This is a genomic window from Sphingobium sp. PAMC28499 (assembly GCF_004795815.1).
Taxonomy (GTDB): domain Bacteria; phylum Pseudomonadota; class Alphaproteobacteria; order Sphingomonadales; family Sphingomonadaceae; genus Sphingobium; species Sphingobium yanoikuyae.
Window position 1 is genome coordinate 3,112,672 of sequence record NZ_CP039248.1, and the last position, 57,671, is coordinate 3,170,342.

Sequence of the window (57,671 nt, forward strand, 5' to 3'; positions counted from 1 at the left end):
GGCCGCACCGTTGCCCTCTTCTCGGTGCCCGGCGCCTTCACGCCGACCTGCTCGGCCAAGCATCTGCCCGGCTTCATCGAAAAGGCCGAGGCCCTCAAGGGCAAGGGCGTCGATGAAATCGCCTGCACCGCCGTCAACGACGCCTTCGTCATGGGCGCATGGGGCAAGTCGGCCGGCGCCGATGACAAGGTGACGATGCTGGCCGACGGCAATGGCAGCTTCGCGCAGGCCGTTGGCCTGACCATGGACGGCAGCAAGTTCGGCCTTGGTGAGCGTGGCCAGCGCTTCTCGATGATCGTCAAGGACGGTGTCGTTGAGGAACTGAACGTCGAAGCACCGGGCGACTTCAAGGTCTCCTCGGCCGACTTCATGCTCGAACAGCTCTGAATTTTCCGGTCGCGCGCCCGGCCAGATCGGTCGGGCGCGCGATTGTTTCGCTGGCATCTTCCTTCCGTCACACAAGTGCGGTAGCAAGAGGTGATGACACAGAGCATCGGCACAGCGATCGTCGCGCAACTCGACGCCATCTATCAGACATCCATCGAAAATCTGCGGGAGGCGATGCGTGCCTATGCCCGCGATGGCAGCATACCGCCGCCCGAGGCTCGGGCCGACCGGCGCTTCTGCTATCCCGAACTGCGGGTCACCTATCAGGATGACAGCCAGGCACCACCGCCGGGCCGTTCGTTCGCGCGCCTGTCGAAGCCCGGCCGCTATGTGACCACGGTCACCCGGCCCGCCATGTTCGCCGATTATCTCGCCGAACAGATTGACCTTCTGGTCCGCGACTATGGCGTGGAGGTCGAAACCGGCCTGTCGGATCAGCAGATCCCCTTCCCCTATGTCCTCGACGGGCTCGACATCAATGCGCTCGACGGCACGCCGCCGACCGAGTTGGCGCGCCACTTCCCGGCAACGGAACTGGCCGAGATCGGCGACGAGATCGCCGACGGACTGTTCACGCCCGATGCCGAAGGGGACCGCCCGCTCGCCCTGTTCGACGGGCTGCGCACCGATTTCTCGCTGGCGCGCCTGAAGCACTATACCGGTACCCCGGCCGAGCATGTGCAGCGCTATATCCTGTTCACCAACTATCATCGCTATGTCGACGAGTTCGTGGACTGGGCGTGCAAGGAACTGCAGCGTCCTGACAGCCGCTTCACCGCGCTATCCGGTGCCGGCGGCGTCTTCGTGACGCCTGAAACGGCGGACCCGGCCCAGATGATCGCCGACAGCGCTTGGCGCAAGCATCAGATGCCGGCCTATCATCTGATCGCACCGGATCGCAGTGGCATCACCCTTGTCAACATCGGTGTCGGTCCATCCAACGCCAAGACCATCTGCGACCATCTGGCGGTGGTGCGTCCCGAAGCCTGGCTGATGATCGGCCATTGCGGCGGCTTGCGACCCAGCCAGCGGATCGGCGACTATGTGCTGGCCCACGCCTATCTGCGCGACGACCATGTCCTCGACGAGATGCTGCCGCCGGAAATCCCGGTGCCGGCGATCGCCGAAGTACAGGTCGCGATGGCAAGTGCCGCCGAAGCGATATTGGGCGGGGGCAATCCGGAAGATTTCAAGCGCCGCCTGCGCACCGGCACGGTCGTCACCACCGACGATCGCAACTGGGAATTGCGCTATTCCAGTTCCGCCCTGCGCTTCAGCCTGTCGCGCGCGGTCGGCATCGACATGGAATCCGCCACCATTGCGGCGCAGGGTTATCGCTTCCGCGTCCCCTATGGCACCTTGCTCTGCGTATCGGACAAGCCGATCCATGGCGAACTGAAGCTGCCCGGCCAGGCCAACCGCTTCTATGAGGAAGCCATTGCCGGCCATCTGCGTGTCGGCCTGATGGCCTGCGAACTGTTGCGCCAGGAAGGGCCAAAGCTGCACAGTCGCAAGCTGCGCGCCTTCAACGAGCCCCCCTTCCGGTAAGGCCGGAATGTCCGCGCTGTCGCCCGATCCCGATGGATCAAGCGGCGGCGCGGGATACCGTGATCCGGTTCTTGCCCTCGCGCTTCGCAGCATAAAGCGCCGCATCCGCCCGCGCGACCAGATCGTCCAGTTCCCGATCATCCGGCCGCAAATCGGTAACGCCAAAGCTCGCCCGCAGCAGCGCCTGGGGCGCTTCGCCAAGGCGCAGGCAACTGATTTCGGCGCGCACGCGCTCCATCGCATCGGCCGCGACCTCTGCACCGGTATCCACCATCAGCAGGCCGAACTCGTCGCCACCCAGGCGGCCGACCACATCACCGCGCCGTACCGCGTTGGTCAGCAGATGGGCAAAGCCGCGCAACGCTGCGTCGCCCGCCATATGACCATAGCCGTCATTCAGCCCCTTGAAGCCATCCAGATCGCAAATGACCAGCGCCACCGGTCGTCCCTGCCGTCGGGCGTTGGCGATCGCCCGTTCGGCCGCTTCCTCGATACCGCGCCGATTGAGGACGTTGGTCAGCGGATCATGCATCATCTGCTGCCGAAGCTGCTGGGCCAGGTCGCCCGCCACCACCAGCACGGCCGTAACCGCCGTGCCGACATAGACGGTCGGCATGAACAGCCCGAGGATCGCGCGATAGAGTTCCTTGCCGTCCTCCGGGCCGCGGATCAGGGCTGCCGATGTGGCCAGCGCCAGCTGACCCAAAGCAAAGGCGAGCAGCGCGGCGAAGAAGGCCAGCTCGGGCGGCGTGGAGGACCGATTGCGCGGCCAGAGCGACAGCGCACTGACCGCCATGAGCAGACCGACATAGGCGGGAATGATCATCCCCTGCATGATCTGACTGCCCACCGGCCCGATCGCAATCGCCATCGCCAGGCTCACCAGGACAGCCGGGACGGCAAAGGCAAGCAATTGCAAGGGGCGGCCCGACCGCTGACGGATGCCGATCGCCAGTAGCGACGCGCTGACAATGAGGCCGATGCCGGTCAGGATGAACAGCCAGCGGCTGTGCAGGAAATAGCCACCTGCATTGGCGATCCATTGGAGGATGGCGACCGCATAGGATGCGGTCCAGGTCAGCACATGCCGCTGGCGGCCGAAATGCAGCCATGAAACACCCATGGCGATGGTCATCACCAGGGCAGTACCGAAAAGCAGGGAAAGAATAACGGCCGGCGCGCTCATGCGCCGGCCATTTACCAATTTTTACGGCGACTTACCAGCCGCAGGACTTGCCCTTATTCTGCGCCTTCAGCCATGTCTGAAGCGGCGCGAAATAATTGACCAGCGCCTTGCCCGACATCTCACGGCTGCCGGTGAAGGCCTGCAACGCATCGGGCCAGGGCTTGGACGCGCCCATCTTCAACATGGCATCAAGTTTCTCGCCTACCGCCTTGTTTCCATAGAAGGAGCAGCGGTGGAGCGGCCCCTTCCAGCCGGACTGGCGGCAGGCCGCCTCATAGAATTGGAACTGCAGCACGCGCGCCAGGAAATAACGGGTATAGGGCGTATTGCCGGGGATATGGAATTTCGCGCCGGCATCGAACTTCGTCTCGTCACGGGACACCGGCGGGACGATGCCCTGATACTGACGGCGCAGGTCGGTCCAGGCCGACTCATATTTGGATTCCGGGATCGATCCGTCGAACACGCCCCAGCGCCATTTGTCGATCAGCAGGCCGAACGGAAGGAAGGCAACCTTGTCCATCGCCTGGCGCAGCAGCAGACCCAGATCCTTGTCGGTGCCCGGCACCTTGGCCGGATCGAGCAGGCCGATCTTCACCAGATAGTCGGGCGTGATCGACAGCGCGATGAAATCGCCGATCGCCTCGTGGAAGCCGTCATTGGCGCCGTCGAGATAGAGCGGCTTCTGGATATTATAGGCGCGCTGATAATAATTATGGCCCAGCTCATGATGGATGGTGACGAAATCGTCGCCATTCACCTTGGTACACATCTTGATGCGGATATCATCCTTGTTATCCAGATCCCAGGCGGAGGCATGGCAGATCACTTCGCGGTCGCGCGGTTTCACAATCTGCGAACGGTCCCAGAAGGTCTGCGGCAGCGGCGCAAAGCCGAGCGAGCTGTAGAAGCCCTCCCCCGTCTTCACCATCTTGATGGGATCGTAATTCTTGGCCGTCAGCAGGTCGGTGATGTCATAGCCCAGATCGCCGGCGCCGGCAGGCGCGACGATATCATAGATATTGCCCCATTCCTGTGCCCACATATTGCCCAGTAGGTCGGCGCGGATCGGCCCGGTCTTGGGCTGGACGGCATCGCCATATTTCTCGTTCAGCTTGGTGCGGGTATAGCAGTGCAACTCGTCATAGAGCGGCTTCACCTCGGCCCAGATCTTGTCGGTCAGCTTGGCGAAGTCATCGGCCGGCATGTCATATTTGGAGCGCCACATCGCGCCGGTGTCGGCAAAGCCCAGTTCCTTGGCGCCCTGGTTGGCGATCGTCACCAGCTTGGCATAGTCGCCGCGCATCGGGGCGCCGACATTATCGTGCCAGCTGACCCACATTTCCTTGAGCTCGGCCGGGTTGCGGTCCGTGCCCATCTTCTCTTCGATGTCGCTACCGTTGATCGGCTGGCCGTTCAGCGTACCCTTGCCCTTGCCGTAGGTGGACTGGAGTTTGGTCGCGAGATCGTTCAGTTCCTGCGAGGCACCCGGCGTGGTCGGCGCGGGCAAGGTCAGCGCGGTGCGTAGCAGCGTCAGGCGGCGCTTGGTCTCTTCGGTCAGGCCCGGCGCGGTCGCGAACTTGGCCGCCTCCAGCGCATAATCGACCCGCATCGTCGTATCGATCGCACCGAAATAGGAAGCGAGCGCGTCGGTGTCGTCGGTGATGTAGGTCGCATTGATCCAGGCGGCCCGGCTGCTGATCAGCGACTGATCGAACAGCGCCTTCTCCGCCTTGGTCAGGAAGGCTTCGGCCTCGGCAGCGGTCGGCTGCTGCGTGGTCGGCGCCTGCTGCGCCAGCACCGGCGATGCAACAAGGGCAGCCGCAAGCGCGGCGATCGAAATGGCGATTTTCATGGAACTTGGCCCCTCAGGTCTTCTTATGGGGCCAAGGTGGATTAGGCGGACGAGACAGTCAAGCGGTCAGGAAATCGACCATCGCCTGGCCCAGCTCCTTGCGGGTCACGGCGTTCATATGATTGCCCGGAATCTCGACATAACGCCCATTGGGCAGCGCATCGACCAGTTCCTGCGCAATGCCGTTATCCTGATCGTCGGCGCCGCAGATCACCTCGGTCGGCTGCTGGAAGCCGGCAATGGTCGCCTCGTCGGTATCGACGAAGGTATTGAGGATATGCAGCATCGCCACCGGGTCGCCCTTGGTGGTCTTGAGGAACGCCTCGGTCATCCATTCCGACGTGCCGCGCTCGAACGTGCCGAGATTGGTCAGCACCTTCTTGTAATAGCCGCCCTTGTCGAGCGTCTTCGTAAGCCCCCGCAGGCCCATGCCGGCCAGGATCACCCGACGCGGCGTCGCGCCGCGCGCCAGCATCCGCACGGTCGTGCGCGCGCCCAGCGAATAGCCGCCGAGGTCATAGTCGGTGAGGCCCATCTGCTCGACCAGCGCCAGATTGTCGTCGGTCAGCGCATCGGCCGGATAGGCGGCAGCGTCATGCGGCTTGCCGCTTTCGCCATGACCGCGCAGGTCCGGCATGATCAGGCGGAAACCCGCCTCCACCAACTTGGCGGCATGGCCGTAGCGGATCCAGTTGGTCCAGGCATTGGAGAAATAGCCATGGATGAGCACCAGGTCGCGCCCCTGTCCCACGACATGCACCGCGATCGGCAGGCCGCCCAGCCCCTTGATATCATGGCGTTCGATCTGCAGGTCGGTCATTGCGCTGGTCCTTCGGGGCTTGGGGTCTCGCCGATAGGATCTCCGCCGCGCCGGCGCAAGAGCGCGATCAGGGCCAGGGCGCTGCCGATCTGGGCGGCGGCCATGTCCTTCTGCGGATCCCACACATCGCCCTGCTGCCCATTATAATAATCGGCCGTCTCGCCGGCGGCGATCACCGTCAACAGCCATTCGAATATCTCGTAAAGCGCACTGCCAAGGCCGATCGCGGCAAAGGCGAAGGCCAGGCTCCAGCCATGGCATAGGCCGCCCTTGCGTCGCGCAATCTCCGCCACCGGTGCAGTCAGCAATGCCCCAAAGGCGAAATGGACGAGCCGGTCATAAGCATTGCGCTGCAGCCCGAGGAGGCTGGAAATATCATGGCCGCTGAGCATTCGCGCCCAATCATCATAGGGCACATAGGAATAGATCCAGCGCGCGCCGAAGGTGTGGAGCAGCAGGAACAGCCAGATGCAGCCGACCGATCCGGTCGAGAGCGGCCAGCACCGCAGCAGCCAGGGCGTGGCAAACGTCAGCAGCAACGTCGGCCCATGCTGCAACGGGGCAAAGTCGGGAAAGGGCTGCGCCACATTGGCCAGCCCGATGGCCACCAGCAAGGCGGCGATCATCCGGCGCTGCGCGACAGGAAGAGCCTTCCACGTCGCGACAGCGCCGGAGATCATATGCAGGCTCAGCCCTTCTTGAGGTGGCGACGGCCCAGCAGTTCGGCGATCTGCACCGCGTTCAGCGCCGCGCCCTTGCGCAGATTGTCGCTGACGCACCACAGGTTGATGCCATTCTCGATGGTCGAATCCTCGCGCACGCGGCTGATGAAGGTCGCGAAATCGCCAACGCATTCGATCGGCGTGATGTAGCCACCGTCCTCGCGCTTATCGACCAGCATGATGCCCGGCGCCTCACGCAGGATGTCCTGCGCCTCCTTCGCCGAAATCTCATTCTCGAACTCGATGTTGATCGCTTCGGAATGGCCGACGAACACCGGCACGCGTACGCAGGTCGCGGTCAGCTTGATCTTGGGATCAAGGATCTTCTTGGTTTCCGCGACCATCTTCCACTCTTCCTTGGTCGAACCATCGTCCAGGAAAACGTCGATGTGCGGGATCACGTTGAAGGCGATCTGCTTGGTGAACTTCTTCGGCTCGGCCGGATCGCCGACGAAGATGTTGCGCGACTGCTCGAACAGCTCGTCCATGCCTTCCTTGCCGGCGCCCGACACCGACTGGTAGGTGGCGACGACGACGCGCTTGATCTTGGCGGCGTCATGCAAGGGCTTGAGCGCCACGACCATCTGCGCGGTCGAGCAGTTGGGGTTGGCAATGATGTTCTTCTTCACATAGCCATCGATCGCGTCCGGGTTCACTTCGGGCACGATCAGCGGCACGTCCGGGTCCATGCGATAGAGCGACGAATTGTCGATCACGACGCAGCCGGCAGCCGCCGCCTTGGGCGCATATTCGGCGGTCGGGCCGGAGCCGGCCGCGAACAGGGCGATGTCCCAGCCGGTGAAGTCGAAATGTTCAATATTTTTGCATTTGAGTGTCTTGCCGGTGTCACCGAAATCAATTTCGGTGCCCTGCGACCGGGGCGATGCAACCGCCGCGATCTCGTCAATCGGGAATTCGCGTTCGGCGAGAATGGTCAGCATCTCGCGGCCCACATTACCGGTGGCACCAACGACGACGACCTTATAACCCATGACTTAACACTCCACTCCATGCAGTATTGCGGGGTGGCGCATAGCGCAGTGGCGCGATTTGTCCAGAAAGAAGGGCTATTACCAGCGATAGTCACGGGGTGGGAGGTGGCGTCAGCACGATTGACGCCACCCATCCGTTACTCTCTACGCCCGGCCTTCACTTTGCCGGATCGACACCCTGATCGCGCAGGAAATTTTCGATCGTCGTCCAGAGGTGAACACTGATCTTCGGCCCGCCGACGCGATGCGTCTGCCCCGGATAGACCATCAGTTCGAACGGCACGGCCGCGCCCTGCATCTTGGCCATCAGCGCGGTGGAATTGTCGAACACGACATTGTCGTCAGACATGCCGTGGATCAGCAGCAGCGGATCCTTGATCTTCACCGCATCATCGACCGCGTCGGAGCCCGGATAGGCGCTGGGCTTGTCCTGCGGCTGGCCCAGATAGCGTTCGGTATAATGAGTGTCGTAAAACTCCCATTTCGTCACCGGCGCGCCCGAGACGATCGCGGCGAAGGTGCCCGGCGCCTTTTCCGCCAGCTTGAGCGACATATAGCCGCCGTAGGACCAGCCATAGGTGGCGATCCGCTCGGGATCGACGAAGGGCTGGGCCTTCAGCCATTCGACGCCCTTCAGCTGATCGTCGACCTCGACGGTGCCCATGGCGCGATGGATCTGGTCCTCGAACGCCTTGCCGCGATCGGGCGTGCCGCGATTGTCGATCGAGAAGACGATCCAGCCCTGGTCGACCAGATATTGGTTCAGCGCGCCACTCCATGTGTTGGTCACCTGGCGCCCGGCACCCGGACCGCCATAATGGATCATGAACACCGGATAGCGCTTGCCCGGCTGCATCGGCGGGGTCAGCATCTTGGTGTAGAGGGTGCTGCCATCGGCCGCCTTGACGGTGCCGAAAACGGTCCTGGCATGGCTCGCCAGATAGGGCGCATAGGGATGATCGCCCTTCAGCGCATTTTCCGAAATCCACTGCAGCTGCTTGCCGCTGCTATCAGCCAGATAGACCTGCTTGGGCTGGTCGGCATTCTGGCGGGTGACCACGATCCGGCTCGCCGCACCATCCATCACCGCGTCGTTCCACCAACCCTTGGCGGTAAGCGCCTTGAGCGGGCCGGTCTTGGCCAGCGATGCGACATAGAGCTGCTGCTCCAGCGGCGTGTCGCGATTGCCGGTGAAATAGACCAGGTCCTTGCCCTCATCCACGCCAACGATATCGCGTACTTCCCATTCGCCGCTGGTCAGCGCGGTCCATTTGCCGCCCCGCACATGATAGAGATGGCCATGGCCGGTCTTTTCCGACCACCACAGGAAACTGCCGTCACTCAGCGGCGTGAAATTATTGCTGAGGTTGATCCAGCTTTTCGACGTTTCGGTGAGGACGATCTTGGCCTTGCCGGTCGCCGGATCGACCGCAAGCAGGTCAAGCCGCTGCTGGTCCCGGCTTTCGCGCTGGACATAGAGGGTCTTGCCATCCTTCGACCAGTCGACACGGGCGAGATAGACGTTCTTGTCCGCGCCGAGATCGACTTGGACCTGGCCTGAGCCGTCCGCCTTCATGACGAAAAGGTCTACGATGGCGTTGGGCGTGCCGGCTGCGGGATAGCGCTGCTGATAGACCTTGGTCCCCTCGCCGCCGATCGCGGTGCGGGTGACGATGCCGACCGGGCTTTCATCAACCCGCGCGACCGCGATCATCGCGTCGGTCGGTGACCACCAATAGCCGGTGCGCCGATCCATTTCCTCCTGCGCGACGAATTCCGACACGCCCCAGCTGACCGTATCGCTGGCGCCCTGGGTCAGTTGCTTCTCGCTGCCGTTCATCGGCTGCACGAACAGGTTACCGCCGCGCACGAAGGACACGAAGCCGCCCTTGGGGCTGACCACGCCGTTGAGTTCGCCGTCCGGCGTGTCGGTGAGGCGGGTGACCTTGCCGTCAAGCGCGGCGAGATAGAGATCGCCATCGACCGGCACCAGGATGCTCTTGCCATCGGGCGACCAGTCATAGCTGGTGATGCCGGTGCTGCCAGCGACCGAGCGGTCGCGTTCGCGCTGCATCTTTTCCGCTTCGCTCAGTTCCGCGCCGCTGCCGGTCTTCTTCGAATCCACCAGCATGCGTTCGGCGCCGGTTGCGGTGTCGATCGCCCACAGGTCGAGCCGCTCCTTCTCGTCGGCACGCGGCTTGAGCAGGGTCACCAGCTTGCCGTCGGGCGAGAGCTTGAGAGCACGCGGCTGCGGGCCGGCAAGGTCGGGGCTTGCGAACACCCGCTCCAGCGTCAGCTTTTGCTGCGCCTGCGCGGCTGTGACGGGAAACAGCAGCAAGGCGCCCAACGCAGCGCCGGCCTTCAGATATGGGGACATGCTCATCCTTTCCGGGCAGCACCCGATCGGGCGCCACAATATCGGCCGGGCTTAGCGCGATGCGACGGAAAAGATCAATCGGTTGGAAGAATATGTCCTCCTTCCACGGGAGCCCCTGACACTCAGACCAGCCCGCTCCGCACCTGCCATTTGCGCGCGATTGTCGGCCAGTCGGCAAAGGGCTGGGCCGGGTCGCCGCGCAGGCCGACGCCATGACTGCCTTCGTCGAACAGATGCATGTCGATCGCCCCCTGCGCCGCGCGCACCGCGCCGAACAGGGTCAGCGACTGGTCGACCGGGACGGTGCGGTCATGGACCGAATGGAACAGGATCATTGGCGGCGTGGTCGACGCCACGATCTTGTCCAGCGAATATGCCGTAATCTGGGCGTCAGTCGGATTGTCGCCGATCAGCGACCTTCGACTCCCGCCATTGGTGGCGCCGGCCATCGTCACCACCGGATAGAGCAGGATCGCCCCGTCCGGCCGGGCCGACAGATGGTCCGCACTTTCCGCCATCGGATAGATGCGGTCATTGGGCCGCATGCACAGGCTTCCGGCCAGATGGCCGCCGGCCGATCCGCCCAGCACCAGCACCCGCTGCGGATCGACGGTCCAGCCGCCGCTGCGCCCGGCCCGGATCAGTCGCATCGCCCGTTGCGCATCCTGCAACGCGACATCTGCCCCCGCCGCCCAGCGATCGGCCGGCAGGCGATAGCGCAGGACGAAGGCATGGATGCCCATGTCGGCCATCCAGCGCGCGCATTCATAGCCTTCCCGGTCGATGCCGACCCGCGAATAGCCGCCACCCGGAATGATCAGCACTGCCGCGCCAGTCGGCTTGGCCGCCGCGAACCAGGACAGGGTCGGCCGCGTCACATGGATGCCGACGCGGTAGCGATAGCCCAGCGTGTCGATCTGGTCGTCCACCACTTCGGTGATGGCCGGTATCTTGCCGCCCGGCACGCCATCGGGCCAGAGCGGGATGATCTGCGTCGGCTCGTCGGTGGCCGCGGAAAAGCGGCCGAACAACGGTGAACTTGCCACCGCCGCCAGAAATTCGCGTCGACTGCCGATCATCCCGTCTCCCTTTCAGTTCGTGACCTGCGTCAGATAGACGCTGCCGGTGGTGCTGTTCACATCGGTCGGCGCGGCGCCATAGATGATGTCGGTGTCGGCCGACAGCGGCACCGTGGCAAGCCGGGTTATCGCCTTGCCGGGCGCGAGGTCCGTGATGGTCCAGCCCGACGCCGTCGATGTCTTCAGCCCCTGGCGCAGCCCTTCGCCGGTGGTGGCGAAATAAACGCGGACCTGCGCCGCCGTGCGCGATATGCCCAGCGCCGCGGGCACATTGTTGCTGGCGGCGTAGATTTTTTCCCGGCTGGTCCAGCCGGTGCCGCTCCAGCGCACGCGCCACACATCGAAATTGGCGTCCCCGCTGCCATCGGTCGGGCGATAGCGATAGGCGATGGTCGGCTGGTTATAATCGTCGAGCGCCAGCTTGGCGCTCTGCAGTCCCTTGAGCGTCTGGTCGGTGGTGAAGACCTCGCCCGACTGGAGCGGCAGGAAGAAGAGCTTGGCATTGGCGAGGCCCACCGGCAGCGTTGCCGCCGTGCCATCGGCATAGCTCCAGCCGCCGCCGGTCGGCGAGTAGCGCAGATAGCTGCCATAATGGCGCAGCGACCGGGGCAGCGACTTGGCCCATTCCCACAGCAGATGAACGCTGCCGTCGCTGCCGAATGTCATGTCGTCGGGATAGACGACCGCGTCATTGGCGGCGGCAAAGGTGCCAACATGGCTCCAACTACCGCTGCTGCCAGACATAGCCCAGCGGAACAGCTCCCCCTCGCCATCATAGGTCGCCGCATCATAGCTGCGGATCATCAGATAGACGTCGCCATTGGGCGCCCGCTTGGCGACCGGATAGGTATAGAGGCCGGTGGCGGGGATATCGGTCTGGCGGGTGAAGCTCATGCCACCGGGCGCATCGGCGCGGAAATAGCGCATGCCATCCGACAGATTGTGCATGTCGGCCCAGACATGCAGCACGCCCGCGCCGTCGACCGCGATGGTTGGCTGCTTGTGGCCGATATCGTCCGCCTCGGTCCAGACCGTGCCATCGGGATTGCGCAGCACGGCGAAGGTCCAGGTGCCACTTGTGTCGCGCTTGCCGATCTTGACCTCATGGCTGCCGGCCGCGCCGGATGCCGGGGGACTGTCGAAGGCGACATAAAGGGTGCCATCGGGCGCCAGTGCGATTGGCACCCACCAGGCCGCCTGGTTGGAGGAATCCGCGTCTCGCGGCACCCGTTCGACACTGATGCTGGCGGCGAGCGCCGCCGCCATCGGTTCTTCCGCCGTGGCCTGGAGCGGGCTGCCCAGGCTGACCCAGCTGGCGATGGCGCTGGTCGATCCGCTGGCGCCGCCCGTGGTGGCCGTATTGCTCAGCAGCAGCGCGGCCGACGCCGTTCCGGCAAGGGCCAGTCCCCCTGCCAGTCCATAGAAATGCTTCATCTTCCTCTCCCACTTGTTGTTATGCGTGGACGAGTTGGCCTTCCCCATTGGATCGGCGCGCACTGCGCAGCGCCAGGAAGGCAAGCAGAAAGGCGATCGGATGGAGCAGCGCCATCAGCAGGAAGCTGCGTTCGAACGCGCCGCCCGCGACAAGCTGGCCGACCAATTGGGTCGAGAGCAGGCCGCCAAGCCCGCTGCCCGCCGCCACGACGCCGAACACGGTGGCGACGATACGGGTGGGATAGAGATCGACGATCAGCGTGCTGATATTGATCTGGAACACCAGATGGGCGAAGGCCACGGCCGAGGCGAGCGCGAACAGGACCGGCAGGGCCGGATGGCTGGCCGCGATCGCACCGAGCGGTGCCACCAGCGCGGCCGCACCCATCACGATGATGCGGCTGGTTGCTGGCGCCACGCCACGCGCGATCAACCGGCTGGAGAAGAAGCCCCCGCCGATGCTGCCAAGGTCGGCCGCGAGATAGACGATCCACGCCATGGAGGCGACCGCGATCAAGGTCAGGCCATAGATATCGGTCAGATATTTGGGAAACCAGAAGAGGTAGAAATACCAGACCGGATCGGCAACCGCGCGCGCACCGGCGAGCAGCCAGACCGACCGGTCGCGCAGGATACGGCCCCATAGCGCGCCCTCGCTGATCCGCTCTTCCTTCGGCTCCGGCGCGCTGCGCGGATAGACCATCAGCCAGACGACCAGCCAGACAAGCCCCGCCGCGCCAGTGGCGATGAACGCCGCGCGCCAGCCGAAATGCAGCGCGATGCCGGCGATCAGCGGTGGCGCCAGCGTCGCGCCGATCATCGCCCCGGCCGTATAGATGCCGAGCGCTATACCCCGTTCCTTGGGCGGAAAATGTTCCGAAACCGCCTTGGGCCCGGCGGTATAATTGCCGGCCTCTCCCAGCCCCAGCGCGAAGCGCGCCGCGCCCAGCTCCCCTGCCGACCGGACGAAGCCGGTCAGCAGGTTCGCCAGCGACCACCAGCCCACGAACAGCGCCAGCGACAGGCGCGTGCCCAGCCAGTCGGTCACCCGGCCGGCCATCAGATAGGCGAAGGTATAGGCAATGAGGAAAGCCTGGACGACGCGCGCATAGGCGATGTCATCCATATGCAGGTCTTGCTGCACCGTCGTCGCCAGGATCGAAAGCGCCTGCCGATCGAGATAGTTGATCACGGTCGAGGCGAACAACATCGCCAGGATCGCCCATCTGATCCTGCGGGCCTTCCCCTCGATCATGCGGCGGCGGCCTCCATGCGCGCGGCGATCGCCGATAGGCCGGCAAGCGCGGTGCCGTCACCCGCTGCTCTTTCAGTCGCGATCCCCAGCCGGTCGCAGACCCGGCCATAGAGATCGACCAGCAGTTCCGCGCCGACCAGGACGATGGTGTCCACCGCCATGCCCCGCGCGCGATGGGCGGCGACCGCGTCGCGGACCTCCGCACCGATCATCAATCCGGACAGGAAGGATGGCGCGGCGTCGCTGGTCAGTTCGCCCATCAGGATGCGACTGCGCAGCGCGAACAGTCCATGTTCGATCGCCAGCGTCGGATCATCGATCACCAGCCCGGCTCCGACATCGAAGGCGGCGATGTCGGTCGGCGCGGCCGGATCATAGGGTTTTGCCAACGACCGACCGAGCAGGCCATGGGCGAGCAGCAGCTCGCGCATTTCCCCCTGCATAGAGGTGACGAAACCCAACACCGTCCGTCCCCGTGTCCGCACCCATTTGGCGTGCGTGCCCGGCAGGCAGATCAGCCGTTCGGCATCATCGTCCGCCACGCCAGCCAGCCAGCCGAACAATTGCACTTCCTCGCCGCGCATCACATCGGGCTGGCCGAAGATGTTGCGGCACGACAGGCCCGGCACGATCGCGATAGGGCATCCCGCCGCCTCGAACCGCAGCAACGCGCCGGCCATCGCCTCTGGCCCGGCCGGGCAAGGCAGATAGGCCGCCTCGCGCCAACCGATGGTCGACCCGATCATGCCCGACAGCAGCACCGGCATCGGACCATGACGATCGATCCAGTCCCCTGCCGCCGCGCGGAAGGCGGTTTCATGATCGGCCACATCCTTGGCGCCCTTGCCACGCACCGTCTCGACCGGGATCAGCCGCCCCTCCTCCACCCGACACAGGTGAAGGCGCATGTTGCTTGATCCCCAATCGCCCGCGATCAGCATAGTCATCCCGTCCTCAGAACTTGAAGTTGGCGCCGATGGCGAAGCGGCGGCCCTGCTCGGCATAGAGGGCGATCGCTTCGGGCGCGCCGGTATAGCGGATCTGCTTCTCGTTGGTCAGGTTGCCGGCCTCGGCATAGATGCCGAAGGCGCCAAAATCATAACGGATCGATGCGTCGATCGTCTCATAGGGCTTGAAGAAGGAGCCTTCGCCGCCCGCCGTCACGCTGTCGAGATAGCCCGAGCGATAATTATAGGCGACGCGCAGGCCGAACCCGTCCTTTTCATAATAGCCGACCAGATTGGCATTATGCTTGGACAGCCCTTCCAGTGGCAGGGTAGCGCCGGTGCGGGCATTCACGAACGGCGTGCTGCTGTCGATATAGCTGTAGTTCGCCAGAATGCCGAAGCCGCTGGCAAAGCCGTCCAGGAAGTTGAACGGCAGCTGCAACATCACTTCCGCGCCCTTGAGCTTGCCGCCCTCGCCATTGACCTTGCGCGTGACCAGGAATTGCTGGGTCTCGCCCGGCACATCCTCGAAGGTCGAGCGGGTGGTCAGGAAAGAGCCGATATCCTTGTAGAAGAGGCCGACCGTCAGCGCCGAACCCTGGCGGAAATACCATTCCAGCGACACGTCATACTGATCCGCACGGAAGGGCTTGAGGTTCGGATTGCCGCCGGTCCCGGTATAGACGATGCGGTTGAGCAGCAGGCCGGGACTCAGATCCTGCGAGTCCGGCAGGCCGACGACCTTGGCCGCACCGACACGGGCCACCAGCTTGTCGGTCAGGTCGAACTTCAGCACCGCGCTGGGCAACCAGTCCTCATAGGAGGGCGATGCGGTGACCGGCTGGAACGTCCCGTCGGCGCGGCGCAGCGCGGATACCGCATCGCGATCGGTGCGGGTGTAACGCAGGCCGATATTGCCGGAGAAGGGAATGCTGCCCAGATCACCCTTCAGATTGAGCTTCACATAGCCCGCCTTGGTGACTTCATCGAGCTTGTAGGAGGCGGTGGGGTCCAGCACGCGCGGCGTGCAACTGCCCAATATCGCCTCGCAGGCGAAGTCCGCGCCGGTGCCGAACGGATTGCCGACCAGATAGGATTGGGCGAAGGGCGCCTTGCCACCCAGCAGATCGGGGAAGCTGCCGACCTCATAGAGCGCCGCATCCCGATCGGTCAGGCGGACCGAGGAGGTGAGTTGTGACAGCAGCGAATTGCGCGCGGTCTTGAGCTTGGCGATACGGCCGCCGACCTCGAAGGAGTCGAGCACGCCGCTTTCGATCGCATAGCGCAGGTCGACCCGGCCGGCATATTCCTTCGCATTGGATTCAAAGCGGTTATCGAAGAAGTTGGAATAATTGTAGAGCGACGGATCGAGCAGGTCGACGCCCGACGGCAGGGTCAGTTGCGGCACGCCGCCACCGGTGAAATCGAACGAGGTCAGATAGGATGCCCGCGTCTGGGTGCGGACATAGGTCTGGTTGTAGTTGAGCTGGGCATCCGAATAGCTGCCCTCCGCCTTGATCGTCCACGGCCCCTTCTCATAACGCAGGTTCAGCGCGCTGGAGAGCGAGTCATCCTTGATCGTCAGCCGCTCGTCATTGCCCTGCAGCGGCCGGCGGACCGTGCCCGCGACCAGCACCTCATTGGGTGAGAAGCTGTAATCGACATAGTCCGCGCCATTGCTGGTCAGCGCGACGGCGAACCAGTTGCGCCGGCGCTTGGCCTTGCCGGCGGCATAGACGGTGTCCAGCGACAGCTCCAGTTCGTCGGTCGGTCGCCATTGCAGCACGACATTGGCGCCCAGCCGCTTGCGGCGTTCGCGCAGCCGCTGATAGCGAAGGTCGGCGATATAGGTGCCGGCCAGGCCGTCGCCATTGGGATCATTGTCGGCCACGCCATCGCCATTGGGGTCGAACGCGCCGGTCAGCGGCAGGAAGCCGGCGAAGCTGTTGAAGCTGTCTTCCTGGATCGGCCGGTCGGACGCGGTCACATTCACCAGTACGCCGAACCGGTCATCGAAATTGCGCGAATAGAGCAGCGAACCGCTGACGCCCTTGCGGTCGAGCATGTCGGCATAGCTGCCCTCGATCCGGCCGGCGACCATCGTGTTCGGCGCGTCGAGCGGCTTGCGCGTGATGATGTTGACCGTGCCGCCCAGCGACCCGTCAATCTGGTCGGCCGACAGCAGCTTGGTTACTTCCAGGCGGCTGATCAGTTCGGCGGGATAAAGCGACAGCGGATTGAAATCGGCATCGGCCGGAACACCGGGGCCGCGACCGAAGGGGCTGACCAGCGACCGGCCATTCACCTCGGTCCGGTTCTGACGCAGGCCGCGGATCGACACGCTGGTGCCATCGCCCAGCGAGCGGCGGATCTGCACGCCCGATACGCGCTGGAGCGATTCCGCGATATTCTGGTCGGGCAGCTTGCCGACATCCTCGGCCACGATCGAGTCAACGAAGGTGACAGCCTGGCGCTTGGTCTCGATGCCCTTGCTCAGGCTCTGACGAATGCCGGTGACGACGATATCGGCGACCGCGCCGTCCGCCGCCTGGGCTGGCTGCGGCTCTGCGTTTTCCTGGGCGGCTACGATCGTCGGAAACGCGGCCGTGGTGGCCAGTACCAACAGGCTCGCGCATTTTGCTACCTTGCGCATCTTCATCCCCTCCTGTGCGAGCATTGTGCTTCTGAGAGGGAAATTGTTGCACAATTAGCGACGTGTCAATCCCGAAATCTGAAATTTGTTGCTTCTATATCGATTTAATTGGCCATTTTCGCTAAGAAAAATCGATATAGCGGCATATTTGTATCACATGAAGCAACACTTACTCTCCGATGCGCTGCGCCGCCTCACGCAGGGCCTCGACCAGCGGCGCCGTCGCCCCCTCGGGAATCCAGCCCGACATGGCGATGCCGGCATGGACCGGATCGCCCATCGACACGGACACGATATGATGGTCGCGCTCATCCGCCACATGGACGCGCGCATAGCCCAGCGCACGAACCTCGCTCAGCTTGGCGAGCAGGCTGTCGATGCCGTCGGGGAACATCGGAATGTCGCGCCCTTCATACAGCTCGCGCACATCGGCATCCTCCAGTTCCGCGAGCAGGGCGATGCCGATGCCGCTGGTCGTCGCCGGCAACAGGCCGATACGGCCCAGGCCGCGCGACGCCTCGATCCCCGGCGGGGCGTGGAAGAGATAGGAGACACTGTCATTCCACAGCACGCCCATCGCCACCGTATGGCCGTAGCGGCGCAGCTGCTCCAGTTCCGGCAGGGCGCGACGGATCAGGCCCGACGCGAACAGGCTCTGCGCCGCCAGCACATGCATGCCCGGCCCGGCGGTATATTTGCGGTTCGCGGTCTGGCGGGCGATGCCCAGATAGGCCAGCGTCTTGAGCAACCGGTTGATCTTGGTCGGATCGGAATCCAGCTGTCGCGCCAGTTCGCGACAGCCGATCGGCTCGGGCGAGGAAGCGAGCGCCTGAAGCGTGGTGATCCCGTCGATCAGGCTCTGGTTGGGCTGGGCGTTGATTTTCGTGCGCATGGCCGTTTCTAGCGTCCGACCATGGCGTTTAGCCAGCCCAGATCTTTCATTGCCGCCCCCGCGTTACATGGTTCCAGAAGGCCGCGTTCGGCGCCACCCCCAGCCCCGGCCCTTCGGGCAAGGCAAAGGCGCCGGCCGTGCAGGACAGGCGCCCATCGAGCAATTGCGCCGAACGCGGCAGGATCGAATGCTGATATTCATGATAGGGCAGGTCGCGCACCGCTGCGGCGGCATGCAGGCTGGCCGCCGCGAAGATGCCGACGCCGATGGTCGCATGCGGCATCACCCGGACATGATGCGCCTCCGCCAGCCGGGCGATACGCATGAACTGGGTGATGCCGGTATGCCCCATTTCGGGCTGCACGATCGATACCGCGCGCGCTTCCAGTCTTGGCCGGGCATCGAACACGCTGCGCCATTCCTCGCCCGCGGCGATCGGCGTCGCGACGCGGGCGGCGACATCGGCCAGCCCCGCCACATCCTCGGGCTTGACCGGCGCCTCGGCGAAATAAAGGTCATGCGGTTCCAGCCGGCGGATGAGCGCCACTGCCTCGGCCGCCGAATACATCCAGTGGAGATCCACCATCAGCTTGACGTCCGGGCCGATCGCCGCGCGCAAGGCCCGCGCCTCCGCCTCGATCCCGTCGAAGCTGACGACGCCGGCGAACTTGATCGCGTCGAACCCCTGGTCGACGAAGCGCTTCGCCAGCGCGCAGCGCGCCTCCAATGTCGGTTCGGGCAGGCCGGAGACATAGGCTGGAATGGTCTCGCGCCGCTGGCCGCCCAGCACGCGGCAGAGCGGCAGGCCGACGGCGCGGGCATGGATATCCCACAGCGCGATGTCGACCGCCGCCATCGCATCCAGCCAGAAACCGCCCTGATAGCCGCGCACCCGCATCAGGTCGTAAAGATCTTCCCAGATCACCTCGACATCATGGGCCGATCGACCGATCAGGATCGGCGCGATGACATCGTCGACCAGTTCATGGATCACTCCCGGCGCGACAAGGCCATAGGTCTCGCCCCAACCGACCAGCCCAGACCGACTGATGACGCGCACTACGACCGATCGGTCGACCGTCGGATAGATGGTGCCATTGCGGCGCCGGACGATATAGCCGGCCGCGTTGACTTCCTCGCCCGGCCCCAGCGCGCCCAGATAGGGCACGTCGCGCGGAATGGTGACGGTGAAGACGTCCAGCCGCTCGATCACATCGTCCATCGCGCCCATATCCTTCAGCCCTGCACCACGCCGATTCCGGTCCAATCGTCGATCCGCGCGAGGATGCGGTCAAGCTCGCGCTGGTCGCCCTCGTCCAGTTCCGGACCGGGCGCGCGGGTGAAGGCGTCGGCGATCAGGCCGCGCCGGCGCAAGACTTCCTTGGTCAGGCGCCAGCGGAACACTGCCTGCATCATCAGCAGCGGCAGCATCCGTTCATAATGGGCGCGCACCGCATCGCCGTCGCAGGCCAGATGGGCGGCCATCAGCGCCACATGCGCCTCGGGCAGTTCGGCCGCCGGCATGGTGCCGATCGCGCCGCGCGCCAGTTCGTCGGTGATGTAGCGGCCACCGGCACCGCCGAACACGCCCAGCAGATGATCGGGCGCGGCGGCGCGGATCGCGCTGATCCGCTGCCCGCAGGGCATATTCTCTTCCTTGACCCAGTGGATGGCGGGGACGGCGCCGACCACGGCGATGACATCCTCGGCACTCAGACCCGCGCCCATCGGCCGGGGCGCGTTCTGCAGCATCAGTGGAAGGCCGACCTCGCCCAGTTTGCGATAATGGGCGGCCAGCGCGTCATTGTCGCCGGCCAGCGCGCCCGGCGTCATCACCATCGCGCCGGCGGCACCCGCCGCCTTGCCCGCACGGATCAGCGCCAGGCTTTCTTCGACGTCCGGGCTGGACCCGCCGATGATGAAGCCGATGCGGCCATCGATGCGCGTGGCGATCCGGGTAATGAGGCCGATCCGCTCATCGAGCGAGAGCATGTCATATTCGCTGGCGAGGCCCGGAAAGACTGCGCCATCGACACCGCAATCGACGACGAAATCGACAATCGCATCCATGCCGCTATCGTCGATAGCGCCCGACGCATCGAACGGCGTGGGCAGAACCGGATATACGCCACTAACCTTCATGGAACCCCTTCCTCTCCTGTTTCCATTTCAGTTATCGCTCATTTAGCAACACGTCAATCTGGCATTGTCAGAATTATGTCATTGCGAGCGCATTCCTAGATGATATGTTGCTTTTATAAATACGAATGGAGAAGATATGCCCCGCCTGTCCGGTAAGATCGCCCTCGTCACCGGTGCCGCCGGCGGCATCGGCGCGGCCATTTGCGTCCGCTTCAAGGCGGAGGGCGCCCATGTCGTCGCGATGGACCGGATCGCCTCCGATGCGGGGGACGAGGCATGGGTCTGCGACTTGGCCGACGACGCCGGCATTGCGCAGGGCGCGGCCGACCTGCTGGCACGGCTTGGGCCGCCGGACATCATCGTCCATGCCGGCGCCGCGACCGAACAGGCGGACATCTTCGCCTCCTCACCGCAAGCCTTCAATGCGATCTATGACGTGAATGTCGGTGGCGCGGTCCGCCTGGTCCAGGCCTTCGCCCCCGCCATGCAGGACGCGGGCCGGGGCAATTTCGTCTTCATTTCCTCGATCAATGCCCGCATGGGCGCGCCCAGCCTGGCCGCCTATGCCGCGTCGAAGGGCGGCCTGGAAACCTTCATGAAGGGCTTTGCGCTGGACGTCGCGGCCGACGGCCTGCGCGCCAATTGCGTCGCCCCGGCCTCGATCGACACGGCAATGCTGCGCGCCTCCTTCGACCAACAGCCCGATCCGGCCGCCGCGCTGGCCGCCAATATCCTGCGCCACCCGCTCGGCCGGCTCGGCACCGTCGAGGATGTTGCCAATCTGGTGCTGTTCCTCGCGTCGGATGAAGCCGCCTGGATCACCGGCGGCGTATTCCCGGTGGATGGCGGCGCGGGCATCACCCGGCGATAGGCTGAGGAACAGGGAACAGGCTGGCGATCGCGCGCCAACCCATCCCCTGTCCGCTCGTTACAGCGCCTGCTGTTCCGAATTGAGGTTGCGCTTCGCCGGCAGTTTGGCACCGGCATTAGGCGTCGCACCAGTCAGGCTCGCCGGCACCTCGATATAGGGCAGGCCCAAAGTCTGGCTGGTCATACGGCGGATGCGGTTGGTGAGGTCCGGGCTGGCGTTGAGCTTCCGGCCATAGGAGGGCACCATTGCTTCCACCTTGGGCTTCCAGTCGCCAGCCATCTGTTGCGGGAAGGCGCGGCGCATGACTTCCAGCATGATCGCCGGCGAGGTCGAGGCGCCGGGCGAGGCGCCTAGCAGCGCGGCGATGCTGGCATCCTTGTCGGTGACGATTTCGGTTCCGAACTGCAGAACGGTCCCCTTCTTGGGATCATATTTGATCACCTGCACGCGCTGGCCGGCGGTTATGAGCTTCCAGTCGCCACGCTTGGCATTGGGATAATATTTGACCAGTTCGGCCTGACGCTGGGCGTCGGTCAGCGTCGCCTGTTGCGCCAGATAGCGGACCAGATCCAGATTTTCCGCGCCGACCTTCATCATGCCGCCGACATTATTCTTGTAGATGGAGGCGAACAGATCGAGCGGCGAGCCATTTTTCAGGAACTTCGTGCTCTGCAGTGCGAAGGGACCGAACAGGGTCACCGACTTGCCGTCCAGCTTGCGCGCGTCGAGATGCGGCACCGACATGGGCGGCGATCCGGCCTCGGCCTTGCCATAGACCTTCACATTGTGGCGGCTGGTCGCGGCCGGCCCTTCGAACGCCAGGAACTGGCCGCCGACCGGGAAGCCGGCATAGTTTTTCGATTCCGGAATGCCCGACATCTGCAACAGCTTGAGCGAGGCCCCACCCGCGCCGATGAAGACGAACTTCGCCTTCACGACATTATCGCTGTTGTTCTTCAGGTCATGGACGGTGACGTTCCACGTCTTGTCCGCATTCTGATGCAGGCCGCGCACTTCATGGCCAAGCTGAAGGTTGAAATTGGGATTGCGGGTCAGCGCATGGGTCAACTGGGTGGTGATGACACCGAAATTGACGTCGGTTCCGAGCGGCATGAACGTCGCCGCCACCTTCTGCTCCGGGTCGCGCCCTTCCATCACCAGCGGCGCCCAGCGGCGGATTTGTGCGGGATCCTGCGAATATTGCATGCCGTAGAAGAGCGGGTTCTTGACCAGCGCATCGCGGCGCTTGTGCAGATAGGCGATGTTATCGTCGCCCCAGACGAAGCTCATATGCGGCGTCGCGTTGATGAAGTCGGTCGGCTTGGGCAGGCGGCCCTGCTTGACCTCATGCGACCAGAACTGGCGCGAAATCTCGAACTGCTCGGCGATATCGACGGCCTTGTCGGTCGCGATCGATCCGTCGTCTTTCTCCGGCGTGTAGTTCAGTTCGGCAAAGCCCGAATGGCCGGTGCCGGCATTGTTCCAGCCATTCGAGCTTTCCTGCGCGACCTTGTCCATCCGCTCGTAGATATCGATCCGCCAGTCCGGCTCCATCTCCTGGAGATAGGTTGCCAGCGTCACGCCCATGATGCCGCCGCCGATCACCAGCACATCGACCGGCTTGTCATTGGCGGCCGCCTTGCCGGCGGGCGAGGCCATCGGGCGGAACAAGAAGGCGGTGGCGGCGATCGCCAGCACCAGGATGAGGATGGCGAGGGTAAGGAGGATCTTCTTGAACAGGGACCGGCGGCGCGGTGCCGCCGGACTGGAGGAGGAGGTCATGATCGTGGATTCCAAATCTGCGTGGAAAGGGGCCGGGCGGCCGGATGCGCGTTCGCCAATCTTGTCCGTCAGGTCATGCTCACCACCCCATCCACCTTCAGAAACGGAAGCTCAGCCAGCCGGCCAGATAATCGCTGTTGCCATAACCGGCACGGCTGAGCACCGGCCCTGCATCCAGATGCTCGTAGCGCCCGACAAAGGACAGGCGCGGCGTGATCGACCATGTGATCTGTGCGCGGATCGATTCACCGATCTTGTGGCCGGAGACCGATTGGGTGCCGGCGAAGATCGACTTGTTGGCGCGATAGACCGCATCATTTTCATCGGCGCGCCAGGCGAACTGATATTCCATCAGCATCTTCACGCCCTTGAGCGGCGACAGGGTCAGGCTGGGCGCCAGCGTCTTGAGGTTGGTCGGCGTCATGCACAGCTGGTAGCTGTAATAGATATTATTGCCGAAGGGAGCGTAAGCGGCCTTCAGCGTGCCACCCTCGAACGTGCCGCCGCCGCTGGCATAATCGGCGTGGAAGCCGATGCGCGGCCCCATCGGCAGGTCGCCGGGCAGCTTGTAGCTCTGGTTGAAGAAAAGCTGCCAGGCGCTGATGTCGCGGCCGTCGAAATCGCCGAACTGGTGGTTGACGGTCCAGTCGAGATTGACCGGGCCGACCTCCCCCCACAGGCGCGCGCCAGCGTAGAAGCGCTCGACCCGGCCGGTGATGCCACCCCACAGCGCTTCGCTGGTGCGCAACCGCCAGAAAAAGGGATCGAGATAAAGCTCCGATCCGCCCAGCGCCTTTTCGGGAATGCGGATTCCGGCGGTGAAGCCGGAAAAGCGCCGCCCTTGCTCGACCTTGTCATCGTCGATGCCGCCATTGCCCAAAGCCGTCGGCTTGAAATCAAAGGCGTCGATGCGCAGCGACCCCGTCCGTGCCCAGGCCCGCACGCCGTTCAGCGCATAGCGGATCGTGTTGTTGTCGCGCTGCGACGTCAGCAAATTGGGGCCGTCGGTAAATTCCTGGCGCCCATAGCGCAGGCCCAGGTCCATGCCCGCGACCCGCCCCTTCAGTTCGGCGAAGGACTGAAGCAGCACCAGATCATTGCGCAGCGATCCCGATGGCGTGCCGATATTGTCGCCGGAAATCCCGCCATGGGCGATTTCGCCATAGAAGCGCAGATGCGGCCCGACATGCAGGTCGGCGCCACCGACCAGCCGGTTGATGTCCTGCCGCTGGCTGCCGGCGTTCCGCAGGTTGAGGTTGGTCGTGTAATTGACCCGCACCCGCGCCTCGCCGCTGAGCGTCAGATAGATGTCGCCATCATCGTCGAGCGGCAGATATTTGAGGCGAGCGAACAGGTCGTCGCGCTGCTGCGGATCGGCCTTGCTGCGCCAGTCCTCCGCCCAGCGCGACAGGGCATAGCCGCCCGACACCGATCCTTCGCCGACGGCATCGGCAGGATAGAGGCTGGCGGGCTCAGCGGGCATGTCGTCGGCCCATGCGGGGCGAGCGAACAGGGTGGCAAGGGTGAGAGCGGAGACGGCGATGGGGCGGCGCGCGGCCGCGCAGGAGAAACGAACCATGGTGGCTGCGCCTCATTCCGCCGGGACGGCGTTGGCGAGCGCCGGCTCAGCCGGGGATGGCTCCCTGCCATCACCCCGCATCGCGGCCTGCAACTGCGCCTGGTCCAGCTGCCCTTCCCAGCGCGAGACGACGACCGTCGCCACCGCATTGCCGATGAAGTTGGTGAGGCTGCGGCATTCGCTCATGAAGCGGTCGACGCCCAGGATCAGGGCCATGCCGGCGACAGGCACGGATGGGACGATGGAAAGGGTCGCCGCCAGCGTGATGAAGCCCGCGCCGGTCACGCCCGCCGCCCCCTTGGACGAGAGCATGGCGACGCCCAGCAACAGGATCTGGTCGCCGATCGACAGGTCCACACCGGTAGCCTGCGCGATGAACAGCGCGGCCAGCGTCATGTAGATATTGGTGCCGTCGAGGTTGAAGCTGTAGCCGGTCGGCACGACCAGGCCGACGATCGACTTGGGGCAGCCCGCCCGCTCCATCTTCTCGATCAGGGCCGGCAGGGCGCTTTCCGACGAGGATGTGCCGAGCACCAGCAGCAATTCGGTCTTCAGGTAACGGATCAAGCCGAAGATCGAGAAACCGGCGGCACGGGCGACCAGGCCCAGGATCACGACCACGAACAGCGCCGAAGTGAGGTAGAAGGTGCCGACCAGGAAGGCGAGATTGGCGAGCGTGCCGACGCCATATTTGCCGATGGTGAAGGCCATGGCGCCGAACGCACCGACGGGCGCGGCCTTCATGACGATGGCGACCAGCTTGAACACGGCGGTCGAGACATCTTCGAGCAGGTCGAGCACGCGCGCACCGCGATCGCCGATCAGAGCCAGCGCGACCCCGAACAGGATGGCGACGAACAGCACCTGAAGGATATTGCCGCTGACGAAGGCGGACAGGAAACTGTCGGGGATGATTCCGGTCAGGAAGCCGGTCAGCGTGCTGTCATGCGCCTTTTCCGCATATTCGCTGACCTTGCTGGCGTCGAGCGTGGCGGGATCGATGTTGAGGCCAGCGCCCGGCCGCACCACATTGGCGATGATCATGCCGACGACCAGCGCCAGGGTGGAGAAGAACAGGAAATAGGCGAAGGCCTTGCCCGCGACCCGGCCGACGCTGGCGATGTCGCGCATGCCGGCAATGCCGGTGACGATCGTCAGGAAGATGACCGGGGCGATGACCATCTTCACCGCCTTGATGAAGGCGTCGCCGACCGGCTTCATCGCCTCGCCCAGATGCGGCGCGAAATGGCCGAGCGCCACACCGGCGATGATCGCCAGCAGCACCTGCGCATAGAGATGAAGATACCAGGGACGCCGTGCGACCGGCGCGTCGGGGAAATCGGAAATCTGCATGACAGTTATCTTTCTGGCCCTCGCCAAAAGCCTTCCCGCCTTCTTGAATGGGCGGGTCGGGAATTGAGGTCGCCAGTATCGAGCCGTCAGCCATGCGCGACAAATTGTAGGAGGAATGAAATTAAATCATTATAATTCAGTGCATTGACAAACTTTTCACGTCTGCCGCCAATTTATCTAGTGCATATACCTGCCCACCAATATCGCGCAATGTGCAGAAATTTGCACATCGCTGGTTGGCGCGATATGCAGGGCTATGGACGGCGCCCGCTTCCCGAATCGCATCCTGTGGATTGCCCTGTTCCTGGGCGTGGCTAGCGGCCTGCTCTGGCTGTCGGGCGAGGTTGCCGAGCGCAATGCCATTGCCCGGCTGAGCGCGGAGACGCGCGGCGCCGCAATCCTGCGCCAGGCCTATCTCAAGAGCGAGATCGAGCGGTTCCGGCTGCTGCCCATCGCCCTGTCCGACGATAGCGATCTGGTCGCGGGCCTCACCGGATCATAGACCGCCCTGCGGGCGCTGGACCGCAAGCTGCAGGCGCTTGCCCGCACCACCGGCGCGGCGCAAATCTATGTGCTCGACGCATCCGGGCGCACCGTCGCATCGAGCAACTGGGGCAGCGAGCGCAGCTTCGTCGGCCAGGACTATTCCTTCCGCAATTATTTCAAGCTCGCCGCCGCCCATGGATCGGGCGCGCAATTCGCCCTCGGCACGATCAGCGAGCGGCCCGGCATGTATCTGTCGCGGCGATCGCGCGGCGGCGGCTATGTCGTGGTGAAGCTGGAATTTGACGGGATCGAGCAGCAGTGGGCGCGGCTGGGCGAAATCACCTTCATCACCAGTCGCGAGGGCATCATCCTGATCACCAGCCGCCCCGACTGGCGCTTCACTACCATCCATCCGCTGTCGGCGCAGGCCAAGCAGCGCTTTCGCGCCGAATTGCAGTCCGGCCGCGGCTCACTGCTGCCGGTGCCGCTCAGGGGCATGGGCGATGCCGATGGCCGGCAGATCGTCAGCCCCGCCGACGAACCACGCCGCCGCCTGCTGTGGCAATCGGTCGCGGCCGGCGAACCGGGCTGGCAGCTCAACATGCTGACGCCGCTGCATGGCGTGGAGAGCTTCGTGCGCACGGTGCGGCTGGCGACCCTGCTGCTGCTGCTGCTGCTCGCCGGCGGCATCTGGATATTGCGCGAGCGCGGCCATCGCCGCGCCGAACGCGCCGCCATGGCTGCCGCCCGCACCAGCGAACTGGAGGCCATGGTGACGGACCGCACCCGCGAACTGCGCCGCGAGATGGAGGAGCGTGCCGCCAGCGAAACGCGCGCCGACACGCTGCGCGAAGGGCTGCGCCAGGCCAATCGCCTGGCCTCGCTGGGCCAGATCACCGCCGGCATCGCCCATGAAACCGCCCAGCCCGTCGCCGCGATCCGCAGCTATGCCGCCAATGGGCGGTTGTTAATCGAGCGCGGCGACAGCGAGGCTGCGGCCGAGAATATGGCGGCGATCGAACGGCTGACCGACCGGATCGGCAAGGTCACGGCCGAACTGCGCGGTTTTTCCCGCAAGGCGACCGGCGCGATCGATGTCATTCCGCTCGCCGGACCGATCGAGGGCAGCGTGCTGATCCTGAAATCGCGGCTGGCGCGGGTCGACCTGCACCTGCCCGACCTGCCGGACGACCTGCGTGTCATGGCCGACACGATCCGGCTGGAACAGGTGCTGGTCAATCTGCTGCAAAATGCGCTGGAAGCGCTGGAAGGCGTGGCCGCGCCAACCATCCGCCTCTCGGTCGCGCTCGATGCGGAGACGGTGCTGCTGTCGGTGATCGACAATGGGCCGGGCATCGATCCGTCGGTGCAGGGCCAGCTTTTCACCCCCTTCGTCACCAGCCGCCCATCGGGTCTCGGGCTCGGCCTCGTCATCGCCAGCGACATCATGGCTGACATGGGCGGGTCGCTGCGCCTGCTTCCCAGTGAGGCCGGCGCCCATTTCCAGCTGAGTTTGCAACGCGCATGACCGACATGCCCCCGCGTCCGATCGCCCTGGTCGACGATGATGACGATCTTCGCGCTGCCATGGCGCAGACGCTGACGCTGGCGGGCCATGAGGTCCGTGCCTTCGCCCGCGCTGCCGACGCGCTGGCGGCGATCGATGCGGACTTTCCCGGCGTCGTGGTCAGCGACGTGCGGATGCCGCACATGTCGGGCATCGACCTGTTCCGGGCGCTCCACGCCCGTGACGCGGAACTGCCGGTGATCCTGGTCACAGGCCATGGCGATGTGCCGATGGCGGTGGATGCGCTCAAGGCCGGCGCCTGGGACTTCCTGACAAAGCCCTTCAATCCCGACGCCCTGCTGGCATCGGTCGCGCGGGCGAGCGAGAAGAGGCTGCTGGTGATCGAAAATCGCCGCCTGCGCGCGATGGTCGACACCGCCGTCGCCTCCCCGCTTATCGGCCATTCTCCGGCGATCGAGCGGCTGCGCGACATGGTGGCGACGCTGGCCGACACCAATATCGACATTTTGGTCGAGGGCGAGACCGGCACCGGCAAGGAACTGGTCGCCCGCATGATCCATCAGCGCAGCCGCCGCGCCAGCGCCCAGTTCGTCAGCATCGCCTGCGCCGCCGTGCCCGATGCGATTGCGGAGACCAGCCTGCATGGCGAAAGCCTGGCCGGGCGCGCGCCGCTTGAAGGGCGGCTGGCCCGCGCGCATCAGGGCACGCTGTTCCTGGACGATGTCGATCAGTCCGGCCCGGCGCTGCAGGCGCATCTGATCCAGTTTCTGGAGGACCGGCTGGTCCGCCCGGTCGGCGCGCGCGAACCCCAGCCGGTAGACCTGCGCGTGATCGGCTGCATGACGCAGCAGGGCCAGGCGGCGGCGATCCAGCCGGCCCTGCTCTATCGGCTGGCGGCGGTGCGGCTGCACATCCCGCCGCTGCGCGAACGGCGCGAGGATATTCCGCTGATCTTCGCCCATCTACTCGATGCCGCTGCCCGCCGCTTCCGCCGCACGGTGCCGCCGGTCAGCCGCGCGGTGCTGGCCCATCTGCTGGACCATGACTGGCCCGGCAATGTCCATGAACTGGGGCGGCTGGCCGAACGGCTGGCGCTGGGCCTGGAGCAGGAACCCGTTGCCGATGGCGCGACGCTGCCGCTCGACGCGCGCATGGACGCGTTCGAGCGCATGGCGATCATCGAGGCGATCCAGGCGACCGGCGGCGACATGGGCCAGGCGATCGAGCGCCTCGGCCTGCCGCGCAAGACCTTCTATTACCGGGTCCGGCGGCTGGGCATCGATTTGCGGAAGCTTCGCGGGCTGGATGGATAGGGCGCCAGCCACATGACAGAAATGTAATGTTTGATATGTTGTAACATCATGGACATGTTTTTACAGAGGCGGGGCAGCCTCCAGCGCGACCGAGCAGGGCGTGGAGGTCAGAATAATGTCGCTCCATCCACCTCGGGGGATCCATGTCCATGCAATTCCAGTTTCTCGCCGGCTGTGCGCTTGCCGTTCTCGGCTCGTCCGTAGCCGCGCATGCGCAAACCGCTGCGGATGACGCGGCTGACGGCTATCACCAGTCGACCCGTTCCGACATCATCGTCACCGGCATCCTGCCGACCCGCCGCCAGGACATGCTGTCCAGCGTCGCCGTGGTCGAGGGCAAGGATCTGACCCAGGCGATCCGCCCGTCGATCGGCGAGACGCTGGAACATCAGCCGGGCGTATCCGCCACCTCCTTCGGCCCCAGCGCATCGCGCCCGGTGCTGCGCGGCCTGCAGGGCGAACGCGTCAAGATGCTGACCAACAGTCTGTCGACCGTCGATGTATCCAACACCTCGGTCGATCATGCGGTGGTCGTCAATCCGCTGCTTGCCGAACGGATCGAGGTGCTGCGTGGGCCGCAGTCGCTGCTCTATGGATCTTCAGCGATCGGTGGCGTGGTCAACGTCATCGACAAGCGCATCCCGAATGCAATCCCGGATGAGCCGGTCCATGTCGATGCGATCGGCACCTATGCTTCGGCCGCAGACGAGCGTTCAGGCGCGGCCTCGGTCGATGTCCCCCTGTCGGGCGGTTGGGTTGCCCATGCCGATGGCAGCTATCTCAAGAGCGACGATGTCCGCATCGGCGGCCATGCGCTGACGCCAGCACTGCGTGCCGAAGCGCTGGCATCGAGCCTGCTTCCCGCCGAACCGGCGGAAGAAGGCGAGGAAGCGATCGACTTCGCCGGCAACGCCGCGGTCAAGGGCAAGCTGCCCAATTCGGCGGCCAAGACCTGGACCGCCGGCGGCGGCATCGCCTATATCGGCGACACCGGCAATATCGGTATTTCCTACGACCATTATGACAGCCTCTATGGCGTGCCGATCCGCTTCGCGACCCAGCCGGGCGACGAGCAGGAAGCCCCGCGCCTCAGCATGAAGCAGGACAGCGTCAACCTGCGCGCCGAAGTGAATGGCGACGGCAATGTGCTGGACAAGGTTTCGCTGCGCCTGGGCTATGCCGACTATACCCATGCCGAACTGGAAGAAGACGGCTCGGTGGGCACCGCCTTCTTCAGCAAGGGCATGGAAGCCAGGCTGGAACTGACCCAGGCCAAGCATGGCGCCTGGCGCGGTGCGACCGGCGTGCAACTGTTCAACCGCGACTTCAACGTGATCGGCGAGGAAGCCTTCCTGCCGAAGAATTCGACCACGCAGGTCGGCGTCTTCACCTTGCAGCAGCTCGATTATGGCGCGCTCAAGTTCGAGCTTGGCGGCCGCTACGAACATACCAGCCTGACCGCCAATCCGCTGGAGGATCAGGAGCAGTTCTTCGCCGGCAAGCGCAGCTTCGACGCCTTCTCCGGCTCGGTCGGCGCCTCCTATGGCCTGACCGACAGCTGGCGCATCGGGCTCAACCTGTCGCACACCGAACGTGCGCCGGCGGCTGAAGAATTGTTCGCCAACGGCCCCCATGCCGGCACCCAGGCCTATGAGGTCGGCAATCCCGACTTCAATCTGGAAAAGGCCAACAGCGTCGAGGCGATCCTGCGCGGCAGCGGCGACAATTACAGCTTCGAGGCGTCGGCCTATCACACCTGGTTCTCGAACTTCATCTATGAGGATCTGACCGGCGAGGAAGAAGATGGCTTGCCCGTCTATGCCTTCAACCAGGCGGACGCCCGCTATTATGGCTTCGAGGTGCAGGGATCGCTGACCCTGGCCAAGCTGGGCGACGGCAAGATCGTCGCGGATGGCCTGGCCGACTATGTCCATGCCAATGTGAAGAGCGTCGGGCCGGCACCGCGCATTCCCCCGCTCCGTCTGCTCGGTGGCCTGGCCTATCAGGCAACCAAGTTCGACCTGCGCGGCGAAGTCGAGCGTGTCAGCAAGCAGGACCGGGTCGCCGAGTTCGAGACCACGACGCCCGGCTACACCATGGTCAATGCCGAGCTGAATGTTCGCCCCTGGGGCAAGGAACGTCCGCTCAGCTTCGCCCTTTCGGCCAACAACATCTTCGATGTGGTCGCCCGCCGGGCCTCGTCCTTCCTCAAGGATTATGCCCCGCTCACCGGCCGCGACATCCGCGTGACCGCGCGGGTCAGCTTCTGATTTGGAAGAACCGGGGCGGGTCGACCGCCCCGGTTCACCGGGCTCAGTTCTCCCTGAGCACCGGATAGAGATGATGATAGGGGCTGCGATCGGGCAGCCGGGCCGATAGCCAGTCGAGCCGCGCGTCACCATCGCCGGCCAATGTGGCATCAGCGGCCAATTTCGCCTCGAACTCTGCGCGAAGCTGCGCATCGGCGGCCAGCAATGCCTCGGCGATCGGCGCGCGGACGAAATCCTCCGCCCCAGAAGGCGCCGCCAATATCTCCGGGAAGAAGCCCCAGGCAAGGAAACTGTCCTGGCTTTCCGGCTCCAGCAGCGCTGCCGCCAAAAGGCCCAGCGGCTGATCGGCAGGCACGCGCACCGTGCCGGCTGGCAGCGTTTCGGTCACGGTCTCGTGCCGCAACTTCGTGTCCAGCGGGATGCGCGCGTCGCGCACCGGCATCGATTGCGGGCCGACCAGCCGCGCCCGATCGAGCGTCAGCGTGCGCGGCGCATCCAGCACCTCGTAGCGGATGCCATGCAATGTCAGCCGGTCGATCACCTCGGCCTGCCCGGCCGGCACCCACCATGCCTTGGGCAGACGCACCGTCTCGACCGGTTCCTGGCCGATGATCGGCATCCGCCAGTCGACCGGGCGACCCAGCCATTTCTGCTCCCTGCGCCCACTCGCGGGCGAGACATAGGTGTCGAAGGCGATGCCCTTGAACCGCTCGACCCAGCCGATCGGCTGCGCGGCCGGCTTCCACCGGGTCAGCATTTCGGCGGGGCGCGATGCCCGGTCGCTGGCCTTCGCCTGCGCAATCGCTCCGGCATCCTGTCCGGCCAGCTTCAGCGCCGCCTCCAGCAGCACATAGGTGCCCAGCACCCGCTGGCGATAGGGCTTCATCATGTGGTTTTCGACCAGCACGGTCGGGACGCCGATGAAATCGCCATAGCCGGTCGAATAGCGCGGTCCTTCGGGCGCCTGGCGGATGCCCTTTGTCGGCTCGCGCGTATCGATCGGGCTGGGATAGATGGTGGGGATATGGCCAGCCTTTTCCAGCGCTGCCGTCACGCTCGGTCCGAAACGGCCCTGCAGCCAGTCGGCGGTGGCGCGATGATAGGCATAGCGGCCCCAGCCGGCATAGGTGAAGGTGATGTCATATTGCATGTCGAAGCCGTCGCTGACATGGCAATCGACATAGAGGATGGGGTCCAGCCGGCGCAGCAGGCCGATCATCGCCCGGCTTTCGGGCGCGTCCGCCTTCGCAAAGTCGCGGTTCAGGTTGATGTTGCGGCTGTTGCCGACATAGCCCTTCTCCGCCGGGCCGCGCAGCGCCGGGAAGTTCCAGCGGCTCCTCTTTTCATGCCCGTCGATATTATAGACCGGCACGAACACCAGATCGACCTTGTCGAGCAGGCTGTCCTTGCCGCGCAGCGCGATGTCGCGCAGCAGCATCAGGCCGGCATCCTTGCCGTCGATCTCACCCGCATGGATGCCCGCCTGCACCAGCACGACCGGCTTGCCCGGCCCGCCCTTGCTGGCGCGGACCAGCAGCATGTCGCGGCCTTCGCCGGTGCGGCCGAAGGTTTCGAGGCTGATGAGGGGCGAGGCCGCATCCAGACGCTTCAACCAGGCCGTAACCTCATCATAGCGCGGCGTGGTGGAAAAACCTGCCTGCTCGGCCGGCGTGGTCCAGGGATCATCCTTGCCGACGACCAGCTTTTCGCTTGCCCCCGACCAGGACAGCGTTGGCGGTAGCACCGAAGCGGGTAGACCCGGCAGCGGCGCCTCAGTCGGCTGCTGCGCGATGGCGGTGCCAGCAACACACAAAGCGGCGGCGCCCAGAAGGCGCGTCATCGTCTTGCTCATGTCTCTATCCTTCCGGCTCAGAAGCGGGCGCGCACGCCGACGGTGGCGGTGCGCGGCGTGCCAGGCTGCACCCAGACCGAACTGTAGCTGCTGGCATACCATGTCTCGTCGAACAGATTGCTGATCGTCCCGAACAATTCGACACCCTCGATCACATCGACGCTGCCGAACAGGCGGAACAAGGTGTGCGACGGCAGGGTGAAGTCCGTGCCCGTTTCGCCCAGCCGTTCGCCGACATATTGCATGCCCGCGCCCAGTTGCGCCCCACGCCCGGCCAGTTCGAAATGCTTGGCAACCTGGATGTTGAGAACATGGTCGGGAATGTTGATCAGCCTGTCCCCCGGCAGGATCTGGGTTGCGAAATTGGGATCGTTCACCGCCTCCCGCGCCTCGGCATCGGTATAGGCGTAGCTCAGCAATATATCGATATCGCCGGGCAGATGGCCGTTCACGTCCAGTTCGATGCCGCGGCTACGCGCCTTGCCGATCGCGACGGAAAAGCCGGGATTATTATTGTCGCTGGCCAGCACATTGTCCTTGGTCAGCTGATAGACGGACAGGGTGCCGGTCAGCGCGCCGCCGAGCGCGGTCAGTTTGACACCAGCCTCGATCGACTCGCTCGTTTCCGGGTCGAAGATATTGTTGAAGAAATCCGCGCCGACATTGGCGCGATAGCCCTGGCCATAAGCGGCATAGAGGGTGATCGGATCGCTGAGGTCATAGACGATGCCGGCCTGCGGGCTGAACCGCTCATATTTGCGGCTATTGTAACGATTGGCCTCCGCAAGCACGCGGTTGTCGACCTTCAACGTCAGATTGTCATAGCGGCCGCCGATGCGGATCTGCAGTCGATCGGTCAGTTCGATCTGGTCCTGCACATAGAAGCCGAAGCTGCGCTGCGTATCTAGACGATTGGTCAACACCGACGTCGCAGGCAGCGGATATTGGCCATAGACCGGATTGTCGATGTCGATGACATAGCCCGCTTGATCGCTCGGATTGCTGCTCAGCGCCGGCGGGCGATAGCGGGTGAAATAATTATCATATTCGAACTGGTCGAAATCGCCGCCGATCAGCACGCGATGGCGCAGCAATCCGGTCTCGAACTTGCCGGCGATCTCGGCGCGAACCACGCTATGTTCCGCATCATAGCGGCGCGAGCGGCGCTGGCGCGACAGGGAGTGGCCATCGACATAGAGTTTCTGGCGCGATGCGGTCTGCTCCGCGTCGGACGAGAAACCGGTCAGCAGCGTATCGCGATGGCTGGCCCCGACCAGCAGGCTCCAGTCGTCATTGAACTGATGGTCGAGCCGCAACTGGTGGCCGGTGGCGCGCGCCACCGTGTCGCCATCGCCCGGCTCGCCCAGAAAGCGCGAACGCGGCACGGTGTTGAAATCATTGTTCAGGACGACGATGCCGCGATCGAACGGCACTTCCACACGGGTCCATTCGAAATCATAGGTAAGCCGCGTCCGATCGCCCAGCGCAACGCCGATCGAGGGCAGGAAACCCCAGCGCTTCTGCGACACATAGTCGCGGAAGGTGTCGCCCTTCTCATAATAGCCGATCAGCCGCGCGGTGATGCCGTCGGTCAGCGCCAGATTGGCGTCGGCGTCAGCGCGGAACCGGTCATAGCTGCCATATTGCAGCGTGCCCGTGCCGAAGGTCCGGCCGATTTCCGCCTGCTTGGTGACGAGGTTGATCGTGCCGCCCGGCTCGCCGCGCCCGATCAGCGCCGCCGCCGGCCCCTTGAGCACCTCGACTCGCTCGATCCCCGCCACATCGCGCTGGCCGCCAAAGCCGCGCCCGGCGTTGAAGCCGTTGACCAGATAGCCGCTCGGCAGATTTTCATCGCCGGCAAAGCCGCGAATGGCGAAACTGTCCCACAGCCCGCCCAGCGTATTCTGGCGCGCGACCGAGGCGTTCATGTCCAGCGCGTCGGTCAGGCGCAGGATATTATTCTGCTGCAGCGTCTCCGCGTCGATCTCTGTGATGGCCTGGGGAATTTCCTTCACGGAGAAATCGCCGCGATAGGCCTGACGCACGCCGTCGACCGTGATGGCGCCCTCGCCCTCCGGCACATGATGAACCGCGTCGCCGGTCTGCGCCTGGGCTGGAAACCAGGCCAGGACAGCGGCCAGCGGCAGCGCGCGGGCGATGCGATAGAAGCGACGGGAACGGACGGGCGCAGCGCAGGCGCGCGGCAGGAACTGGATCGACATATTTTCCCCTGAATGAAATGAGACGAAATCTCATTCGCCGCTGCCCCTAGGGTAGGCTCGCCGCACCCGTCAATGGAAATGTTATATTATTTCATTGACAGATTGCTGCATCGCCGAAATGGTCCGGCGCAACAGCCAAGGAGCCTTGCCCCCATGTCCCTGACCGCCACCGGCCAGCCCATAATATTGTCCGACGTCCACCTGTCCTATGGCAGCCATCATGTGCTGCGCGGCCTGACCCTGCATGTCGATGCCGGCGAAATCTATGCGCTGCTCGGCGGCAATGGGGCGGGCAAATCGACCACCATGTCGACCCTGCTGGGCTTTGCCCGGCCCGACAGCGGCACGGTGCTGGTGGCCGGCCATGACCCAGCGGCGCAGCCCGACAAGGCGCGCGAGCAGATCGCCTATGTGCCCGAAAATGTCGCCCTTTACGAGCATCTGACGGCGCGGGAAAATGCCGCCTATCTGCTGGCGCTGGCCGGCCGCCATCCTGCCCCGCAGGAGATTGACGGCGCGTTCGACGCAACGGGCCTGCAGGCATCGGCCTGGGACAAGCGGCTCGGCGGCTTTTCCAAGGGGATGCGGCAGAAGGTGGCGATCGCCATCGCCTTGCTGCGCGAAGTGCCGGTACTGCTGCTCGATGAGCCCTCTTCCGGCCTTGATCCGCGCGCGACCGCCGACTTCAACCGGCTGGTCCATGATGTCGCACGCAAGGGCGCGGCCGTGCTGATGGTCACCCATGACCTGCTGTCGGCCGCCGACATTGCCGACCGGATCGGCTTCCTCGAATCCGGCCGGATCGTCGACGAGGCATCGGCGCAGGGCGCGGACCGCTTCGACGTGCGCGACCTGCATCGCAAGTTCGCGCGGGAGGCCGTTGCCGCATGAGCGCCATCACCCTGATCGTGCGCGACGAATTGCGGCTGATGCGGCGCAACCGCGTCGCCGTCATCGCCTTCGCGCTGCTCGTCCTGCTGACGCTCGCCGCCGCGCTCATCAGTTGGTCGCACCAGAGCGGCATCGCCGAAACCCGCGCCCGGTTCCAGGCCCAGGCCGCCGAGGCGTTCGAGGCACAGCCCGACCGCCACCCTCATCGCATGGTCCATTTCGGCAATTTCATCTTCCGCCCGCTGCCACCGCTCGCCGCCTTCGATCCCGGCGTCGATGCCTTCACCGGCAACAGCATCTTCCTGGAAGGCCATCGCCAGAACAGCGCCAATTTCGGCGATGTCCGCCAATCCTCGCTGCTGGTCCGCTTCGGCCAGCTGACCCCGGCCTTCGTGTTGCAGGTGATTGCGCCGCTGCTACTGATCTTCCTTGGCTATGGCGCGGTCGCGCGCGAACGCGAACGCGGCACGCTACGCCAGATGCTGGTGCAGGGTGTGTCCGCCCGCGCGCTCGTCATGGGCAAGCTGCTGGCACTGGCCGTGGTCGCCGCGCTGGTCGGGCTGCCCGCGCTCATCGCCTTCCTGTTGATCGCGGGTCAGCCGGGCGCGCTGGCCGGGCCGATGGCGGTGATCGCGCTTGGCTATGGCGCCTATCTGGCGCTCTGGTCGATCATCGTGATCCTTGTCTCCGCGCTGGTAAGGCGCGGCCGCGACGCGCTGCTCGCGCTGCTCGCGCTCTGGGCGGTGCTGGTGATCCTGCTGCCGCGCGTGGCGCCCGATATCGCGGCGCAGGCCCATGGCTTGCCCACCCGCCTGGAAACCGACATCGCCATCCAGCAGGATCTGCATCGCCTTGGCGACGCGCATAATCCCGACGATCCCTTCTTCAACGCCTTCAAGCAGAAGATGCTGCGCCGCTATGGCGTCGACAAGGTAGAGGATCTGCCGGTCAATTATAACGGCCTGCTCGCGGTCGAGGGCGAGAAGCTGACGTCGGGTCTGTTCGACGCCTATGCCGATCGCAGCTTCGCGATCCAGCAGGCGCAGAGCCGGCTGACCGACGGCTTCGGCATCATCAGCCCGGCCATCTCGCTGCGGCAATTGTCGATGGCAGCCGCGGGCACCGATCTTGCGGGCCATCGCCGCTTCCTCGCCCAGGCCGAAGCCTATCGCTACGCCATGGTCCAGCATCTCAACCAATTGCAGGCCGATGCCGTCAGCTATGCCGATGACAAGGCCAAGGATGCCGGCGCCGACCAGCGCAAGCGCATCTCCGCCGACCATTGGCAGGCGATCCCGCAATTCCGCTTCATCGCGCCGACCGCCGGCGACCTGGTGACGGCCAGCCTGCCCGGCCTGGGCCTGCTGCTCGCCTGGCTGGCACTCGCGCTGCTGGCGCTGCTGCCCGTCGCCCGCCATCTTCAGAAAGCCCGTCCATGACCCTCCTCACCCATGAACTGCGTCTGCTGCTGCGATCACGCATGGCGCTGCTGGCGCTGCTGCTGGTCGCCCTGCTCGCCATCGCCTCGGTCGCTGCCGGCATGGCCGAAGTCGCCCGGCAGCGCGCCGTGATTGCCCGCATCCAGCCAAAACAGGCACAGGATATCGCGGCCGTCGCGCAATGGGCCGGCAAGACGCAGGATCCCGGCAATGCCGCCTATTACAGTTTCCATGCCGCCTGGGATGCGCCCGCGCCGCTCGCCTTCGTGGCGCTCGGCCTGCGGGACGTCGCACCTTACATCCTGCGCGTCCGTGCCCTGGGTCTGGAGGCGCAGCTATACGATGGCGAGGCGTTCAATCCCGAACTGGCTCTCCCCGGTCGCTTCGATTTCGCCTTCGTGCTCGTCTATCTGGCGCCTTTGTTCGTGATTGCCCTGTTCCACGACCTGGTCTCGGGCGAGCGGGAATCCGGGCGACTGCGGATGCTTGATGCGCTTGCAGGATCGGGACGGCGTCTCTGGGCGCGGCGCGTGCTGCTGCGCGGCGGACTTCTGCTCCTCGCCCTCGCCGTGCCGCTGGCGATCGGCGCAACCCTGTCGCATGTGCCGCTGCTGCCGCTGCTGGCGGTGCTGGGCCTGGTTGCCCTCTATCTCGCCTTCTGGATTGGCGTCACGCTGCTGGTAGGACGGCTGCGCTGGAGTTCGGTCACCAATGCCGCGACGCTCGCTGGCCTGTGGCTGCTGCTCACCCTGCTGCTGCCGACCATCGCCCATGTCGCAATCAACCGTGCCATCCCGGTCGGCCAGGGCGTGGAACTGACGCTGGCCCAGCGCGAGGCGGTCAACCGCGCCTGGGACATTCCGCGCGAACAGACGATGCGGGCCTTCTATGCCGGCCATCCCGAATGGAAGGACAGCCCGCCGCTAGGCCACGCATTCCACTGGAAATGGTATTTCGCCTTCCACCAGGTCGGCGATGAAAGCGTCGCGCCCAAGGCGAACGCCTACCGTCACGGGATCGAGGCGCGTGATGCCGCCGCCCGTTCGGTCGGCTGGCTGCTGCCCTCGGTCGGCGTGCAGGCGCTGCTCGCCCGCCTCGCCGACACCGACATGCAGGCGCAGTTCGCCTATCAGGATCGCATCCGCGCCTTCCATGCCAGGCTGCGCAATTATTATTATGCCTATCTCTTCACCGACAAGCCGTTCGGGCAGGCGGATTTCGAAGGCGCCCCGCGCTTCGACGATATGTGAGAGACTGTGATGGCCGGGGATGAGGGCGAAATTGCTCGCTTCGCTTCATCCTCGGCGGCAACCATCGACTTGCCGAGGGCACATAGAAGCGCCGGTGCTGGTCTGTGCCTGCAACGGTCAACTACCGATGTTGGATATCTCCAGCCATGCTTCAACGCAAATCGTTGAAATCATGGTGGGCGCGACAGGGATTGAACCTGTGACCCCACCCGTGTGAAGGGTGTGCTCTACCGCTGAGCTACGCGCCCCCTGTAAGGAGGAGGCGGCCTTTCGCATCCGATGCCTGACCTGTCAAGCGCCGCCTTGCAGCTTTTTGGAAATTATCTCTGTCCAGCGCGTTTGGCCGCATTATACAGGCCCGACCAACATAGATCAGAAAGTGCATCATCCATGCGTCAGACCGTCGCCCTCGTCCTTGCCTCCATGCTCCTGTCCGCGCTCGCCGCCTGCAACACGGTGCAGGGCGTCGGCCGCGACATCGAATCGGTCGGCACCGCCGGCAAGGAAGTCATTCACTGATAGCGGAGACACTGACAACGGGGACGGGGCGGCATCCTGCCGCCCTGCATCACTGCAGGATGCGCGGAAAGGCCGACTTCTTGCGCAGCCGCACACCGTCGCAATCCGGTTCGCCGCATTCGCACGCCTCGATCGCATAGCGCACGCCACACATTACCAGAACATCCTGGTCGAACGAATAGTTGGCAATACCCGCGCGCTCGACCTTTTCTTGTGCTCTGGCCTTGAGAGTCATGAGTAGCTTCCCTCCATTTGGGACGACCGACAATGATTGCTGCGTTGCACAATGTCAATTCATCGACATTGGTTCCTTAACCGATAGTCAGAAATCGTCCCGCAAATCGCACGTTTCGGCGGCGGCCTCGTGTTTCTACATAGACGCTTGCAGCGCTTGACTGCCGCTCCCATATGCGCGGTCATGAATGACCATAACCGCTCGTCCATGCCGGTCTGGCATGGCACCACCATCATGTCGGTCCGCAAGAATGGAAAGGTCGTCGTCGCCGGCGATGGCCAGGTTTCGATGGGCCAGACGGTGATGAAGCCCAATGCCCGCAAGGTGCGCCGCCTGCATGACGGCAGCGTCATCGGCGGCTTTGCCGGCGCTACCGCCGACGCCTTCACCCTGTTCGAGCGACTCGAAGCCAAGCTGGAACGCCATAATGGCCAGTTGATGCGCGCCGCCGTCGAACTCGCCAAGGACTGGCGCACCGACAAATATCTCCGCAACCTGGAAGCGATGATGATCGTCGCGGACAAGGACGTCACCCTGATCCTGACCGGCAATGGCGACGTGCTGGAGCCGCTCGGCGGCGTGGCCGCGATCGGTTCGGGCGGCAATTATGCCCTCGCGGCCGCTCGCGCATTGGTGGAATATGAGGAAGATGCCGAAACCCTGGCCCGCAAGGCGATGGGTGTGGCGGCGGATATCTGCGTCTACACCAACGACCAGCTCACCATCGAAACGCTCGACAGCGCAGCCTGAGATCCCAAGAAAAGACCATGAACGACAATCTGACCCCCAAAGCCATCGTCGCCGCGCTCGACGCGCATATCATCGGCCAGCATGATGCCAAGCGCGCCGTCGCCGTCGCGCTGCGCAACCGCTGGCGCCGCCAGCACCTGCCCGCCGATTTGCGCGACGAGGTGACGCCCAAGAATATCCTGATGATCGGGCCGACGGGCTGCGGCAAGACCGAGATCAGCCGCCGCTTGGCGAAGCTGGCCGACGCGCCTTTCGTCAAGGTCGAGGCCACCAAGTTCACCGAGGTCGGCTATGTCGGCCGCGACGTGGAGCAGATCGTCCGCGACCTGGTCGAGGAAGCGGTGCGGCTGGAGAAGGACCGCCGCCGCGAAGCCGTGCGCGAAGCCGCGTCGGAAGCCGCCATGGCCCGCCTGCTCGATGCGCTGACCGGCAAGGATGCCAGCGAAGCCACCCGCCTCTCCTTCCGCCAGAAGATCGAGGGCAACCAGATGAACGATGTCGAGGTCGAGGTGGAAGTCGCCGACGCCCCGTCGATGCCGATGGAAATCCCCGGCATGGGCGGCCAGGTCGGCATGATCAACCTCAGCGACATGATGTCCAAGGCCTTTGGCCAGCAGCAGAAGAAGCGTCGCAAGATGCGCGTCGCCGACGCCTGGGACAAGCTGGTCGAGGAAGAGCAGGACAAGCGCCTCGATCAGGATGATGTCGCCCGCGTCGCCATCACCAGCGCCGAGCAGAATGGCATCGTCTTCCTCGACGAGATCGACAAGATCGCCGTCAGCGACGTGCGTGGCGGTTCGGTCAGCCGTGAAGGCGTGCAGCGCGACCTGCTGCCGCTGATCGAAGGCACGACCGTCTCGACCAAATATGGCCCGCTCAAGACCGACCATATTCTCTTCATCGCTTCGGGCGCCTTCCATGTGGCGAAGCCCAGCGACCTGTTGCCCGAGCTTCAGGGCCGCCTGCCGATCCGCGTGGAGCTGAAGGCGCTGACGGAGGAGGATTTCGTCGCGATCCTGTCCGACACCAAGGCCAGCCTTGTTGCGCAATATCGTGCGCTGCTGGCGACCGAGGAAGTGACGATCGACCTGACGCCCGAAGGCATCCGCGCGGTCGCGAAGATCGCCGCCGAGGTGAACAGCGAGGTCGAGAATATCGGCGCCCGCCGCCTGCAGACCGTCATGGAGAAGCTGCTGGAGGATGTGAGCTTCGAGGCGGAAGATCGCCGCGGCGAAACGCTGGTGATCGATCAGGCCTATGTCGACAAGCAATTGTCGGCGGTTGCCCATGACACCGACCTCAGCAAATATGTGCTGTAACTGAGCGCCTAGCTTCAGTCCGGGCCTGCCGTTTCTTACGGCAGGTCCGGATCATCTTCCCCCCTGCCCGCCATCATGTCAGCCTCCGCCATGCGATTCGCAGGGAGGGAATATGATCCGCACTTCGGCCTGGCTCATGGCGAGCCTCAGCATTGCCGCACTGTCCACCACCGTCGAGGCGCAGACCGCCCCCAAACCACCCGTCGCGGCAAAGAAGCCGCATGAGGTGAAGGCGCCGTTCGGCGCGACGCGGCAGGATCCCTATTATTGGCTGCGCGACGACAGCCGCAAGAACCCCGAGATGCTCGCCTATCTGGCGGCCGAAAATGCCTATGCCGACGCACTGCTGGCGCCGACCAAGCCGTTGCAGGACAAGCTCTACACCGAGATCACCGGCCGCATAAAGCAGGACGACAGCAGCGTCCCCTATCGCAAGAAGGGCTACTGGTATTATAGCCGCTTCGAGACCGGCGGCGACTATCCCATCGTCGCCCGGCGCAAGGGCAGCATGGACGCGCCCGAGCAGATATTGCTCGACGAGCCCAGGATGGGTGCGGGCAAGGGCTATTTCGCGATCGGCGGCAAGGACGTCAGCCCCGACGACAGATTGCTCGCCTATGCCGAGGATCTGGTCGGCCGCCGCCAATATGTGATCCGGGTCAAGGGACTCGCTGACGGCAAGCTGCTGAGCGACGAAATCCCCAATGCCGAACCTGATTTCGCCTGGGCCGATGACAGCAAGACGATCTTCTATGTCGAGAAGGATCCGACCACCCTGCTCGGCAAGCGGGTGAAGGCGCATGTTCTGGGCACGCCTGTCGGCGCCGATCGACTGGTCTATGAGGAGAAGGACGATACCTTCTACATGGGCATCAGGAAGACGACGTCGGACAAGTTCATCTGCATCGTCCTGCAATCGACCGTCAGCAATGAGGAACGCTGCGCCCCGTCGGCCAATCCGGCAAGCTTCACGCCGCTCGCCCCGCGCGAACGCGACTTCCTCTACAGCAGTGACGATGTGGGCGGCCAATGGACGATCCGCACCAACTGGCAGGCGCCCAATTACCGGCTGATGACCATATCGGACGCCGATGCCGCCAAGGGCCGCGCCGCCTGGACGGACATCGTGCCGACCAGCGCCAGCGTCTTCATCGAGAATTTCCAGCCCTTCGACAGCTTCCTCGCGATCGAGGAACGGTCCGAAGGCAATAAGCGCCTGCGCCTCCTGACCAGGAGCGGCAAGAGCAGCTTCGTCAATGCCGACGAACCCGCCTATGCCATGGCGCTCGACGTCAACGCCGAAAGCGGCACGCCCTGGGTCCGCTACACCTATGACAGCCTGCGCACGCCCGAAACCACCTATGAGGTGAATGTCGACACCGGCGAACGCAAGATACTGAAGGTGCAGGAAGTAAAGGGCTATGATCCTGCCAAATATGTGACCGAACGGGTCTGGGCGACCGCGCGCGACGGGACGAAGGTGCCGGTGTCGCTCATCTACGCCAAGGGCTTCCAGAAAAATGGCTCGGCCCCGCTCTACCAATATGCCTATGGCAGCTATGGTTATTCGACCGATCCGGCCTTTTCGCCCCTGCTCCCCAGCCTGCTTGATCGCGGCGTCGTCTACGCCATCGCCCATATTCGCGGCGGCCAGGAAATGGGCCGCCAATGGTATGATGACGGCCATCTCAAGAACAAGATGAACAGCTTCACCGACTTCATCGACGTGACCCGCGCGCTGGTGGATCAGGGTTATGCAAAGAAGGGCCGGGTCGCCGCGATGGGCGGCAGCGCTGGCGGTCTGCTGATGGGCGCGGTCGCGAACATGGCGCCGCAGGATTACAAGGTCATCATCGCGCAGGTGCCGTTCGTGGATGTCGTGACCACCATGCTCGATCCGACCATTCCGCTCACCACCGGCGAATATGACGAATGGGGCAATCCCGAGCAGCAGCCATGGTATGACGTGATGCTCGCCTATTCGCCCTACGACCATGTCGAGGCGAAAGCCTATCCCAGCCTGTTCGTCGGCACCGGCCTATGGGACAGCCAGGTCCAATATTATGAGCCGACCAAATGGGTGGCCAAGCTGCGCGCGACCAAGACCGACAGCAATCCGCTGGTCTTCCGCATCAACATGGAGGCCGGACATGGCGGCAAGTCGGGCCGCTTCCGGCGCTATCGTGATCAGGCCGAATATAGCGCCTTCGCATTGGAGCAATTGGGGGTGGAGTAACCACTCTTCTCCCCTCCCTTTCAAGGGAGGGGCCGGGGTGGGTCTGCCGCGTAGCGGCAGTAGAAGGCTCGCTTCGCTCGCTACCCACCCCTTAATCCCCTCCCTGGAAGGGAGGGGAAATAATGTTCAGTAACTGCGCCCGACCAGCACCCGCTCAACCGCCGTGCCGCCGGTGAAGATGCAGGCGCCATCCGCCGCTTCCGCGTCGGTCGGCACGTTGCGCAGGGTGAGCTTCTCGCCCTTCAGCCACTGCACGACCTTCTCCAGTTCCGCGCCGGTCGGCTTGGCCCACTGGACCAGCGCCCAGCCGGGGTTCTTGCTGGCCTTGAAATAGGCCTTGAGCGCGTCGAGATCGGTGATCGACCTGTCGATATTGCCGTTCAGACGCGCCTTCGCATCAGCGAACAGCGACGTCTGGATATCCTCCAGCATCGCAGCTGCGCCAGCGACGAAATCGCCCTTGGCGACGATCTGGCTGTCGAGCTTGCCATCCTCGCGATAGAGGCGATCGCGGCGGATGACCGAGACATTGCCACCGGCCACATCGCGGCCGCCCACCTCGATCACGATCGGCGCGCCCTTCTTGACCCAGCCCCAGCGCTTGGTCGCAGCCTTGGACGGGCGCTTGTCGAGCAGCGCGCGGACCGGCTCGCGGAACACGTCCAGGCCGTTCAGCTGGTTCACCAGATCGGTGCAATAATCGACGATCGCGGCGTCTTCCTCGGTATCGCGCAGCATCGGCACGACCACGACCTGATAGGGCGCGACGCGCGGCGGCACTCGCAGGCCGTCATCATCGCCATGGACCATGATCAGGCCGCCGATCATGCGGGTCGACATGCCCCAGCTGGTGGTCTGGGCCAGTTCCTGCTGCCCTTCGGCATTCTGGAACTTGATATTCTGCGCCTGGCTGAAGGTCGTGCCCAGGAAGTGCGAGGTGCCGGCCTGCAGCGCCTTGCCGTCCTGCATCATCGCCTCGATCGAATAGGTCGCGACGGCGCCGGGGAAACGCTCATTCTCCGGCTTCTCGCCCGCGACCACCGGCAGGCCGACACATTCCTCGGCGAAGCTGCGATAGACTTCGAGCATCTTCATCGTCTCTTCCATCGCTTCATCGACGGTCGAGTGCGCGGTATGGCCTTCCTGCCACAGAAATTCGCTGGTGCGCAGGAACATGCGGGTGCGCATTTCCCAGCGGACGACATTCGCCCACTGGTTGATCAGCACCGGCAGGTCGCGCCAGCTCTGGACCCAGCGGCTGAAGGCTGCGCCAATCACGGTTTCCGATGTCGGGCGCACGACCAGCGGCTCTTCCAGCTTCGCTTCGGGATCGGGCACCATCTTGCCGTCCTTCTGGATCAGGCGATGATGGGTGACGACCGCCATTTCCTTGGCGAAGCCGTCGACATGCTCGGCTTCCTTCTCGAAATAGGACAGCGGGATGAACAGCGGGAAATAGCAATTCTCGTGGCCGGTCTGCTTGATGCGCGCATCGAGCAGGGTCTGGATCCGTTCCCAGATGCCATAGCCCCAGGGACGGATCACCATGCAGCCGCGCACACCGCTTTCCTCGGCCATGTCGGCTTCGGTGATGACGGCCTGATACCAGGCAGCGAAATCCTGTTCGCGGGTAACGTTAAGGGCGTGTTTCACGGGGTCTGTCGCCTGTATTGAAGTGGATGGGGCGCCATAGGCCAGACCCGCCATCCCTGTCGACCCCCAAGCATCGCGCCGGGCGGCATTCAACCGGCGTCGGCGCCCAGTCGCTCCAGCCAGGCCTTGGCCTGCTTGGGCTCGCCCACCGCATCGGCCGCCGGCTTGCCGCGCGCCGCCAGAAAGGCGGGATGGAGGTCGAACGGCTCCAGCCCCAGCGTGTCGCGCATCGCGTCGATCTCTTGCGCCAGTTCGTCGAGCTGTGCCAGCACCGGCGCGGTCTTCGCGCGGGCGCTGCGATCCTGCTGATGGTCGAACAGGCCCCAGCGCCCGGCAGCGGTCACGCGCAGCGCCGCAATCAGCGCCGCGCGATATTCCTCTTCCAGCTCCGCCCGGCGGATATCCAGGCGCTCCAGTCTATCCGCCTTGGCCATAGTGGATCAGCTCAGCTTGTCGATCTTCGCATTGAGCGCAGCCAGTTGCGCCTTCAGGACGGCGATCTCGTCATCCTTGCTTTCTTCGGTCGCCGCCGGCGTCGGGCTGGGCGTGGCGCCCGGCATGCCCGGAACGCCATTGCCGAACGCACTCGCCGCCGCCTCGAACATCTGCATGTTGCGCTTGGCGATCTCGGCGAGCGGGCCGCCACCAAAGGCACCCTTCATGGCTTCCTGGAACTGCTGCTGGTTCTTGCGGAAGGCGTCCATCGACGCTTCGAGATATTGCGGCACCATCGACTGCATGGAATCGCCATACATGGCGATCAGCTGGCGCAGGAAGTTGACCGGCAGCATGTTCTTGCCGCGCTGTTCTTCTTCCATGATGATCTGGGTCAGGACATTATGGGTGATGTCCTCGCCGGTCTTCGCGTCGACGACGACGAACTCGCGCCCCTCGCGGGTCATCTGCGACAAAAGGTCCAGCGTGATATAACTTGAAGTTTCGGTGTTATAGAGCCGCCTGTTAGCGTACTTCTTGATAACCACCGGTTCGGATTCATTAGCAGCCTTCGATTTGGCCATGCCTGTCTCTCCCTCACCTGCTCATCCCGCATTAGCACAGGGCGATGCCGCGCCGCAACATGGCCCGCGTCCTTTACCCCTTTTTCTCAACATTTTATGGCGCGAAACGGAGCATGATGCTGATTTGCGCCGCCGCGCCTTCATCGGCCTGCGTCGCTATCAGGAGGCGCAGCGTCCGTCGCCACCACCACCATGCCCCATTGCCGCAACGGCTGGCAGTGCCCGGCTGCTGCGGTATCAAGCTGATTTGGCACCGGAAAACGATCGGGCGCCGGTCGTCTTCATCCCCTCCCTGATCAACCCGCCACAGGTGCTGGACCTGTCGCAAAGCCGCTCCATGCTGCGCCATATGGCCGCAGCGGGCCATGACGCCTATCTGGTCGATTGGGGGGCGCCGACGGCCGCCGACCGCAGCCTCGGCCTCGACGGCCATGTCACCGACCGGCTTATCCCGATGCTCGCTGCATTGCGGCGCCCGCCGATCCTGGTCGGCTATTGCCTGGGCGGCACGATCGCCATTGCAGCCGCAGCATTGCACCCGGTGGCAGCGTTGGCGACGATCGCTTCGCCCTGGAACTTTGCCGGCTTCCCGCCCGCCGACCTTGCCGAGATCGCCGCCCTGTGGCGCGGTGCGAAGCCGATGTGCGACCGGCTCGGCTATGTGCCGATGGAGGCACTGCAATCGGGCTTCTGGGCGCTCGATCCGCAGCGCACCGTGCAGAAATATGCAGCCTTCGCCGACATGACACCCGGCTCCGACGAGGAGCGCGCCTTCCTCGCGGTTGAGGACTGGGCCAATGAGGGCGCACCGCTCACCTATGCCGCCGGGCAGCAATTGTTCGAGATGCTCTATGCGGCAAATGCGAGCGGGCAAAACGAATGGCACATCGATGGGACCGTCATAGACCCGGCCTCGCTCCCCTGCCCCAGCTTGTCGATCGCTTCCGCAACCGATCGAATCGTGCCCGCGACGGCCGCCCCATCCCTTACGGAAAGCCGGATATTGAACCTTGGCCATGTCGGCATGATATTGAGCCAGCGGGCACCCGACATGCTGTGGCATCCGCTGTCCCTTTGGCTTTCCCGCCATGGCGGATGATGTTATGTGCGCCTGCGAAAACAACATTACCACTAGTGAGGATCGAGCCTTTGTCAGACATCGTCATTACCGCCGCCAAGCGTACCGCCGTGGGCAGTTTCATGGGCGCCTTCGGCACGACTCCGGCACATGAACTGGGCCGCCAGGCCATCCTCGCCGCGCTGGCACAGGCCGCCGTCGCGCCCGAAGAAGTGGACGAAGTGATCCTGGGCCAGATCCTCACCGCCGGCCAGGGCCAGAACCCCGCCCGCCAGGCCGCCGTCAACGCCGGCATCCCGGTCGAGCGCACCGCCATCGGCCTCAACCAACTGTGCGGATCGGGCCTGCGCGCCGTCGCGCTCGCGGCGCAGGCGATCAAGGCCGGCGACGCCCGCATCATGGTCGCCGGCGGCCAGGAAAGCATGTCGCTCGCTCCCCATGCCCAGATGCTGCGCGGCGGCACCAAGATGGGCCCGGTCAGCTTCGTCGACACGATGATCCATGACGGCCTGACCGATGCGTTCCAGGGCTATCATATGGGCATCACCGCCGAGAACCTGGCCGAGAAATACCAGATCAGCCGCGAGGCGCAGGACGAATTCGCCGTCGCCAGCCAGAATAAGGCGGAAGCCGCGCGCGCGTCGGGCCGCTTCGCCGACGAAATCCTGCCCGTGACGATCAAGGGCCGCAAGGGCGACACCATCGTCGACCAGGACGAATATATCCGCGCCGGCGCCACGATCGAAGCGCTGCAGGGCCTTCGCCCCGCCTTCAAGAAGGATGGCACCGTGACCGCCGGCAATGCCAGCGGCATCAATGACGGCGCCGCCGCGCTGGTGGTGATGAGCGCCGACGAAGCCGCCAAGCGCGGCGCCACCATCCTGGGCCGCATCGCCAGCTTCGCCACCTGCGGCGTCGATCCGTCGATCATGGGTATCGGCCCGGCCCCGGCCAGCCGCAAGGCACTGGAAAAGGCCGGCTGGTCGGTCGCCGATCTCGACCTCATCGAAGCAAACGAAGCCTTCGCCGCGCAGGCGCTGGCCGTCGGTCAGGAACTGGGCTGGGATCCGGCCAAGGTCAACGTCAATGGCGGCGCGATCGCGATCGGCCACCCGGTCGGCGCATCGGGCGCGCGCGTGCTGACCACGCTGCTCTATGAAATGGCCAAGCGCGACGCGAAGAAGGGCCTGGCCACCCTGTGCGTCGGCGGCGGCATGGGCGTGTCGATGTGCATCGAGCGCTGAGCGCCATCCATTAGATAGTGAAGGGGCGCCGGTCTCGCGATCGGCGCCCTTTTTGCTGTTAGAGCCCGTACCAGCCCGCTCCCCCGCCCAACCACCCGACAGGATGACACTGGATCGGGCGGTTGGGCGGGGGAGCGGGCCGGAACCGGTTTTTCTAAAACAGACTCTCAGGCCCAGATGCGGTCGAACCGTTTGCCAAGGCCCGTCAGCAGCTCATATTGCGACAGGCCCGACGCCTGTGACGCCTGCGGCAGATCATAGTTGATCGTCAACCAGTCGCCCTCCGCGACATCCGGGCGCGCGCCGACATCCACTGCCAGCAAGTCCATCGACACCCGGCCCAGCACCGGCAGGCGGATGCCATCGACCAGCGCCGCACCGCGCCCCGAAAAGCCGCGCAGATAGCCGTCGGCATAGCCGATGTTGAGAATCGCAATCTCCAGATCGCGCTCGGCCCGATGGGTCGCGTTATAGCCGATCGTGTCGCCGGCGATGACCGCGCGACGCTGCAATATCTGGGCCTGTGGCTGCACGACCGGGCGGAGATGCGGCGCCGCATCGGGATGCGGCACGCCGCCATAAAGGGCGATACCCGGCCGGGTCAGGTCGAAGCCATAGTCCGCGCCCATGCATATGCCCGCGCTGTTGGCGAGGCTGTAGCGCTGTGCGGGCACTGCGGCCCGGACATCCCGGAAGCGGGCCAGTTGCGTCGGGTTGAGATCGCTATCCTCGTCGGCTGACGCCAGATGGCTAAGCAGCGTGACAATCTCCAGCCCATCAACCAGTTCGCCGAGGTCGGCGCGCCAGTCGAGGCCCAGCCGGTTCATGCCAGTATCGATCATCAGGTCGCAAGCGCCGCCGCCTGCCGCCTTCCAGCGCGCCACCTGCCCCGGCGTGCAGAGCACCGGCCGCGCCCGTGAGGTCAGCGCCTGCGCCATATCCTCGTCGCGCACGCCGTGCAGGACGGCGAAGTTCACACCGTCCATCTGCGCTTCGAGCACCGCCGCCTCGCCCCAGTTGGACACGAAGAAATCGCGGCAACCCGCGCTTTTCAGCCGCTGCATGACGCCGGCCGCACCCAGGCCATAGCCATCGGCCTTGATCGCAGCGCCACAGGCCGGGGCGCCGCCCTGCCGCGCCAGCCAGCGCCAGTTGGAAAGCAGCGCATCGCCATCGAGGCGCAGGCGGAGCGGAGCGATATAGCCAGTCATTGCCCGCAGCCGATAGCGCGCCGGGGCTCAGGCGTCGAGGGGGCGTCCTTTCGTTTCCGGCAAGGCGACGAGGCAGGTGACCAGCGCCAGCGCCACCACCGCGATCGTGTACCACAGCCCGGCATAGGGATCGCCGGTGCGCGCGACGATATATTGGCTGACCAGCGGCAGAAAGCCGCCGAAATAGCCGGTGCCGATATGATAGGGGATGGAGAGCGAACTGTAGCGAATGCGCGCCGGGAAATATTCCGACAGCAGCGCCGCGACCGGGCCATAGGTCGCGCCCGACAGGGTCCAGAGCAACAGCAACGCGGCGAACAGCATCAGCGCACGCGGCCAGTCGGGGCGGACGACACCGAAATCATAGCCCTGCGCCGTCAGCGCGGCATCGATCCCGTCACGGCTGAGGTCCGCCACGGCCACGCCGCCGATGCTGACCGCCGGCGCCACGCCGCTGCGCTTCTCATAGGGGATGCCGCGCTTGGAAAAATGATCGAGCAGCTTGCCGCAGGCGGTCGGCTGTATCTTGGCAAAGGGATCGAAACGGCAATCCGGGCCGCTCACCACCACCGGCGCCCGTGCTGCCGCCTGCGTCAGCGCCGGGTTCGCGGTCGCGCCCATATACTGGTAGAGCGGCATGACCAGCAGCAGCACCCGCGCATAGCCGATGACGATCGGCTTCTTGCGGCCCACCTTGTCCGAGAGCCAGCCGAAGAAGATGAAGCTCGCCATGCCGGCAAAGGCGCTGCCGCCGACCAGCAGTTGCGCGATGCCCGGCGCGACATGCAGGCCGCTCTGCAGGAAATAGAGCGCCTGGAACATCACCGTATAGGCGATCACGGTGAAACCCGCCGCGATGCCGATCATCGCCACCAGCATCCGCTTCCTGTTGTCCGGCGCGGTGAAGGCCTCCTTCAGCGGGTTCTTCGCCTGTTGCCCCGCCTTCTTCATCGCGGTGAAGACCGGGCTTTCGCGCAGCATCAGGCGCATCCACAGCGAAATGGCGAGCAGCGCCAGCGAGAAGATGAAGGGAATGCGCCAGCCCCAGGCGTCCCACACTTCCATGCCGACGATCCATTGCGTGCCGACCACGACGATCAGCGACAGGATGAAGCCGCCAATCACGCCGGCCTGGATGAAGCTGGTATAGAAGCCGCGTCGGCCAGGCGGCGCATGTTCGGCGACATAGATCGCCGCCCCGCCATATTCGCCGCCCAGCGCCAGCCCCTGCGCGATGCGGAGCAGGATCAGGATGACCGGCGCGGCGACGCCGATGCTGGCGGCCGACGGGGTCAACCCGACCCCCGCCGTGGCCAGCCCCATCAGGACGATGGTGGCAAGGAACGTATATTTGCGCCCCAGCCGATCGCCCAGATAGCCGAACAGCATCGCGCCGAGCGGCCGGAAGCCAAAGCCGATCGCGAAGCCGGCCAGCGAATAGAGAAGTTCGACGGTCGGATTGTCGGTCGGGAAGAAGGTGCGGCCGATGATCGGTGCCAGCACGCCATAGATGTAGAAATCATACCATTCGAACACCGTGCCGAGTGCCGAAGCGGTGATGACCAACCGGTCCCGCTTCGCATCCATCACATAGTCGCCCCCGACCGCCTGCGTCATCCCGCCCCCTTAACTTCGCATATTTCCCGTATATTTTGACATCTTCATGCGCCAACGGGAAAGGAAATTTCCAACAGCACGCGCATAGCCGCCATGCCGACTGCCTAACATGGCTCGGCCCGTGTAGGACAGGTTCAGAACAGTCGCGAACCGTTCGGCACGGGCTTGTCGGGCGCGAACAGCATGACGGCGCCGGCCGCGTCGGCGAAGCCGAGGGTCAGCACCTCCGACATGAACTTGCCGATCTGGCGCGGCGGGAAATTGACCACGGCGGCGACTTGGCGGCCGGGCAGGTCTTCCAGTGCGTGATTTTCTGTGATCTGGGCGCTCGATTTCTTTTGGCCGATCGTCGGGCCGAAATCGATCAGCAGCTTGTAGGCGGGCTTGCGCGCCTCGGGATAGGGCTCGGCCGAGACGATCGTGCCGACCCGGATATCCACTTTCAGGAAATCGTCGAAGGCGATCGGGTCGGCGGCGGGGGCGCTGGGATCATGAGTCAGGTGCATGCAGGAACTCCATCTCCTCCCCGCCTGCGGGGAGGTGGCGGCGAAGCCGACGGAAGGGGGCGTGCCCCAAATGCGAGGCCGCGTCCAGGGGCATCCCCCCCTCCACCACTTCGTGGTCACCCTCCCCGTTCCGGGGAGGAATGCTTACTCCAGTTCCAGGATCACCGCGTCGACCGGCAGGCTTTCGCCCTGGGCCGCCGACACGCTCTTGACCGTGCCCGCCTTGCCGGCGCGCAGGATATTTTCCATCTTCATCGCCTCGATCACGGCGAGCGGCTGGCCGATCTCGACCTTGTCGCCCTGCTTGACGTTGAGTGCGACCAGCAGGCCGGGCATCGGGCAGATGAGGAACTTGGAGAGATCGGGCGGGATCTTTTCGATCATGTGCGCGGCATAGGGCGCGGCGTGGGCGGGCAATATGCGCAGCTTGTGGCTGGCGCCATGGGCGGTCAGCACGAAGCCCGACCGCATCGGCGCGATCCGCACCGCCAATTGCTCCTCACCAAACTCCGCCTCGATCAGCCGATCGCCGGGCGTATATTCCAGCGCCATGTCGATGCTCTCGCCATCGACCGTCACCTCGTCGCCGTCGATCACGACATCATGGATCGCATCCGCGATCTTCACCTGCCAGCCAGTCGGCGGCGACAGGCGCTTGCCAAGCTGCCCGTCGATCCGCCGCGCACGGTCGGCTTGCGCCATGGCGGCGAAGGCACCGATCGCGGACAGGCGCTGGAGCAATTCCGCCGACGCGGGCGCGCCGGTGAAGCCTTCAGGATATTCCTCGGCGATGAAGCCGGTGGTGATATTGCCCGAGCGGAAGCGCTCATGCTGCATCAGCGCGGACACGAAATCGATATTGTGGCCCGGCCCCTCGATCTCGAACTTGTCGAGCGCCTCGATCTGCTTGTCGATGGCCTCCAAACGCGTGGGCGCCCAGGTGATCAGCTTGGCGATCATCGGATCGTAGAAGATCGACACCTCGCCGCCTTCCTGCACGCCGTCATCCACGCGGATCAGTGCGCCGCTCTCATCCGTGCCGGTTTCGGGCGGGTTGTAGCGGATCAGGCGACCGGTCGACGGCAGGAAGCCGCGATAGGGGTCTTCGGCATAGACGCGGTTCTCGATCGACCAGCCGTTGATCTTCACATCCGCCTGACCGAAGGACAGCTTCTCGCCATTGGCGACGCGGATCATCTGTTCGACCAGGTCGACGCCGGTGATCTCCTCGGTGACCGGATGCTCGACCTGAAGGCGGGTGTTCATTTCCAGGAAGTAGAAGCCGTCGCCGGTCTTGTCCTCGCCGCTGACGATCAGTTCGACCGTGCCGGCGCTGAAATAGCCGACCGCGCGGGCCAAGGCGACGCACTGCTCGCCCATCTTCTTGCGCATTTCGGGGCTAACGAAGGGCGACGGCGCTTCCTCGACCACCTTCTGGTGGCGGCGCTGGATCGAGCATTCGCGCTCGTTCAAATAGACGATATTGCCATGCTGGTCGCCCAGCACCTGGATTTCGATATGGCGCGGGCTTTCGATGAACTTCTCGATGAAGACGCGGTCGTCGCCGAAACTGTTCAGCCCCTCGCGCTTGGTCGCTTCAAAGCCTTCGCGGACATCCTGTTCGCTGTAGGCGAGGCGCATGCCCTTGCCGCCGCCGCCGGCCGAGGCCTTCATCATCACCGGATAGCCGATCTCGTTGGAGATGCGGACGGCATGCTCGGTGTCATCGATCACGCCGACGAAACCGGGAACGACATTGACGCCGGCTTCCATCGCCAGCTTCTTGGATTCGATCTTGTCGCCCATCGCGGCGATGGCGTTGGCGGGCGGGCCGACGAAGATGATGCCCTCGGCGTCGAGCGCCTTGCGGAAGCTCTCGCGCTCGGAGAGGAAGCCATAGCCGGGGTGGACCGCGTCGGCGCCGGTGGCCTTGCACGCCTCGATGATCTTGTCGGCCAGCAGATAGGATTGGGCGGCGGGCGGCGGACCGATATGGACGGCTTCATCGGCCATCAGCACATGCGGCGCGCGGGCGTCGGCATCGGAATAGACCGCGACGGTCTTGATGCCCATCTTCTTGGCCGTGCGCATGACACGGCATGCAATTTCGCCACGGTTCGCGATCAGGATCTTGGTTATTGCCATTCTACTTCCTGCCCCAGTCCTTGTTCAGTTTCGTTCGCCCCGCTCTTTCAAGCGAGGCTCAATCCCATTCCGGTTATCGACCTCTCCAGATCGATTTCAGGAAAATGCCCTGCCCGATCATCAGCATCACACCGAAAATCGCCGCGGCCTCTCCAAAAGGCATCTTCCCACCCGTCGGACACGGGTCAGCGTCCGAGCATTCCATCATCGACCAGCCGAATAGCAGCAGGAGAACGGGAACGAGCAAAAGGCTCGTCCACACCGTCACCCATATCTGCCGGCGGCGTGTCATTCCTTCCATTCAAACACCAAACCCACCTTAGTCATGCCGGACTTGATCCGGCATCCCGCTTTCTTCCCCCGCGACGGCAGAGAAGAAGCGGGACCCCGGATTAAATCCGGGGTGACGAGGGTGAGCGCGAATGTCACTCCGCAGCCTCCAGCTCGACCTTCACTTCGGCCTGCATCGGCACGACGCCCAGCTTGGCGAAGAGCGCCGCGTCGGCATTGTCGCCGGCGTTGGCGGTGGTCAGCAGCTTGTCGCCGGTGAAGATGCTGTTCGCTCCGGCCATGAAGCAGAGCGCCTGACAGCTATCCGACATGCTCTCTCGCCCCGCGGACAGGCGCACCATGCTTTCCGGCATCACGATCCGCGCGACCGCGACCGTGCGGACGAACTCGATCTCGTCGATCTTGGCGAGTGGCGTGTCGGCCAGCATATTGCCCAGCACCGTACCCTTGACCGGGACCAGCGCGTTGATCGGCACGCTCTGCGGATGGACCGGCAGCACGGCGAGCGCATGGAGAAAGCCGACGCGGTCCTCGCGCGTTTCGCCCATGCCGACGATGCCGCCGCTGCAGACGTTGATGCCCGAATTACGGACATTCTCCAGCGTCACCAGACGATCGTCGAAGGTCCGGGTGGTGATGACCTTCTCATAATGTTCGGGCGAGGTGTCGATATTATGGTTGTAATAATCGAGGCCCGCCTCCGCGAGCATGTCCGCCTGGCTTTCGCTGAGCATCCCCAGCGTCATGCAGGTTTCCATGCCCATCTGGCGCACGCCCTTCACCATCTCGACGATGGCGGGCATGTCGCGATCCTTGGGGTTGCGCCAGGCCGCGCCCATGCAGAAGCGCGAAGACCCTGCGTCCTTCGCCTGCGCCGCTGCCTGCATCACCGCCTGCACGCTCATCAGTTTCTCGGCCTTCAGCCCGCTTTCCGCCGAGGCAGACTGGTTGCAGTAGCCGCAATCCTCCGGGCAGCCGCCGGTCTTGATCGACAATAGGGTCGACAGCTGCACCTCGTTGCGCGGGAAGTTCGCGCGGTGGATCGACTGCGCTTCGAACATCAGGTCGCCAAAGGGCAGGTCGAACAGCGCGGCGATTTCCTCGCGCGTCCAGTCGTTGCGGGCGGTCAGGGTGCAGGGGGTATTCATTTACGCAGCTTCCTCTAGCCCCGCCGGGGGCATGTTGTGGCCGAGCAGGCGCAGCACATCGGCGGCGCACTCCACGACATTGGAACCCGGCCCATAAATGCCCTGAACCCCTGCGTCACGAAGATAGTCATAATCCTGCGGCGGGATGACCCCGCCGGCGATCACCTTGATGTCGCTACGGCCATGGTCGCGCAGCCGGTTGATCAGTTCCGGGATCAGCGTCTTGTGCCCGGCGGCGAGCGACGAGGCGCCGACCACATCGACACCGCTGTCGAGCGCCAGCACCACCGTTTCCTCCGGCGTCTGGAACAACGGGCCGGACACGACATCGAAGCCCATGTCGCCGAAGGCCGACGCGATGATGTTGGCGCCCCGGTCGTGCCCGTCCTGCCCCATCTTGGCGACGAGGAGCTTGGGCTTGCGGCCGAGGCGCCGTTCGACGGCCTGCACCCCGTCGAGAACCTGTTTCCAGCGGCTGTCATCCTTGTAGGGCGCGCCATAGACGCCCTTCACCGGCGTCGGCTGGGTGCCATAGCGGTTGAAGCTGTCTTCCATGGCGGCCGAGATTTCGCCCAGCGTGGCGCGCGCGCGGGCGCACTCGACGGCGTGGGCGAGAAGATTGGTCTCGATCGACTGCGGCGCGGCGGCGGCATCGCGGAGCGATTGCAGCGCAGCCTGACAGGCATCCTCGTCGCGCTGCGCCTTCACCCGGTTGATGCGGGCGATCTGCGCCTCGCGGACCTTGGTGTTGTCGACTTCCAGCGTTTCGAGCAGGTCTTCGTTGGCAAGGCGATATTTGTTGACGCCGACGATGACGTCCTCGCCCCGGTCGACGCGCGCCTGACGGGCGGCGGCGGCGGTTTCGATCATCGCCTTGGGCCAGCCCGCGCCCACGGCCTTGGCCATGCCGCCTTCGGCTTCCACGCGATCGATGATTTCCTGCGCGGCGTCGACCAGCTGCTGGGTCAGCGCCTCGATATAATAGCTGCCGCCCAGCGGATCGACGACATTGCACATGCCGGTCTCTTCCTGGATCACGATCTGCGTGTTGCGCGCGATGCGGGCGGAAAAGTCCGTCGGCAGGGCGATCGCTTCGTCCAGCGCATTGGTATGGAGAGACTGGGTGCCGCCCAGCATCGCCGCCATCGCCTCGATCGTGGTGCGCATGACGTTGTTGTAAGGGTCCTGCTCGGTCAGCGACACGCCCGACGTCTGGCAATGGGTGCGCAGCATCTTGCTGCGCTCATCCTGCGCGCCCAGCTTGGTCATGACCCGATGCCACAGCACGCGGGCGGCGCGCAGCTTGGCGATCTCCATGAAGAAGTTCATGCCGATGGCGAAGAAGAAGCTGAGGCGCCCGGCAAACTTGTCGATGTCGAGGCCGCTGGCGACGCCATAGCGCACATATTCGGCGCCATCGGCGATGGTGAAGGCCAGTTCCTGCACCTGCGTCGCGCCGGCTTCCTGCATATGATAGCCGGAAATGGAGATGCTGTTGAATTTGGGCATCTCACGCGACGTATAGCCGAAAATGTCGCTGATGATCCGCATGCTGGGTTCGGGCGGGTAGATATA

The 57,671-nt window shown here is 64.5% G+C and carries 45 protein-coding genes and 1 tRNA gene (2 of these 46 only partly in view); 16 read left to right on the forward strand and 30 right to left on the reverse strand.

What is annotated here, in order from left to right; translation table 11 throughout:
• Positions 1 to 387, forward strand: the 3' portion of a protein-coding gene (locus E5554_RS14900; RefSeq protein ID WP_069336045.1) for a peroxiredoxin. 96 nt of this gene lie to the left of the window's left edge; only the last 387 of its 483 coding nucleotides appear in the window; its start codon lies off the left edge, out of view; its stop codon occupies positions 385 to 387.
• A 93-nt stretch (positions 388 to 480) separates the two neighbouring features.
• The gene (locus E5554_RS14905) at positions 481 to 1,935 is read left to right on the forward strand and encodes an AMP nucleosidase (protein ID WP_010338771.1); all 1,455 of its coding nucleotides are present in this window, start codon (positions 481 to 483) and stop codon (positions 1,933 to 1,935) included.
• A gap of 37 nt (positions 1,936 to 1,972) precedes the next feature.
• On the opposite strand, the gene E5554_RS14910 is transcribed toward E5554_RS14905, so the two are convergent.
• From E5554_RS14910 to E5554_RS14975, 14 genes are all read right to left on the reverse strand, one after another.
• Positions 1,973 to 3,121, reverse strand: a complete 1,149-nt coding sequence (locus tag E5554_RS14910) for a GGDEF domain-containing protein (protein WP_136187273.1) — start codon at positions 3,119 to 3,121, stop codon at positions 1,973 to 1,975.
• Positions 3,122 to 3,152: 31 nt separating this feature from the next.
• Positions 3,153 to 4,976, reverse strand: coding sequence for a M2 family metallopeptidase (locus E5554_RS14915; protein ID WP_136187274.1), 1,824 nt, complete (start codon positions 4,974 to 4,976; stop codon positions 3,153 to 3,155).
• Positions 4,977 to 5,034: 58 nt separating this feature from the next.
• Positions 5,035 to 5,796: an alpha/beta fold hydrolase gene (locus E5554_RS14920; RefSeq protein ID WP_010338774.1), complete on the reverse strand. Its 762-nt coding sequence runs from the start codon at positions 5,794 to 5,796 to the stop codon at positions 5,035 to 5,037.
• Positions 5,793 to 6,476, reverse strand: coding sequence for a DUF2238 domain-containing protein (locus tag E5554_RS14925; RefSeq protein ID WP_136187275.1), 684 nt, complete (start codon positions 6,474 to 6,476; stop codon positions 5,793 to 5,795). The genes E5554_RS14920 and E5554_RS14925 overlap by 4 nt, the downstream gene beginning before the upstream one ends.
• Before the next feature lie 8 nt (positions 6,477 to 6,484).
• On the reverse strand, positions 6,485 to 7,510 hold the full coding sequence (locus tag E5554_RS14930) for an aspartate-semialdehyde dehydrogenase (RefSeq protein ID WP_004207185.1): 1,026 nt from the start codon (positions 7,508 to 7,510) through the stop codon (positions 6,485 to 6,487).
• 157 nt (positions 7,511 to 7,667) lie between these two features.
• On the reverse strand, positions 7,668 to 9,887 hold the full coding sequence (locus E5554_RS14935) for a S9 family peptidase (protein WP_136187276.1): 2,220 nt from the start codon (positions 9,885 to 9,887) through the stop codon (positions 7,668 to 7,670).
• A gap of 122 nt (positions 9,888 to 10,009) precedes the next feature.
• A complete protein-coding gene (locus E5554_RS14940) occupies positions 10,010 to 10,966 on the reverse strand; it encodes an alpha/beta hydrolase (RefSeq protein WP_136187277.1) in 957 nt (318 codons plus the stop codon).
• Positions 10,967 to 10,978: 12 nt separating this feature from the next.
• Positions 10,979 to 12,400, reverse strand: a complete 1,422-nt coding sequence (locus tag E5554_RS14945; protein ID WP_136187278.1) for a BNR-4 repeat-containing protein — start codon at positions 12,398 to 12,400, stop codon at positions 10,979 to 10,981.
• A 19-nt stretch (positions 12,401 to 12,419) separates the two neighbouring features.
• Positions 12,420 to 13,655 carry an MFS transporter gene (locus E5554_RS14950; RefSeq protein ID WP_136187279.1) on the reverse strand — a complete coding sequence of 412 codons (1,236 nt, stop codon included), beginning with the start codon at positions 13,653 to 13,655 and terminating at the stop codon, positions 12,420 to 12,422.
• Complete coding sequence (locus tag E5554_RS14955; protein WP_247594278.1) at positions 13,652 to 14,563, reverse strand: 2-dehydro-3-deoxygalactonokinase; 912 nt, start codon at positions 14,561 to 14,563, stop codon at positions 13,652 to 13,654. The genes E5554_RS14950 and E5554_RS14955 overlap by 4 nt, the downstream gene beginning before the upstream one ends.
• Positions 14,564 to 14,609: 46 nt before the next feature.
• Positions 14,610 to 17,255, reverse strand: coding sequence for a TonB-dependent receptor (locus tag E5554_RS14960; RefSeq protein WP_237235066.1), 2,646 nt, complete (start codon positions 17,253 to 17,255; stop codon positions 14,610 to 14,612).
• A gap of 169 nt (positions 17,256 to 17,424) precedes the next feature.
• Positions 17,425 to 18,147 carry a helix-turn-helix domain-containing protein gene (locus E5554_RS14965; protein ID WP_004207194.1) on the reverse strand — a complete coding sequence of 241 codons (723 nt, stop codon included), beginning with the start codon at positions 18,145 to 18,147 and terminating at the stop codon, positions 17,425 to 17,427.
• Positions 18,148 to 18,193: 46 nt separating this feature from the next.
• Positions 18,194 to 19,369, reverse strand: a complete 1,176-nt coding sequence (locus E5554_RS14970) for a mandelate racemase/muconate lactonizing enzyme family protein (protein ID WP_136187281.1) — start codon at positions 19,367 to 19,369, stop codon at positions 18,194 to 18,196.
• Positions 19,370 to 19,383: 14 nt separating this feature from the next.
• Positions 19,384 to 20,289, reverse strand: coding sequence for a dihydrodipicolinate synthase family protein (locus E5554_RS14975; protein ID WP_136187282.1), 906 nt, complete (start codon positions 20,287 to 20,289; stop codon positions 19,384 to 19,386).
• Positions 20,290 to 20,425: 136 nt separating this feature from the next.
• On the opposite strand from E5554_RS14975, the gene E5554_RS14980 reads away from it, so the two are divergent.
• Positions 20,426 to 21,160: an SDR family oxidoreductase gene (locus E5554_RS14980; RefSeq protein WP_136187283.1), complete on the forward strand. Its 735-nt coding sequence runs from the start codon at positions 20,426 to 20,428 to the stop codon at positions 21,158 to 21,160.
• 57 nt (positions 21,161 to 21,217) lie between these two features.
• On the opposite strand, the gene mqo is transcribed toward E5554_RS14980, so the two are convergent.
• The 3 genes from mqo to E5554_RS14995 all read right to left on the reverse strand — a co-directional run bounded on the left by mqo (position 21,218) and on the right by E5554_RS14995 (position 25,874).
• Entirely contained in the window at positions 21,218 to 22,942 is a 1,725-nt protein-coding gene (gene mqo / locus E5554_RS14985) for a malate dehydrogenase (quinone) (protein WP_136187284.1), read from the reverse strand.
• 97 nt (positions 22,943 to 23,039) lie between these two features.
• Positions 23,040 to 24,521 carry an alginate export family protein gene (locus tag E5554_RS14990; RefSeq protein ID WP_136187285.1) on the reverse strand — a complete coding sequence of 494 codons (1,482 nt, stop codon included), beginning with the start codon at positions 24,519 to 24,521 and terminating at the stop codon, positions 23,040 to 23,042.
• A 12-nt stretch (positions 24,522 to 24,533) separates the two neighbouring features.
• Positions 24,534 to 25,874: a dicarboxylate/amino acid:cation symporter gene (locus E5554_RS14995; protein ID WP_136187286.1), complete on the reverse strand. Its 1,341-nt coding sequence runs from the start codon at positions 25,872 to 25,874 to the stop codon at positions 24,534 to 24,536.
• Between the two features lie 256 nt (positions 25,875 to 26,130).
• Between E5554_RS14995 and E5554_RS23380 the strand changes: the two genes are divergently transcribed.
• From E5554_RS23380 to E5554_RS15010, 4 genes are all read left to right on the forward strand, one after another.
• Positions 26,131 to 26,376, forward strand: coding sequence for a hypothetical protein (locus E5554_RS23380; RefSeq protein WP_247594279.1), 246 nt, complete (start codon positions 26,131 to 26,133; stop codon positions 26,374 to 26,376).
• 69 nt (positions 26,377 to 26,445) lie between these two features.
• Positions 26,446 to 27,888, forward strand: a complete 1,443-nt coding sequence (locus tag E5554_RS15000) for an ATP-binding protein (RefSeq protein ID WP_247594280.1) — start codon at positions 26,446 to 26,448, stop codon at positions 27,886 to 27,888.
• Positions 27,885 to 29,201, forward strand: coding sequence for a sigma-54 dependent transcriptional regulator (locus tag E5554_RS15005; protein ID WP_136187287.1), 1,317 nt, complete (start codon positions 27,885 to 27,887; stop codon positions 29,199 to 29,201). The genes E5554_RS15000 and E5554_RS15005 overlap by 4 nt, the downstream gene beginning before the upstream one ends.
• 149 nt (positions 29,202 to 29,350) lie before the next feature.
• Positions 29,351 to 31,471: a TonB-dependent receptor gene (locus tag E5554_RS15010; protein ID WP_136188384.1), complete on the forward strand. Its 2,121-nt coding sequence runs from the start codon at positions 29,351 to 29,353 to the stop codon at positions 31,469 to 31,471.
• A gap of 43 nt (positions 31,472 to 31,514) precedes the next feature.
• Here E5554_RS15010 and E5554_RS15015 read toward each other — a convergent pair whose 3' ends face one another.
• Positions 31,515 to 33,323 (reverse strand): M14 family metallopeptidase, encoded by a 1,809-nt coding sequence (locus E5554_RS15015; RefSeq protein ID WP_136187288.1) that lies wholly within the window; start codon positions 33,321 to 33,323, stop codon positions 31,515 to 31,517.
• Between the two features lie 17 nt (positions 33,324 to 33,340).
• Entirely contained in the window at positions 33,341 to 35,545 is a 2,205-nt protein-coding gene (locus tag E5554_RS15020; protein ID WP_136187289.1) for a TonB-dependent receptor, read from the reverse strand.
• Between the two features lie 153 nt (positions 35,546 to 35,698).
• Between E5554_RS15020 and E5554_RS15025 the strand changes: the two genes are divergently transcribed.
• From E5554_RS15025 to E5554_RS15035, 3 genes are read left to right on the forward strand one after another with little or no spacing between them, the layout of a single operon-like run.
• Positions 35,699 to 36,436 carry an ABC transporter ATP-binding protein gene (locus E5554_RS15025; RefSeq protein ID WP_136187290.1) on the forward strand — a complete coding sequence of 246 codons (738 nt, stop codon included), beginning with the start codon at positions 35,699 to 35,701 and terminating at the stop codon, positions 36,434 to 36,436.
• Entirely contained in the window at positions 36,433 to 37,875 is a 1,443-nt protein-coding gene (locus E5554_RS15030; protein WP_136187291.1) for a DUF3526 domain-containing protein, read from the forward strand. Before E5554_RS15025 ends, E5554_RS15030 begins: the two co-directional genes overlap by 4 nt.
• Positions 37,872 to 39,125 (forward strand): DUF3526 domain-containing protein, encoded by a 1,254-nt coding sequence (locus tag E5554_RS15035; protein WP_136187292.1) that lies wholly within the window; start codon positions 37,872 to 37,874, stop codon positions 39,123 to 39,125. Before E5554_RS15030 ends, E5554_RS15035 begins: the two co-directional genes overlap by 4 nt.
• Before the next feature lie 173 nt (positions 39,126 to 39,298).
• Here the strand turns inward: E5554_RS15035 and E5554_RS15040 are convergent.
• Positions 39,299 to 39,373, reverse strand: a tRNA-Val gene (locus E5554_RS15040).
• Positions 39,374 to 39,515: 142 nt separating this feature from the next.
• Between E5554_RS15040 and E5554_RS15045 the strand changes: the two genes are divergently transcribed.
• Complete coding sequence (locus E5554_RS15045) at positions 39,516 to 39,644, forward strand: entericidin A/B family lipoprotein (RefSeq protein WP_004207212.1); 129 nt, start codon at positions 39,516 to 39,518, stop codon at positions 39,642 to 39,644.
• Between the two features lie 49 nt (positions 39,645 to 39,693).
• Here the strand turns inward: E5554_RS15045 and E5554_RS15050 are convergent, their stop codons facing one another.
• Positions 39,694 to 39,879, reverse strand: a complete 186-nt coding sequence (locus E5554_RS15050) for a hypothetical protein (RefSeq protein WP_004207213.1) — start codon at positions 39,877 to 39,879, stop codon at positions 39,694 to 39,696.
• A 183-nt stretch (positions 39,880 to 40,062) separates the two neighbouring features.
• On the opposite strand from E5554_RS15050, the gene hslV reads away from it, so the two are divergent.
• The 3 genes from hslV to E5554_RS15065 all read left to right on the forward strand — a co-directional run bounded on the left by hslV (position 40,063) and on the right by E5554_RS15065 (position 44,184).
• A complete protein-coding gene (gene hslV / locus E5554_RS15055) occupies positions 40,063 to 40,629 on the forward strand; it encodes an ATP-dependent protease subunit HslV (protein ID WP_004207214.1) in 567 nt (188 codons plus the stop codon).
• Between the two features lie 17 nt (positions 40,630 to 40,646).
• The gene (hslU, locus tag E5554_RS15060; protein ID WP_037506705.1) at positions 40,647 to 41,948 is read left to right on the forward strand and encodes an ATP-dependent protease ATPase subunit HslU; all 1,302 of its coding nucleotides are present in this window, start codon (positions 40,647 to 40,649) and stop codon (positions 41,946 to 41,948) included.
• 112 nt (positions 41,949 to 42,060) lie between these two features.
• On the forward strand, positions 42,061 to 44,184 hold the full coding sequence (locus tag E5554_RS15065) for a S9 family peptidase (protein ID WP_136187293.1): 2,124 nt from the start codon (positions 42,061 to 42,063) through the stop codon (positions 44,182 to 44,184).
• Positions 44,185 to 44,310: 126 nt separating this feature from the next.
• Here E5554_RS15065 and proS read toward each other — a convergent pair whose 3' ends face one another.
• The 3 genes from proS to phaR form a co-directional block, all read right to left on the reverse strand.
• Positions 44,311 to 45,837, reverse strand: coding sequence for a proline--tRNA ligase (proS, locus tag E5554_RS15070; protein ID WP_136187294.1), 1,527 nt, complete (start codon positions 45,835 to 45,837; stop codon positions 44,311 to 44,313).
• 89 nt (positions 45,838 to 45,926) lie between these two features.
• Entirely contained in the window at positions 45,927 to 46,271 is a 345-nt protein-coding gene (locus tag E5554_RS15075) for a hypothetical protein (RefSeq protein ID WP_136187295.1), read from the reverse strand.
• A gap of 6 nt (positions 46,272 to 46,277) precedes the next feature.
• Positions 46,278 to 46,856 carry a polyhydroxyalkanoate synthesis repressor PhaR gene (gene phaR / locus E5554_RS15080; RefSeq protein ID WP_017502180.1) on the reverse strand — a complete coding sequence of 193 codons (579 nt, stop codon included), beginning with the start codon at positions 46,854 to 46,856 and terminating at the stop codon, positions 46,278 to 46,280.
• A 124-nt stretch (positions 46,857 to 46,980) separates the two neighbouring features.
• Here phaR and E5554_RS15085 point away from each other — a divergent pair, with 124 nt between their 5' ends.
• Positions 46,981 to 47,955 carry an alpha/beta fold hydrolase gene (locus E5554_RS15085; protein WP_136187296.1) on the forward strand — a complete coding sequence of 325 codons (975 nt, stop codon included), beginning with the start codon at positions 46,981 to 46,983 and terminating at the stop codon, positions 47,953 to 47,955.
• Positions 47,956 to 48,005: 50 nt separating this feature from the next.
• Complete coding sequence (locus E5554_RS15090) at positions 48,006 to 49,178, forward strand: acetyl-CoA C-acetyltransferase (protein ID WP_004207221.1); 1,173 nt, start codon at positions 48,006 to 48,008, stop codon at positions 49,176 to 49,178.
• Positions 49,179 to 49,345: 167 nt separating this feature from the next.
• Here the strand turns inward: E5554_RS15090 and alr are convergent, their stop codons facing one another.
• From alr to scpA, 6 genes are all read right to left on the reverse strand, one after another.
• A complete protein-coding gene (gene alr / locus E5554_RS15095; RefSeq protein WP_136187297.1) occupies positions 49,346 to 50,389 on the reverse strand; it encodes an alanine racemase in 1,044 nt (347 codons plus the stop codon).
• Positions 50,390 to 50,416: 27 nt separating this feature from the next.
• Positions 50,417 to 52,006 (reverse strand): MFS transporter, encoded by a 1,590-nt coding sequence (locus E5554_RS15100; protein ID WP_136187298.1) that lies wholly within the window; start codon positions 52,004 to 52,006, stop codon positions 50,417 to 50,419.
• A 134-nt stretch (positions 52,007 to 52,140) separates the two neighbouring features.
• Positions 52,141 to 52,512 carry a tRNA-binding protein gene (locus tag E5554_RS15105; RefSeq protein ID WP_136187299.1) on the reverse strand — a complete coding sequence of 124 codons (372 nt, stop codon included), beginning with the start codon at positions 52,510 to 52,512 and terminating at the stop codon, positions 52,141 to 52,143.
• Positions 52,513 to 52,656: 144 nt separating this feature from the next.
• Positions 52,657 to 54,657: an acetyl/propionyl/methylcrotonyl-CoA carboxylase subunit alpha gene (locus E5554_RS15110; RefSeq protein WP_136187300.1), complete on the reverse strand. Its 2,001-nt coding sequence runs from the start codon at positions 54,655 to 54,657 to the stop codon at positions 52,657 to 52,659.
• A gap of 425 nt (positions 54,658 to 55,082) precedes the next feature.
• On the reverse strand, positions 55,083 to 56,096 hold the full coding sequence (bioB, locus tag E5554_RS15120; RefSeq protein ID WP_125985988.1) for a biotin synthase BioB: 1,014 nt from the start codon (positions 56,094 to 56,096) through the stop codon (positions 55,083 to 55,085).
• Positions 56,097 to 57,671 carry the 3' portion of a methylmalonyl-CoA mutase gene (scpA, locus tag E5554_RS15125; RefSeq protein ID WP_010338812.1) on the reverse strand. 579 nt of this gene lie beyond the right edge of the window, so 1,575 of the gene's 2,154 nt are visible here — the last part of the coding sequence; the start codon falls outside the window, past its right edge; its stop codon occupies positions 56,097 to 56,099.

Excerpts from the sequence above, each read along its gene's own strand:
- E5554_RS15100 (WP_136187298.1), bottom strand. The coding sequence starts at position 52,006 with ATGACGCAGGCGGTCGGGGGCGACTATGTGATGGATGCGAAGCGGGAC.
- E5554_RS14910 (WP_136187273.1), bottom strand. The coding sequence starts at position 3,121 with ATGAGCGCGCCGGCCGTTATTCTTTCCCTGCTTTTCGGTACTGCCCTG.
- E5554_RS14970 (WP_136187281.1), bottom strand. The coding sequence starts at position 19,369 with ATGGACGATGTGATCGAGCGGCTGGACGTCTTCACCGTCACCATTCCG.
- E5554_RS15020 (WP_136187289.1), bottom strand. The coding sequence starts at position 35,545 with ATGTCGATCCAGTTCCTGCCGCGCGCCTGCGCTGCGCCCGTCCGTTCC.
- E5554_RS14920 (WP_010338774.1), bottom strand. The coding sequence starts at position 5,796 with ATGACCGACCTGCAGATCGAACGCCATGATATCAAGGGGCTGGGCGGC.
- E5554_RS15110 (WP_136187300.1), bottom strand. The coding sequence starts at position 54,657 with ATGGCAATAACCAAGATCCTGATCGCGAACCGTGGCGAAATTGCATGC.
- phaR (WP_017502180.1), bottom strand. The coding sequence starts at position 46,856 with ATGGCCAAATCGAAGGCTGCTAATGAATCCGAACCGGTGGTTATCAAG.
- E5554_RS15045 (WP_004207212.1), top strand. The coding sequence starts at position 39,516 with ATGCGTCAGACCGTCGCCCTCGTCCTTGCCTCCATGCTCCTGTCCGCG.
- E5554_RS15030 (WP_136187291.1), top strand. The coding sequence starts at position 36,433 with ATGAGCGCCATCACCCTGATCGTGCGCGACGAATTGCGGCTGATGCGG.
- E5554_RS14940 (WP_136187277.1), bottom strand. The coding sequence starts at position 10,966 with ATGATCGGCAGTCGACGCGAATTTCTGGCGGCGGTGGCAAGTTCACCG.
- hslV (WP_004207214.1), top strand. The coding sequence starts at position 40,063 with ATGAATGACCATAACCGCTCGTCCATGCCGGTCTGGCATGGCACCACC.
- E5554_RS15035 (WP_136187292.1), top strand. The coding sequence starts at position 37,872 with ATGACCCTCCTCACCCATGAACTGCGTCTGCTGCTGCGATCACGCATG.
- E5554_RS14945 (WP_136187278.1), bottom strand. The coding sequence starts at position 12,400 with ATGAAGCATTTCTATGGACTGGCAGGGGGACTGGCCCTTGCCGGAACG.
- E5554_RS15010 (WP_136188384.1), top strand. The coding sequence starts at position 29,351 with ATGCAATTCCAGTTTCTCGCCGGCTGTGCGCTTGCCGTTCTCGGCTCG.
- bioB (WP_125985988.1), bottom strand. The coding sequence starts at position 56,096 with ATGAATACCCCCTGCACCCTGACCGCCCGCAACGACTGGACGCGCGAG.
- E5554_RS14965 (WP_004207194.1), bottom strand. The coding sequence starts at position 18,147 with ATGCGCACGAAAATCAACGCCCAGCCCAACCAGAGCCTGATCGACGGG.
- E5554_RS15105 (WP_136187299.1), bottom strand. The coding sequence starts at position 52,512 with ATGCACCTGACTCATGATCCCAGCGCCCCCGCCGCCGACCCGATCGCC.
- hslU (WP_037506705.1), top strand. The coding sequence starts at position 40,647 with ATGAACGACAATCTGACCCCCAAAGCCATCGTCGCCGCGCTCGACGCG.
- E5554_RS14935 (WP_136187276.1), bottom strand. The coding sequence starts at position 9,887 with ATGTCCCCATATCTGAAGGCCGGCGCTGCGTTGGGCGCCTTGCTGCTG.
- E5554_RS14950 (WP_136187279.1), bottom strand. The coding sequence starts at position 13,655 with ATGATCGAGGGGAAGGCCCGCAGGATCAGATGGGCGATCCTGGCGATG.
- mqo (WP_136187284.1), bottom strand. The coding sequence starts at position 22,942 with ATGACCTCCTCCTCCAGTCCGGCGGCACCGCGCCGCCGGTCCCTGTTC.
- E5554_RS15025 (WP_136187290.1), top strand. The coding sequence starts at position 35,699 with ATGTCCCTGACCGCCACCGGCCAGCCCATAATATTGTCCGACGTCCAC.
- E5554_RS14995 (WP_136187286.1), bottom strand. The coding sequence starts at position 25,874 with ATGCAGATTTCCGATTTCCCCGACGCGCCGGTCGCACGGCGTCCCTGG.
- E5554_RS15005 (WP_136187287.1), top strand. The coding sequence starts at position 27,885 with ATGACCGACATGCCCCCGCGTCCGATCGCCCTGGTCGACGATGATGAC.
- E5554_RS15015 (WP_136187288.1), bottom strand. The coding sequence starts at position 33,323 with ATGAGCAAGACGATGACGCGCCTTCTGGGCGCCGCCGCTTTGTGTGTT.
- E5554_RS15065 (WP_136187293.1), top strand. The coding sequence starts at position 42,061 with ATGATCCGCACTTCGGCCTGGCTCATGGCGAGCCTCAGCATTGCCGCA.
- E5554_RS14955 (WP_247594278.1), bottom strand. The coding sequence starts at position 14,563 with ATGCGCCTTCACCTGTGTCGGGTGGAGGAGGGGCGGCTGATCCCGGTC.
- E5554_RS14975 (WP_136187282.1), bottom strand. The coding sequence starts at position 20,289 with ATGAAGGTTAGTGGCGTATATCCGGTTCTGCCCACGCCGTTCGATGCG.
- E5554_RS14925 (WP_136187275.1), bottom strand. The coding sequence starts at position 6,476 with ATGATCTCCGGCGCTGTCGCGACGTGGAAGGCTCTTCCTGTCGCGCAG.
- alr (WP_136187297.1), bottom strand. The coding sequence starts at position 50,389 with ATGACTGGCTATATCGCTCCGCTCCGCCTGCGCCTCGATGGCGATGCG.
- E5554_RS14905 (WP_010338771.1), top strand. The coding sequence starts at position 481 with ATGACACAGAGCATCGGCACAGCGATCGTCGCGCAACTCGACGCCATC.
- E5554_RS15050 (WP_004207213.1), bottom strand. The coding sequence starts at position 39,879 with ATGACTCTCAAGGCCAGAGCACAAGAAAAGGTCGAGCGCGCGGGTATT.
- E5554_RS14915 (WP_136187274.1), bottom strand. The coding sequence starts at position 4,976 with ATGAAAATCGCCATTTCGATCGCCGCGCTTGCGGCTGCCCTTGTTGCA.
- E5554_RS15075 (WP_136187295.1), bottom strand. The coding sequence starts at position 46,271 with ATGGCCAAGGCGGATAGACTGGAGCGCCTGGATATCCGCCGGGCGGAG.
- E5554_RS14980 (WP_136187283.1), top strand. The coding sequence starts at position 20,426 with ATGCCCCGCCTGTCCGGTAAGATCGCCCTCGTCACCGGTGCCGCCGGC.
- E5554_RS14990 (WP_136187285.1), bottom strand. The coding sequence starts at position 24,521 with ATGGTTCGTTTCTCCTGCGCGGCCGCGCGCCGCCCCATCGCCGTCTCC.
- E5554_RS23380 (WP_247594279.1), top strand. The coding sequence starts at position 26,131 with ATGGACGGCGCCCGCTTCCCGAATCGCATCCTGTGGATTGCCCTGTTC.
- E5554_RS14960 (WP_237235066.1), bottom strand. The coding sequence starts at position 17,255 with ATGCGCAAGGTAGCAAAATGCGCGAGCCTGTTGGTACTGGCCACCACG.
- E5554_RS14930 (WP_004207185.1), bottom strand. The coding sequence starts at position 7,510 with ATGGGTTATAAGGTCGTCGTCGTTGGTGCCACCGGTAATGTGGGCCGC.